Annotated in this window: 43 protein-coding genes (1 of these 43 running past the window's edge); 30 read left to right on the top strand and 13 right to left on the bottom strand. The window is 71.5% G+C overall.

The features are described 5' to 3' along the window. Positions 1-123: 123 nt before the first annotated feature. On the bottom strand, positions 124-876 hold the full coding sequence (locus FH610_RS37995; RefSeq protein ID WP_139580071.1) for a TetR/AcrR family transcriptional regulator: 753 nt from the start codon (positions 874-876) through the stop codon (positions 124-126). Positions 877-1,072: 196 nt separating this feature from the next. On the opposite strand from FH610_RS37995, the gene FH610_RS37990 reads away from it, so the two are divergent. After that, positions 1,073-2,536, top strand: coding sequence for an MFS transporter (locus tag FH610_RS37990; RefSeq protein ID WP_139580070.1), 1,464 nt, complete (start codon positions 1,073-1,075; stop codon positions 2,534-2,536). Between the two features lie 126 nt (positions 2,537-2,662). Here the strand turns inward: FH610_RS37990 and cofC are convergent, their stop codons facing one another. Continuing rightward, positions 2,663-3,313 (bottom strand): 2-phospho-L-lactate guanylyltransferase, encoded by a 651-nt coding sequence (gene cofC / locus FH610_RS37985; RefSeq protein ID WP_139580069.1) that lies wholly within the window; start codon positions 3,311-3,313, stop codon positions 2,663-2,665. A gap of 77 nt (positions 3,314-3,390) precedes the next feature. On the opposite strand from cofC, the gene FH610_RS37980 reads away from it, so the two are divergent. The 3 genes from FH610_RS37980 (at position 3,391) to FH610_RS37970 (ending at position 6,464) form a co-directional block, all read left to right on the top strand. After that, the gene (locus FH610_RS37980) at positions 3,391-4,200 is read left to right on the top strand and encodes a lysophospholipid acyltransferase family protein (protein WP_338104625.1); all 810 of its coding nucleotides are present in this window, start codon (positions 3,391-3,393) and stop codon (positions 4,198-4,200) included. A gap of 53 nt (positions 4,201-4,253) precedes the next feature. Then, entirely contained in the window at positions 4,254-5,261 is a 1,008-nt protein-coding gene (locus FH610_RS37975) for an NAD(P)H-dependent glycerol-3-phosphate dehydrogenase (protein WP_139580068.1), read from the top strand. 87 nt (positions 5,262-5,348) lie between these two features. Continuing rightward, positions 5,349-6,464 (top strand): D-alanine--D-alanine ligase family protein, encoded by a 1,116-nt coding sequence (locus FH610_RS37970; RefSeq protein ID WP_139580067.1) that lies wholly within the window; start codon positions 5,349-5,351, stop codon positions 6,462-6,464. On the opposite strand, the gene FH610_RS37965 is transcribed toward FH610_RS37970, so the two are convergent. After that, entirely contained in the window at positions 6,465-6,920 is a 456-nt protein-coding gene (locus FH610_RS37965; protein WP_139580066.1) for a DUF3515 domain-containing protein, read from the bottom strand. It abuts the gene before it with no gap. A 23-nt stretch (positions 6,921-6,943) separates the two neighbouring features. Next, on the bottom strand, positions 6,944-7,177 hold the full coding sequence (locus tag FH610_RS37960; protein ID WP_030506047.1) for an Lrp/AsnC family transcriptional regulator: 234 nt from the start codon (positions 7,175-7,177) through the stop codon (positions 6,944-6,946). Between the two features lie 65 nt (positions 7,178-7,242). On the opposite strand from FH610_RS37960, the gene FH610_RS37955 reads away from it, so the two are divergent. From FH610_RS37955 to thiD, 3 genes are all read left to right on the top strand, one after another. Next, positions 7,243-8,193 carry a thiamine-phosphate kinase gene (locus FH610_RS37955; protein WP_139580065.1) on the top strand — a complete coding sequence of 317 codons (951 nt, stop codon included), beginning with the start codon at positions 7,243-7,245 and terminating at the stop codon, positions 8,191-8,193. A 610-nt stretch (positions 8,194-8,803) separates the two neighbouring features. Continuing rightward, positions 8,804-9,811 (top strand): hypothetical protein, encoded by a 1,008-nt coding sequence (locus FH610_RS37950; RefSeq protein WP_139580064.1) that lies wholly within the window; start codon positions 8,804-8,806, stop codon positions 9,809-9,811. A gap of 76 nt (positions 9,812-9,887) precedes the next feature. Further along, complete coding sequence (gene thiD / locus FH610_RS37945; protein ID WP_139580063.1) at positions 9,888-10,685, top strand: bifunctional hydroxymethylpyrimidine kinase/phosphomethylpyrimidine kinase; 798 nt, start codon at positions 9,888-9,890, stop codon at positions 10,683-10,685. A gap of 4 nt (positions 10,686-10,689) precedes the next feature. Here the strand turns inward: thiD and FH610_RS37940 are convergent, their stop codons facing one another. Both FH610_RS37940 and rpmB read right to left on the bottom strand, forming a co-directional pair. Next, positions 10,690-11,550, bottom strand: a complete 861-nt coding sequence (locus FH610_RS37940) for an NAD(P)H-binding protein (protein ID WP_240809436.1) — start codon at positions 11,548-11,550, stop codon at positions 10,690-10,692. A gap of 101 nt (positions 11,551-11,651) precedes the next feature. Further along, complete coding sequence (gene rpmB, locus FH610_RS37935) at positions 11,652-11,837, bottom strand: 50S ribosomal protein L28 (RefSeq protein WP_079312702.1); 186 nt, start codon at positions 11,835-11,837, stop codon at positions 11,652-11,654. Positions 11,838-12,043: 206 nt separating this feature from the next. On the opposite strand from rpmB, the gene FH610_RS37930 reads away from it, so the two are divergent. From FH610_RS37930 to ftsY, 12 genes are all read left to right on the top strand, one after another. After that, positions 12,044-13,618, top strand: a complete 1,575-nt coding sequence (locus FH610_RS37930; RefSeq protein ID WP_139580062.1) for a DAK2 domain-containing protein — start codon at positions 12,044-12,046, stop codon at positions 13,616-13,618. Positions 13,619-13,654: 36 nt separating this feature from the next. After that, positions 13,655-15,817: an ATP-dependent DNA helicase RecG gene (gene recG, locus FH610_RS37925; RefSeq protein ID WP_139580061.1), complete on the top strand. Its 2,163-nt coding sequence runs from the start codon at positions 13,655-13,657 to the stop codon at positions 15,815-15,817. A 402-nt stretch (positions 15,818-16,219) separates the two neighbouring features. Continuing rightward, complete coding sequence (gene rsmD, locus FH610_RS37920) at positions 16,220-16,789, top strand: 16S rRNA (guanine(966)-N(2))-methyltransferase RsmD (RefSeq protein WP_139580060.1); 570 nt, start codon at positions 16,220-16,222, stop codon at positions 16,787-16,789. Positions 16,790-16,806: 17 nt separating this feature from the next. Continuing rightward, on the top strand, positions 16,807-17,283 hold the full coding sequence (coaD, locus tag FH610_RS37915; protein ID WP_139580059.1) for a pantetheine-phosphate adenylyltransferase: 477 nt from the start codon (positions 16,807-16,809) through the stop codon (positions 17,281-17,283). A 70-nt stretch (positions 17,284-17,353) separates the two neighbouring features. After that, a complete protein-coding gene (locus tag FH610_RS37910) occupies positions 17,354-17,908 on the top strand; it encodes a YceD family protein (RefSeq protein ID WP_139580058.1) in 555 nt (184 codons plus the stop codon). Between the two features lies 1 nt (position 17,909). Next, the gene (gene rpmF / locus FH610_RS37905; protein ID WP_030506036.1) at positions 17,910-18,089 is read left to right on the top strand and encodes a 50S ribosomal protein L32; all 180 of its coding nucleotides are present in this window, start codon (positions 17,910-17,912) and stop codon (positions 18,087-18,089) included. Positions 18,090-18,354: 265 nt separating this feature from the next. After that, positions 18,355-19,104, top strand: a complete 750-nt coding sequence (rnc, locus tag FH610_RS37900; RefSeq protein WP_139580057.1) for a ribonuclease III — start codon at positions 18,355-18,357, stop codon at positions 19,102-19,104. Positions 19,105-19,120: 16 nt separating this feature from the next. Then, positions 19,121-20,002, top strand: coding sequence for a bifunctional DNA-formamidopyrimidine glycosylase/DNA-(apurinic or apyrimidinic site) lyase (gene mutM / locus FH610_RS37895; RefSeq protein ID WP_139580056.1), 882 nt, complete (start codon positions 19,121-19,123; stop codon positions 20,000-20,002). Between the two features lie 46 nt (positions 20,003-20,048). Continuing rightward, entirely contained in the window at positions 20,049-20,318 is a 270-nt protein-coding gene (locus FH610_RS37890) for an acylphosphatase (RefSeq protein WP_182899574.1), read from the top strand. Positions 20,319-20,506: 188 nt separating this feature from the next. Next, a complete protein-coding gene (locus FH610_RS37885) occupies positions 20,507-20,701 on the top strand; it encodes a hypothetical protein (protein WP_139580054.1) in 195 nt (64 codons plus the stop codon). A 260-nt stretch (positions 20,702-20,961) separates the two neighbouring features. Beyond that, the gene (gene smc / locus FH610_RS37880; protein WP_139580053.1) at positions 20,962-24,720 is read left to right on the top strand and encodes a chromosome segregation protein SMC; all 3,759 of its coding nucleotides are present in this window, start codon (positions 20,962-20,964) and stop codon (positions 24,718-24,720) included. A gap of 51 nt (positions 24,721-24,771) precedes the next feature. Beyond that, a complete protein-coding gene (gene ftsY / locus FH610_RS37875; RefSeq protein WP_139580052.1) occupies positions 24,772-25,953 on the top strand; it encodes a signal recognition particle-docking protein FtsY in 1,182 nt (393 codons plus the stop codon). A gap of 54 nt (positions 25,954-26,007) precedes the next feature. On the opposite strand, the gene FH610_RS37870 is transcribed toward ftsY, so the two are convergent. After that, positions 26,008-27,078 carry a PLP-dependent cysteine synthase family protein gene (locus FH610_RS37870; RefSeq protein ID WP_139580051.1) on the bottom strand — a complete coding sequence of 357 codons (1,071 nt, stop codon included), beginning with the start codon at positions 27,076-27,078 and terminating at the stop codon, positions 26,008-26,010. A 328-nt stretch (positions 27,079-27,406) separates the two neighbouring features. On the opposite strand from FH610_RS37870, the gene FH610_RS37865 reads away from it, so the two are divergent. Beyond that, positions 27,407-28,000, top strand: coding sequence for a sigma-70 family RNA polymerase sigma factor (locus FH610_RS37865; RefSeq protein WP_139580050.1), 594 nt, complete (start codon positions 27,407-27,409; stop codon positions 27,998-28,000). A 97-nt stretch (positions 28,001-28,097) separates the two neighbouring features. Here FH610_RS37865 and FH610_RS37860 read toward each other — a convergent pair whose 3' ends face one another. After that, complete coding sequence (locus FH610_RS37860) at positions 28,098-28,901, bottom strand: DMT family transporter (RefSeq protein ID WP_240809435.1); 804 nt, start codon at positions 28,899-28,901, stop codon at positions 28,098-28,100. Positions 28,902-28,999: 98 nt separating this feature from the next. On the opposite strand from FH610_RS37860, the gene FH610_RS37855 reads away from it, so the two are divergent. The 5 genes from FH610_RS37855 to FH610_RS37835 all read left to right on the top strand — a co-directional run bounded on the left by FH610_RS37855 (position 29,000) and on the right by FH610_RS37835 (position 33,129). Next, positions 29,000-29,632, top strand: coding sequence for a helix-turn-helix domain-containing protein (locus FH610_RS37855; protein WP_139580048.1), 633 nt, complete (start codon positions 29,000-29,002; stop codon positions 29,630-29,632). 121 nt (positions 29,633-29,753) lie between these two features. After that, positions 29,754-30,059, top strand: a complete 306-nt coding sequence (locus FH610_RS37850; protein ID WP_139580047.1) for a hypothetical protein — start codon at positions 29,754-29,756, stop codon at positions 30,057-30,059. 34 nt (positions 30,060-30,093) lie between these two features. Continuing rightward, positions 30,094-30,918: a polysaccharide deacetylase family protein gene (locus FH610_RS37845; protein WP_139580046.1), complete on the top strand. Its 825-nt coding sequence runs from the start codon at positions 30,094-30,096 to the stop codon at positions 30,916-30,918. Then, entirely contained in the window at positions 30,915-32,525 is a 1,611-nt protein-coding gene (locus tag FH610_RS37840; RefSeq protein ID WP_139580045.1) for a helicase HerA-like domain-containing protein, read from the top strand. Before FH610_RS37845 ends, FH610_RS37840 begins: the two co-directional genes overlap by 4 nt. Next, complete coding sequence (locus FH610_RS37835; protein WP_139580044.1) at positions 32,503-33,129, top strand: DUF2461 domain-containing protein; 627 nt, start codon at positions 32,503-32,505, stop codon at positions 33,127-33,129. Before FH610_RS37840 ends, FH610_RS37835 begins: the two co-directional genes overlap by 23 nt. Before the next feature lie 26 nt (positions 33,130-33,155). Here the strand turns inward: FH610_RS37835 and FH610_RS37830 are convergent, their stop codons facing one another. Further along, positions 33,156-33,827: a superoxide dismutase family protein gene (locus FH610_RS37830; RefSeq protein ID WP_139580043.1), complete on the bottom strand. Its 672-nt coding sequence runs from the start codon at positions 33,825-33,827 to the stop codon at positions 33,156-33,158. 126 nt (positions 33,828-33,953) lie between these two features. Beyond that, positions 33,954-35,114: an FAD-dependent monooxygenase gene (locus FH610_RS37825; protein WP_139580042.1), complete on the bottom strand. Its 1,161-nt coding sequence runs from the start codon at positions 35,112-35,114 to the stop codon at positions 33,954-33,956. Between the two features lie 107 nt (positions 35,115-35,221). Here FH610_RS37825 and FH610_RS37820 point away from each other — a divergent pair, with 107 nt between their 5' ends. After that, positions 35,222-35,800 (top strand): PadR family transcriptional regulator, encoded by a 579-nt coding sequence (locus FH610_RS37820; protein ID WP_139580041.1) that lies wholly within the window; start codon positions 35,222-35,224, stop codon positions 35,798-35,800. Between the two features lie 73 nt (positions 35,801-35,873). Here the strand turns inward: FH610_RS37820 and typA are convergent, their stop codons facing one another. Next, a complete protein-coding gene (gene typA / locus FH610_RS37815; protein ID WP_139580040.1) occupies positions 35,874-37,727 on the bottom strand; it encodes a translational GTPase TypA in 1,854 nt (617 codons plus the stop codon). A 305-nt stretch (positions 37,728-38,032) separates the two neighbouring features. On the opposite strand from typA, the gene FH610_RS37810 reads away from it, so the two are divergent. From FH610_RS37810 to FH610_RS37795, 4 genes are read left to right on the top strand one after another with little or no spacing between them, the layout of a single operon-like run. Then, positions 38,033-38,476: a hypothetical protein gene (locus tag FH610_RS37810; RefSeq protein WP_139580039.1), complete on the top strand. Its 444-nt coding sequence runs from the start codon at positions 38,033-38,035 to the stop codon at positions 38,474-38,476. Further along, a complete protein-coding gene (locus tag FH610_RS37805; RefSeq protein ID WP_139580038.1) occupies positions 38,473-39,696 on the top strand; it encodes an NRAMP family divalent metal transporter in 1,224 nt (407 codons plus the stop codon). Before FH610_RS37810 ends, FH610_RS37805 begins: the two co-directional genes overlap by 4 nt. Positions 39,697-39,726: 30 nt before the next feature. Then, a complete protein-coding gene (locus FH610_RS37800) occupies positions 39,727-40,509 on the top strand; it encodes a hypothetical protein (RefSeq protein WP_139580037.1) in 783 nt (260 codons plus the stop codon). Positions 40,510-40,559: 50 nt separating this feature from the next. Beyond that, positions 40,560-41,315, top strand: a complete 756-nt coding sequence (locus tag FH610_RS37795; RefSeq protein ID WP_240809434.1) for an alpha/beta hydrolase — start codon at positions 40,560-40,562, stop codon at positions 41,313-41,315. Positions 41,316-41,510: 195 nt separating this feature from the next. Here FH610_RS37795 and FH610_RS37790 read toward each other — a convergent pair whose 3' ends face one another. Beyond that, a complete protein-coding gene (locus FH610_RS37790) occupies positions 41,511-42,947 on the bottom strand; it encodes an aldehyde dehydrogenase (protein WP_139580036.1) in 1,437 nt (478 codons plus the stop codon). Positions 42,948-43,084: 137 nt separating this feature from the next. Beyond that, positions 43,085-43,874 carry the end of a M14 family metallopeptidase gene (locus tag FH610_RS37785; RefSeq protein WP_139580035.1) on the bottom strand. The gene runs 2,273 nt beyond the window's last position, so only the last 790 of its 3,063 coding nucleotides appear in the window; its start codon lies beyond the right edge, outside the window; it ends in the stop codon at positions 43,085-43,087.

The following is a 43,874-nucleotide window of genomic DNA, read 5'->3' as shown; positions in this document are numbered from 1 at the left end:
CTCCCGGCAGGTTTGCCACACATCCGGCCCGACCAGCTCCCCAGCCCACTCACCCTGCACATGAGCCACTGTGGCCTCATGCCGGGAAGAACGAGGCCAGAACGCAAGATCTTCAGTGGCCTTCTAGCCCTCCCCGCTCTCCTTGCCCTCCTCATCGGGGTCCGGCTCGCCGATGTAGGAGGCGAGGCCGCGCAGGATGATCTCCACGCCGAGATCGAACCGGTAGTCGTTCGACTCGTCCACCATGATGTCGGCGAGCGCCACCAGGTTCGGGAAGCGGTCGGGCGGCAGCGAGGCGAAGTACTCGTTGACCTCGTCGCGCAGCTTGTGCCACGAGGTGTGGGTCTCGCGGTAGCGCTGCTGCCAGAGGCTCTCCTCCAGCGCGAACCCGTTGATGTACGTGGACAGCATGTCGCCGGAGATGGCCAGGACCCGTCGCGGCAGTCCGGCGGCGCCGAGGACGGCCAGCAGCCGTTCGACGTAGGGGAGCAGCTCCGGTGTGAACGGAACCTGACCCATCGTGATCTTCGCCATGTCGCGATGGCTCAGCAGCCGCTCACGCGCCTGACGGGCGAAGTCCATGACCTGCTCCCGCCAGCGCTCGGGGTCGGGCTCCGGCACCTCGTAGCCCTCGAACGTGCGGTTGTACATGAGCTGCAGCAGCTCGTCCTTGTCGCGCACGTGTACGTACAGCGCCGAGACGGCGACGCCGAGCTCGGCGGCGACCTGCCGCATGCTCAGCCGGTCGTAGCCCTCACGGTCGAGGACCGTGTAGGCGGCGTCGACGATGCGCTCACGGGTGAGGGGAACCCTGGCCGGCGTACGTCGCTTGGGCGGACGCTCCCACGGCGGTGTGGGCATGTCCGGCTGCGTCATAAGGACCTCCCGCTGTTCCGCCCATGCTAGTGAACACCGCTCCGTGTTCAGGAACACCGCTCTTGAAACGAGATATATCTTGTACGTCGAGCAAACGCGATATATCGTGGTGAACATCGAACTTGGCGCTGAACACCGATCGGTGGTAGAACAGCGCTCACTTTACTCTGAACACTGTTCATCCGAAGGAGGGGCGATGTCCGAATCCATCACGGCGGCGGCGCCGCCGGCACCGGCGACCGGAGCGCCGTACCGCTGGCGCTGGGCCGCTCTCTTCGTGATCCTCGCCGGGGAGGTCATGGACCTTCTCGACGCGATGGTCACCAACATCGCGGCGCCCGAGATGCGCGCCGACCTCGGCGGCTCCGAGGCCGTCATCCAATGGCTGGGCGCCGCCTACACGCTCTCGATGGCCGTGGGTCTGATCACCGGCGGCCGGCTCGGGGACATCTTCGGCCGCAGGCGCATGTTCCTGATCGGCGCCGCCGGGTTCACCGTGGGTTCCCTGCTGTGCGCCGTCGCCCAGTCGCCCGAGATGCTGATAGGCGCCCGGGTGATCCAGGGCCTGTTCGGCTCGGTCATGCTGCCCCAGGGCCTCGGCATGATCAAGGAAATGTTCCCGCCCGCGGAGATGGGCAAGGCGTTCGGCATGTTCGGGCCGGTCATGGGCCTGTCGGCCGTCGGCGGCCCGATCCTCGCCGGCTGGCTCGTCACCGCCGACTTCTGGGGCACGAGCTGGCGGATGATCTTCTTCATCAACCTGCCGCTGGGCCTGGCCGCGCTTGTCGCCGGGCTGCGCTTCCTGCCCGAGTCGAGGTCGCCGCGGCCGCCGCGGCTCGACCTGGCCGGCGTCGCGCTCGCGTCCGTGGGCGCCTTCCTGGTGATCTACCCGCTGGTGCAGGGCCGCGAGCACGACTGGCCCGCGTGGGCGTTCGTCATGCTCGCCGCCTCGGTGCTCGTGTTCGCCGTCTTCGCCTGGTTCCAGTCCCGCCGCAGCCGCGCGGGCGGCGACCCGCTGATCGTGCCGAGCCTGTTCCGCAAGCGCGCGTTCACCGGCGGCCTGTTCACCGGCATGGTGTTCTTCTCCGGCATGGCCGGGTTCATGCTGGCCTTCAACCTCTACTGCCAGCTGGGCCTCGGCTACTCGCCGCTCAAGGCGGGGCTCGCGATGGTCCCCTGGTCGGGCGGCATGATCCTCGGATTCGGTCTCGCGCAGGGGCTGCAGAAGTTCGGGCGCAGGCTGCTCCAGGGCGGCACCCTGGTCATGACGCTGGGCGTGCTCGGCGTCCTGCTCACGCTGAACATGGCGGGCATGCACGTCAGCCCCTGGCAGCTCACCCCCGCGCTGGTCGTCAGCGGAATCGGCATGGGCCTGCTGATGTCGCCGTTCTTCGACATCGTGCTCGCCGGCGTGGAGGAGCACGAGACGGGCTCGGCGTCCGGCACGCTGACGGCGGTGCAGCAGCTGGGCAACGCGTTCGGCGTGGCCCTGCTCGGCACGGTCTTCTTCGACCTGCTCGGCGACGTGCCCACCGCCGGGAGCTTCGACCAGGCCATGAAGATCACGCTCTGGGTGGTCGCCGGAATGCTCCTGCTCACCTTCGCCGTGTCCTTCCTCCTGCCCAAGCAGGCCCGCGAGAGCGCGGAGGCGGCCCACTGACGCGACGTCACGGGCGACCACGCCGGAGCGGGGGCTCGGCGTGGTCGCCTTTCGCGTGTCCGGCGGCGCCGCCTCCGCCGCTCACGTCCGCCCGCCGCGACCGGCGGGACGGTCGGCAGCCGTCCGCTACGGCCGGGGTGCCGTGCCGCCGAGGATCAGGGCCGCGACCTCGGCGGTCGCGGGGCCGACCCCCAGGACCAGGGCGTCGCGCAGGTCCTCCACGGTGTCCACGTCCCTGCGTACGGACGCGATCCCCGGCGGGGTCAGTTCCTTGGCCCCCCGGGACAGGTGCCTGACCCGCGACTCGCCGCCGAACCCCGGCCGGAAGGACACGCCAGGCCGCACACCGTAGAAGGTCGTCCCCACCTCGGCGGCGTCGGGGACGAACGCCTGGTCGAACTCCGGCGCCGCCGCGAGCACCGTCTCCAGCTCCGCCGGCCGCAGGGCGGGCAGGTCGGCCTGCAGGGCGCCGACGGCGTCGTCGGGCGCGAGCCGTACGGCCTCCTCCGCCCCGGTCCGCAGGGCGGTGTTCAGCCCCCGGTCGGGATCGGCCACCACGTGGGCCCCGAGCGCGGCCAGCCGCCGCGCGGGCAGCGGGTCGGCCGTCACGACCACCACGCGGGCCACCAGCGGGCACCGCAGCGCCGCCGCCACGGTGTCGGAGGCCACCGCGACCGCCAGGTCGGCCCGGTGCGGCCCGGCCGCCGCCGCGAGCCGCGTCTTGGCCCGGATCAGGGTCTTCACCGGGACCACTATTGACCATCGCGCGAGGTGCATGCCTGTAGCATCCCGCCTCGACATCGCCCTTGGCCAACCGGGAGACTTGTGCTGGATCCCGGTGATTTGGAGACCCTGTGAGCCACCCCAGCGAGCCCTCGTCCGACCCGACCACACCTGCGGCCACACCCCCGGCCACACCTGCGGCGCCCGCCCCCGCCACGGTGAGCCGGCGTGTCGGCCGGCCGCCGCGCTTCTGGGAGACGCTCGCGGTCGTCGTCGTCAAGCCGCTCTCCCGGCTGTTCGTGAAGCGGAGGTGGCGCGGCGGGGAGCACATCCCCCGCAGCGGCGGGCTGATCATCGCGGCCAACCATCTGTCGTGGTCCGACCCCGTGCTGCTCGCGCACTACCTGTACAACAACGGGCGGTGGCCGACGATCCTGGCCAAGGCGGGGATCTTCCGGATCCCCGTGCTGGGTCACGCCGTCGCCCAGCTCCAGGCCATTCCCGTCGAGCGGAACAGCACCGAGGCCACCAAGTCGCTCAAGACCGCGGAGGAACGGCTGCGGAAGGGCGCCTGCATCCTGTTCTATCCCGAGGGCACGATCACCCGCGATCCCGAGCTGTGGCCGATGGTCGGCAAGACCGGCGTCGCCCGGCTGGCCCTCGCGACCGGCGTGCCGGTCATCCCGATCGCTCACTGGGGCGCTCAGGAGCTGCTGCCGTACGGGGAGAAGAAGCCCAGGCTGCTGCCCCGCAAGACCTTCCACGTGCTGGCCGGGCCGCCGGTCGACCTGTCCAAGTACGCCGGGCAGCCCATGCGCGGCTCGGTCCTGCGCGACGCGACCGCGGACATCACGGCCGCCGTCACCGAGCTGCTCGCCGAGATTCGGGACGAGAAGGCGCCGGAGGTCCCTTATGACCCCAAGAACGCGGCCGGCGGCTGAGCGGAGCGTACGGTAAGGGAGGAGCGCGCGGAGCAAGAGGAGTGGTGCGGCCAGTGAGCAGGGCGGCTGTTTTCGGAACGGGCTCGTGGGGCACCACGTTCGCGATGATCCTCGCCGAGGCCGGCACCTCCACGACCCTGTGGGGCAGGCGGGCGGAGATCGTCGACGCGATCAACGAGACCCGGGAGAACCCCGAGTATCTGCCGGGGACGCGGCTGCCCGACACCATCCGCGCCACGACGGACCCCGCCGAGGCCATGGACGGCGCGGACTTCGTGGTCCTCGCGGTGCCGTCCCAGACGCTGCGCGCCAACCTCCAGGTATGGAAGCCCCACATCCCGCCGGGGGCCGTGCTGGTCAGCCTGATGAAGGGCGTCGAGCTCGGCACCTGCAAGCGGATGAGCGAGGTCATCTGCGAGGTGGCCGAGGTGCCGGAGCGCCGGGTGGCCGTGGTCTCCGGGCCCAACCTGGTCCCAGAACTGGCCCAGCGCCAGCCCGCCGCGGCCGTCGTCGCCTGCTCCGACGAGGAGGTGGCCGCCCGGCTCCAGGAGGCGTGCCATCTGCCGTGGTTCCGGACCTACACGAATCCGGACGTGGTGGGCGTCGAACTCGGCGGCGCGGTCAAGAACGTCATCGCGCTGGCCGTCGGAGTCGCCGTCGGCATGGGCCTGGGCGACAACGTGCGGGCGACGCTCATGACGCGGGGGCTGGCCGAGATCGCCCGGCTGGGCGCGGTGCTCGGCGCGGACCAGCACACCTTCGCCGGCCTCGCCGGGATGGGCGACCTCGTGGCCACCTGCACCTCGCCGCTGTCGCGCAACCGCACCTTCGGCGAGAACCTGGGCCGCGGCATGACGATGGCCGAGGTCGTCGCCGCCACGAAGCAGACGGCCGAGGGGGTGAAGTCGTGCGAGTCGGTGCTCGAACTGGCCAGGAAGCACGACGTGGAGATGCCCATCACCGAGGTGGTCGTCGGCGTCGTCCACGACGGCATGACCCCCGGTGAGGCCGCCGTGCTGCTGATGTCGCGTACTCCCAAGCCGGAGCGCTACGGCGTCTGACCAGGGTCTGATCGGGGATAACGGACCTCCGCGACGCGCGCGGCTGACAAGCCGTTTTGCGTCTCGAACACGGTAGATTCGGGCATCATGAATGAGGATCGCGAGTCCCCGTCACGCGTGCGCGTGGCAGTCGTCTTCGGCGGCCGCAACTCCGAGCACGCCGTCTCCCTGATGGGCGCAGGCAGTGTGCTGGAGGCCATCGACCGGTCGAAGTACGAGGTCATCCCCATCGGCATCGCCCAGGACGGGCGCTGGGTGCTGGCGTCGGGCAACCAGTCCTACGCGATCGAGTCCGGCCGCCTGCCCGTCGTGGACGACTCCGGCACGGCGCTCGCGCTCCCGGGAGACTCCGGCGCCCTCGTGGCCCTCGAATCCGGTGAGATCCCGCGCGCGCTCGGCCGGGTGGACGTCGTGTTCCCCATGCTGCACGGGCCGTTCGGCGAGGACGGGACGATCCAGGGCCTGCTGGAGATGGCCGGTGTCCGCTACGTGGGCTCCGGTGTGCTGGCCAGCGCGGTCGGCATGGACAAGGCGTACATGAAGCTCGTGCTGCGCGCCGCCGGGCTGCCGGTCGGCCCGTTCGTGGTCGTACGCGACCGCGACTGGCGGCTCGACCGCGGCCGGGTGCTCAAGGAGATCGAGGAACTGGGCTGGCCGGTGTTCGTCAAGCCGTCCAGGGCCGGGTCGTCGCAGGGCATCTCCAAGGCGCACGACCCCGAGTCGCTGGAGGCGGCGATCGAGGTCGCCCGCGAGCACGACCCGAAGGTGCTGGTCGAGGCCGCCATCGTCGGCCGGGAGATCGAGTGCGCGGTGCTGGAGTCGCTCGGCGACGCCGCTCCCGAGGCGAGCGTCCCCGGCGAGGTGCTCGTCCGTGGCGACCGCGAGTTCTTCGACTTCGAGGCCAAGTACTACCCCGACCAGATGGCGCTCCAGGCGCCGGCCGACATTCCGGCCGAGGTGGCGGAGACGCTGCGGGCCATGGCCGTGCGCGCGTTCGAGGCGCTCGGCTGCGAGGGCCTGTCGCGGGTCGACTTCTTCTACACGCCGTCAGGCGAGCTGATCGTCAACGAGATCAACACCATGCCGGGCTTCACGTCGCTGTCGGTCGCGCCGCAGCTGTGGGCCGCCACCGGCCTGCCGTACGCCGGCCTGGTCGAGCGGCTGATCCAGCTCGCGCTGCGCCGGCGCGCGGGTCTGCGGTAGCTACTCCGGGACGCTCGACTTGATCGGCTCGGCCAGGTCGACCAGCACGGCCCCGGCCTGGTGCTCCTGCCCGATCGTCACCTCGACGTACGCGACCCGGTTGGTGGACGTGAACAGCGTCGGCCGGCGCGGGTCCTGGAACCAGCCGACGCCGTTGATGTCGGCGACCTCCGCCGTCGGCTCCATCGCGGCCGGCCGGGGCACGCCGCAGCGCAGGGCGATCTGGCCGTCACCCCAGACGGCGACGTACGGCGAGGGAGGCTCGGAGTCGGCCCGGTCGAGCCCGTCGAGCGTCTTCGGCAGCGCCGCGTCGAGCTTGCGACAGGCCGCCGCCGCCTCGCCGGTGGGCGTGGGCGGCTCCACATGGACGGTGGACGAGCAGCCGGTGAGCAGGGCGAGCGCCGCCAGGGCCGTGCCTGCCAGCGCGGCGCGTACGGGCCCCTTCGCCTCTCGCATCGTCTCCCCGGCTCGTGTTCCGCTCAGATGTGGACGATCGGACACGTCAGAGTACGGGTGATGCCGTGCACTGCCTGGATCTGGGCCACCACGAGCTTGCCGAGCTCGTCCACGTTGTTGGCCTGGGCGCGGACGATCACGTCGTAGGGGCCGGTGACATCCTCGGCCTGTGTCACCCCGGGGATGGAGGAGATCTCCTCGGCCACGTTGGCGGCCCTGCCGACCTCGGTCTGGATAAGGATGTAGGCCTGCACCATGACGTCCTCCGGGTAGAGATCAGTGCCGGAGCGTAACCGTACCTCGAATGCACTAGGGGTGTGCTATCACAGTCGGAGATCTCGGCGAATTCGGAGTAATTCAGCGGATATCGGGACGCCTTCCGCGGACCGCGGCCGTACTTCTGGGCCCCGGCGACGACGCCGCGATCCTGAAGGCTCCCGACGGGCGGGTTGTCGTGAGCACGGACCTGCTGATCGAGGGTAGGCACTTCCGCCGCGACTGGTCGAGTGGCTACGACATCGGCCGTAAGGCGGCGGCGCAGAATCTTTCCGACATCGTTGCCATGGGGGCCGATCCCACCGCCCTCGTGGTCGGCCTGGGGCTGCCCGCGGACATCGGAGCCGACTGGCTGGACGCCCTGACCGACGGCTTCCGTGACGAGTGCGACCTGGTGGGGGCGACCGTGGCGGGGGGCGACATCGCCCGCTCGGAGACCGTCGTCCTCGGCGTGACCGCGCTGGGCGACCTCGGCGGCCGGTCCCCGGTGACCCGGTCGGGCGCGCGTCCGGGCGACGTGGTCGCGGTGGCCGGCCGCCTCGGCTGCGCGGCGGCCGGCCTGGCCCTGCTCGGAGCGGGCGTGACCGGCGGTTCCCCGGATCTGGTGACCCTGCTGGAGGCGCACCGCCGTCCCCGGCCGCCGTACCCCTGCGGTCCGCGGGCCGCACTGCTCGGCGCGACGGCGATGCTCGACGTCAGCGACGGCCTGCTGCAGGACCTCGGTCACGTCGCCGACGCGAGCGGCGTGGCCGTCGAACTGGACGCCGCCGCTCTGCCCGTGCCGGAGGCGCTGTCCGCGGCGGCGCGCGAACTCGGCGCGGACCCCCTGGAGTGGGTGCTGACCGGCGGTGACGACCACGCCCTGGCCGCGACGTTCCCTCCGGAGGTACGGCTGCCGCCCGAGTGGACGCGTATAGGGGCGGTCACGGAGGGTGGCGGAGTGCGGGTAGACGGGCAGACCTGGGTCAAAGGGGGATGGGATCACTTCCGTGCTTGATGTGAAATTTGTGACATAGGCGTATTAGATCTGTTATTAAGTATGGCGGTCGGCAACAGGAAGGACCGTCATGGGCCGTCACACGGCAGGACGCAGGGAACGGGAGGGGCAGCCCTCCCCGGCTCAGGACGACCCTTCGGAGAGGGGTGCCGGCCCGGACCACCTGGCCTTCCGTCCGCCGGCGACGCCGGAGGACACCCCGCAGACCTCTCCCGGGCTCGGTCGCTTCGGGCCGCGGCCGAGCGGCGGGGACGCGCCCTGGCCGGCGCCGCCTTCGGAGACGACCGCTGGCGGTGTGACAACCGGTGGCCCCATGACAACCGGTGGCCCTGTGATGACCGGTGGAGCCGTGCCGTGGCCCGTGCCGCCGTCGGAGGCGACGACCCGGATGTTCGCCGCCCTGTCGCCCGAGAGGCTGGAGTCCGAGAGCCTTAGTTCCGGGAGCCCGAGTTCCGGGAGCCTGAATTCTGGGAGCCTGGGGTCCGGGAGGCCGGCGCCGCCGGAGCGGCGGGCACCGTCCGAGCGTCTGGTGACGTCCGCGGGCGCCGGGGACGGCGGCCTTCCCGGGCAGGACCGGGACTGGGATGACCGGGCGAAGCAGCCGAGACGGATGCGGCGACTGGCGCTCGTGTCGGGGCTGTCGGTGCTGCTGGCCGTGGGCGTCACGGCCGGCGGCGCGCGGCTGATCGCCGGGCGGACCTCCCTGAGCATGGAGCAGCCGACGACGGCCTGTCCGACCTCGGAGAACTGCGCCGCCGCGGACGGGCCGTACGGAACGTCCGGCTCCGGCCAGGCCCTCGGCGAGACGCCCGCCCCGGGCGATCCGACCGGCGACCCGGCCCAGAACGGCCAGGGGGACTCCGGCAAGACCGGTGTCGATCAGGGTGGAACAGGCCAGAACGACACGGGGAAGAACTCGGCGGCTCCTCAGGCCACGCCGGTTTCCACGACGGCCTCGAAGGGCCGGGATCGCGACCACGCGTCCGCCCGTACGCGCACCCCGTCCACCGCCGCCCCGCGCGCGTCGGCCCACCCGTCTCCACGGGTGGGCGATGCTTCCGCCGCCGTCACGGCCGCCCCGGACGACACGGACACCGCGTCGGATGGCGGCGCGACTCCCGGTGAGACCGCGCTGGACGACACCGACAACACCGGGGACGCCGGGGACACCGCGGGCACGGACGGGGCCGGCGCCGGCCCCAACCACACGACCGGCCCCAACCACACGACCGGCCCCAACCACACGACCGGCACGAACACGGCGTGGACGAGATCCGCTCTCGCCGGCGGCGGTCCGGCGGTGCGGGTGCGGTTCACGGTGACAGACCGTGACGAGAGCGGATACGCGGCCCGGATCGCCGTACGCAACGAGGGACCGGCCCTGCCCGCATGGACCATCCGGCTGGCCGTCGGCGGGCAGGTGACCGCGGTCGAGGGGGCGGACTGGCGGCAGCAGGGCGACACCCTGACCCTGAGCTCGCAGGCCGCGCTGGACGAGGGCGGCACGCTGACGCTGACCGTCCACGCGGACGGCGCGTCGGCCGCACCCGCCGACTGCGTGCTCTCCGAGGGGCGATGCGAGGTGACCGGCCCCGGCCCGTCCCGGCGCGGCGACTGACCGCTCTCATCGGGTCCGCCCGGATGGGGATGGGGCGTTTTCGGGGGAGCGGCGGGCGTTTTGGTTGGATGGGCGCATGACCACCCCACCACGTGTCCTGACCATCGCGGGCTCGGACTCCGGCGGCGGCGCCGGCATCCAGGCCGACCTGAAGACCATGCTGGCCCTCGGCGTGCACGGCATGAGCGTCATCGCGGCCGTGACGGCGCAGAACTCACTGGGCGTGCAGGGCTACTGGGAACTGCCCCCGGAGGCGGTGCGGGCACAGCTCGACTCGGTCCTCGGCGACATCGGAGCCCAGGCGATCAAGACGGGCATGCTGGCGTCGTCCGTGCTGGTGGAGACCGTCGCGGAGGTGCTCGCGGGCGTGACCGCGCCCGTCGTGGTCGATCCGGTCGGCGTGTCCAAGCACGGCGACAGCCTGCTCGCGCCGGAGGCCGTGGAGACCGTCAAGAGCGTGCTGCTGCCGACCGCGACCGTGGTCACCCCCAACCTGTGGGAGGTCGAGCAGCTCACGGGCGTCAAGGTCGAGGACGAGGACGACCTGCCCCGCGCCGCCGAGGCCGTGCTGACCCTCGGCCCGAAATGGGCGCTGATCAAGGGCGGTCACCTCCCCGGGGAGCCGGTCGACCTGCTCACCGACGGGTCGAGCGCGCACCGCTTCACGGCCGAGCGGCACGACAACCGGCACACCCACGGCACCGGCTGCACGCTCGCCTCGGCGATCGCGTCGTACCTCGCTCTCGGCGATGACGTGCCCGGCGCCGTACGGCGGGCCAAGGAGTACGTCACGGGCGCGATCGCGCACGGCTTCCCGCTGGGCGCGGGCATCGGTCCCGTGGACCACGGCTGGCGGATGCGGGGGGACGCCTGAGTCGTCAGCGGAAGTCGGCCGCGTGGTCGGCGGCCCATTCCCGGAATGTTCGCGCGGGCCTTCCGACGATCTCTTCCACCGTCGAGGTGATCAGGTCGGAGCGGGGTCGTCGCGTGCTCGCCAGCAGTGCCTCGACCAGGGCGGGCGGCCTTCCGTCCGCGAGCATCCGCTCCCGAGCCATCTCCACGGGGACCTTCTCGAAGCGCAGCGGACGGCCGATCGCCTCTCCGATCAAGCGGACCTGGTCGGCCCTGCTCACCACCTGTGGTCCGGTCAGCACGTGCGTGGCGCCCACGTGCCCGTCGCCGGTCAGCACGCGTGCCGCCACGGCCGCGACGTCGGCCTGGTGCACCACCGCCGTGGGGGCGATGTCGGGGCCGCGTACGACACCGTCCTGCCGGATCTGCCCGGCCCACCCCAGCGCGTTGGAGGCGATCGTGTCGGCACGCAGGACGGTCCACTCCAGGCCCGATGCCTCGATGAGGCTCTCCATGTCGGCGTGGAGCTGGTTGATCGGATCGGTCTGCCGCCCGGCGTCCTCGTTCACGCCTGACGACGACAGGTAGACGAGGCGGCGGGCGGAGCCCGCGATCGTGGCGAGGACGGCCGGCGCGCCCTCGGACGTGAGGAAGGGCCATACCAGGAACACCGTCGTGATCCCGCTCAGCGCCCTTTCCAGGGTTTCGGGCTCGGACAGGTCTCCTGTCGCGATCTCCACGCCTTGCGGCAGGCGGGTCGTCCGGGCGTCGCGGACGAACGCGCGCACCGGGACACCGGCGGACATGAGCTGAGCGGCGACTTCCCGGCCGACGTTGCCGGTCGCGCCCGTGACGAGAATCTGGGCCATGACCGTGATCAACCGCACCGTGCCGGGGATATTCCGGTGCTTATCCTCGCCGTCGCCGGTCACGGGAGCGCGAGAGCCCGCCACCGATCCGGTGGCGGGCTCTCGAGGGAGTCAGACGATCAGCGCGAGACCTTGCCCGCCTTGATGCAGGAGGTGCAGACGTTCATCCGCTTCGGCGTCCCGTTGACCACCGCGCGCACGGTCTGGATGTTGGGGTTCCAGCGGCGGCGGGTGCGGCGGTGCGAGTGGGAGATGTTGTTGCCGAAAATCGGCTTCTTGGCGCAGACGTCGCAGACGGAAGCCACGGTAATCGCTCCTTTGAATCAGTCGATCGGCCCGGCGCCGGTGCAGCGGCTCATCCGAGCAATGCCGGGACAACCGGCTGGCCACACGAGGATATCCGATGTTCGCCGGTGCACGCCAAACGGGACTCCGGCGAACGGGGATAGTCTCGTACCCGCCAACGGTAGCGCATCGAGGGGCTGGAGCGCGCGGAAGGAAGGTCGGCCTGATGCTCAAGGTGCTCGATCCCCCCGCGGTGCGCCGCTGGTCGCGCCACTGCGCGGCGGCCCTCGGCCGGGCCAGGGCGGAGATCGACGCGCTCAACGTGTTCCCCGTGCCCGACGGGGACACCGGCACGAACCTGCACCTCACGATCCTGTCGGCGGCCGAGGCGGTGGACGCGCTGCCCGGCGACGCGGACGCGGGCGCCACGTGGGAGGCCCTGACGCGCGGGGCCCTGCTCGGCGCGCGGGGCAACTCCGGGGTGATCGTCAGCCAGGCCGTCAGGGGCATGGGCGAGGTGCTCGGGCGCGCGCAGGGAGGCGGCGCCGACCTGCGCGACGGCCTCACGAGGGCGGCCGAGATGGCCAGGGCGGCGGTGGTCCGGCCGGTGGAGGGCACGGTGCTGAGCGTGCTGTCGGCCGCGGCGCACGCCGTACGCGACGCGCCCGACGACCTGACCGAGGTGGCCTGCCGGGCGGCGGACGAGGCGCGGCGGGCCCTGCGCCGTACGACGGGTCAGCTCGGCGTGCTGTCCCGCAACGGCGTGGTGGACGCGGGCGCGGCCGGGCTGGTGATCATGCTGGAGAGCCTGGCCGAGGTGGTGACCGAGGCGTACAGCGAGCGGCACGAGGTGCCTGCCCCGGCCGGGCGGATCGCGCCGCAGGAGCTCGGGCGGCGGGACGAGGGCGGCCCCGGTTACGAGGTCATGTACCTCCTGGACGCGGGCGCGCACGAGGTGGACCGGCTGAGGGGCGAGCTCGACGCGCTGGGGGACAGCCTGGTGATCGTCGGCGGGGAGGGTCTGTGGAACGTCCACGTCCACGTGGACGACGCGGGCGCGGCGATCGAGGCCGGGCTGCGGGCGGGACGTCCGCATCGGATCAAGGTGACCTACCTCGGGGGACGGCCGCACGAGCCGGGCCCGGCGAGGGGCGTCGTCGCGGTCGCCGCAGGGGACGGCCTGGCGGCCCTGTTCCGGGAGGCGGGAGCGGTGGTCGTGCGGCGCGAGCCTGGCTCGGCCCCGACGGCGGCGGCCCTGCTGCGGGCCGTCCGCGAGGCCGGGACCGAGGTCGCGGTGCTGCCCAACGACGCGGCCGTGCACGACGTCGCCGCGGCCGCCGCGGAGATCGCCAGGGAGGAGGGCGTGACGGTCAGCGTCCTGCCCACCCGGGCGTCGGTGCAGGGCCTGGCCGCGCTGGCCGTGCACGACCCGCTGCGCCGCTTCGACGACGACATCGTGGCGATGACCGACGCCGCCGGGCACACCCGCCACGGGCACGTGTGGGTGGCCGATCGCGAGGCGATGACCAGTGCCGGGATCTGCCGCCCCGGTGACGTGCTCGGGGTGGTGGACGGCGAGGTCGCGCTGATCGGCGCGGACCTGGCCGCGACCGCGGTGGGGGTCGTCCGGCGCCTGGTCTCCGGCGGCAGCGAGATGGTCACGCTCGTCACCGGCGCCAGGGCGCCCGAGGTGCTCCTGCCGGCGGTACGCCACCACCTGGAGCGCGTCCGCCCGGACCTGGAGATCGTCGTGTACGAGGGCGGGCAGGGCGGCTATCCCCTTCTGATCGGCGTCGAGTAGCCGGATTGTCGGCCTGTACGGGTAGGAATTGGTGTCGTGACGAGCTTCGACGAGCCGCTCAAGAAGGTGGTCGGCAGGTCGGCCGCCCCGCTGGAGAGCGCGCTGGGCATCAGCACGGTCGGTGAACTGCTGCGCCACTATCCGCGGCGCTACGCGCAGCGGGGGGAGCTGACGCCCATCGCGTCGCTGGAGCACGACGAGCACGTCACCGTGGTGGCCAAGGTGTCGTCCGCCGTGCGCAGGCCGATGAAGAACCGGCAGGGCACCTGGCTCGACATCGAGGTGACCGACGGCAAGGAGAAGCTGCACCTGGCCTTCTTCGGCAAGGGCGCCTACGTCGCCGAGCAGCGGCTCACGCCGGGCACCGAGGCGATGTTCTCCGGCAAGGTCGGCGTCTTCGTCGGCGGGAGGACCAGGCGCGTCTCGCTCACCCATCCCGAGTACGAGTCGTTCGACGAGACGGAGGAGACGGCCGAGGAGTTCGCCTCCGCGCTGGTGCCGATCTACCCCTCCGCCCAGGGGCTGCCGAGCTGGAAGATCCGCCGGGCCGTGCGCACGGTGCTCGACGTGCTCAGCCTGGACGACCCGGTGCCCGCCGAGATACGGGAGCGGCTGGGGCTGCTGCCGATCGAGGAGGCGCTGCGGCGCGTGCACCGGCCCCGCAGCCAGGCGGACGTCGCCCGGTCGCACGACCGGTTGAAGTTCGACGAGGCGTTCGTCCTGCAGGCCGTCCTGGTGCGGCGGCGCATGGCCGCGTCCGCCTGGCTCGCCATGGCCCGCCCCGGGCGTGACGACGGGCTGCTGCGCGAGTTCGACAAGCGGCTGCCGTTCCAGCTCACCGAGGGGCAGCGGCAGGTCGGCGAGGAGATCGCCGCCGACCTCGCCCGTGAACACCCCATGCACCGGCTCCTGCAGGGCGAGGTCGGCGCGGGCAAGACCGTGGTCGCGCTGCGCGCGATGCTCCAGGTGGTCGACTCCGGCGGGCAGGCCGTGCTGCTCGCCCCCACCGAGGTCCTCGCCCAGCAGCACCACCGGTCGATCGTGAACATGCTGGGCGATCTCGCGGCCGGCGGGATGTTCGGCGGGACCGCGGTCGCGCTGCTCACCGGCTCGATGGGGGCCGCCGCGCGGCGGAGCGCGCTGCTCGACGCGGCCTCCGGCGCGGCCGGCATCGTGATCGGCACCCACGCCGTGCTCCAGGAGCACGTCCAGTTCGCCGACCTCGGGCTGGTCGTGGTGGACGAGCAGCACAGGTTCGGCGTCGAGCAGCGCGACGCCCTGCGCGAGAAGGGCGGCGGCGGACGCCCCCACGTGCTGGTCATGACGGCGACGCCGATCCCGCGAACGGTGGCCATGACCGTGTTCGGCGACCTGGAGGTCTCCACGCTGTCCCAGCTTCCCTCGGGCCGGGCCCCGATCACCACTCACGTGGTGCCCGCCGCGGAGAAGCCCCACTTCCTCGACCGCGCCTGGCAGCGGGTCCGGGAGGAGGTCGGCCTGGGCCGCCAGGCGTACGTGGTGTGCCCGCGCATCGGCGACCAGGAGGGCGACGAGGGCGACCTGGCGAAGGACGACGACGAGCGCAGGCCGCCCCTGGCGGTCCTCGACGTCGCGCGCATGCTCGGGGAGGGGCCGCTGGCCGGCCTGCGGATTCAGGCGCTGCACGGCAAGCTCGCACCCGAGGACAAGGACGCGGCGATGCGCGCCTTCGCCCGGGGCGAGATCGACGTCCTGGTCGCGACCACGGTCATCGAGGTCGGCGTCGACGTCCCCAACTCGTCGGTGATGGTCATCATGGACGCCGACCGCTTCGGCGTCTCCCAGCTCCACCAGTTGCGCGGCCGGGTGGGCCGGGGCGGCCTGCCCGGGCTGTGCCTGCTCGTGAGCGAGGCCCCGGAGGGCACCCAGGCGCGCCGCAGGCTCGACGCGGTGGCCGCGACGCTGGACGGGTTCGAGTTGTCCCGTGTGGACCTGGAGCAGCGCCGGGAGGGCGACGTGCTCGGCGCCGCCCAGTCGGGGCGCAGGTCATCGCTCAAGCTGCTGCAGCTTCTGCGCGACGAGGACGTGATCGAGAGCGCCCGGGCCGAGGCGACCGCGCTGCTGTCCGCCGATTCCACGCTGTCGGCCCACCCGGCGCTGCGCGCCGAGATCGACACCATGGTCGCCGACGAACGCGCCGAGTTCCTCGAAAAAGCGTGACCGCCGGCGCGAGGGCGGAAATTGAAACGGGCGCCGTGTGAACACGACGCCCGTTGACGACCCAGGGCCCAGCCTTGGGACGGCCTCCCCCCGAATGCCGCCCCCGGCTGGGCCCGCCCTCGGGTCAGGTGCCGAGGGCGCCGACGTGCGGAAGGGCTCACGACCACGCCGGTCGGCCTTCCCCTGGGTCACCGTGAAGGCCGCAGAACTCATGATGCGCATGTGACGGAGCCCGCGATACGGCTCTTACTCATTCGTCGCCGCCGCTTGCCCACTCTTGACCTCGTGCCCCTCCCGCCAATCTTTGCCAACGGGCAAACCTTGTCGGTCGCGGCACTGGCGATCTTCCGGCCCCTTCGCCCGCCGTGCCGGGAAGGCCGTCGCGGGCGGGACAATGAAGGCGTGACGCGGGTGATCGCAGGGACGGCGGGGGGACGCAGGCTGGCCGTCCCGCCGGGGAGATCGACCAGGCCGACGAGCGACCGCACCCGGGAGGGCCTGTTCGCCACCGTCGGCTCCGCCCTCGGGCCGCTGGACGGGATCCGGGTCCTCGACCTGTACGCCGGGTCGGGCGCCGTCGGACTCGAGGCGCTGAGCAGGGGGGCGGCCCACGCGCTGCTGGTCGAGTCGGACGCCAGGGCCGCACGCACGATCCGGGAAAACATCACGTCGCTCGGGCTGCCGGGGGCGTCCCTGCGGGCCGACAAGGTCGAGCGGGTGGTGGGCCGGCCGTGCGAGGAGCCGTACGACTTCGTCTTCGCCGATCCGCCCTACGCCGTCTCCGACGAGGCGGTCTCCCGGGTGCTGACGGCGCTGCGCGACAACGGCTGGCTGGCGGAGGGTGCGCTTGTCGCCGTCGAGCGGGAGTCGAGGGGTAAGGACCTGGTGTGGCCCGCGGGTTTCACGGAAGACAGGGTCCGTCGATACGGCGAAGCGGCCGTTTGGTACGGTCGCGCAGCCGGGAACCCGTGAATCTATGGGGGTGCGCCTTGCGTCGTGTCGTCTGCCCGGGGTCGTTCGATCCCGTGACCAACGGTCATCTGGACATCATCGGCCGGACGTCACGGCTGTATGACGAGGTCGTCGTGGCCGTGCTCATCAACATCGAGAAGCACAGCCTGTTCACCGTCGACGAGCGCATCGAGATGCTCCAGGCGGTGACGAAGGAGTACGGCAACATCCGGGTCGAGAAGTTCCACGGCCTGCTGGTCGACTTCTGCAGGCAGCAGGGCATCCCGGCCATCGTGAAGGGCCTGCGCGCGGTCAGCGACTTCGACTACGAGCTGCAGATGGCCCAGCTCAACTACCGGATGTCGGGCGTCGAGACGCTGTTCATGTCCACCAACCCCGAGTACTCCTTCCTGTCGTCCAGCAGGCTCAAGGAGATCGCCCGGTACGGCGGGGACGTGTCCGGCCTGGTCCCCGACCTCGTCCACCAGTTGCTCGTGGAGCGGCTCAGGGGCTGAACCTGAGCTGGTATTCTTGCCTTTCAGCCTTGCACGACGGCGGTGATTCGCCATGCCTAACGAGAGCAGGATGAGTCTGCACAGCCTCGATCCCCGAGCCCCCTGGGTGATATCCACCCACGACCTGGGGCGCCGACCGGGATCGATGCGCACGCTCAGCCCGGTCCTCCCGGCACCGGCGGACCTCGCGGTCGGAATGATCGGCGTTCCCAAGGACGCCGACGTCGAGCTGGACATCCGGCTCGAGGCGGTGATGGAGGGCGTGCTCGTCACGGGCACGGCGCAGACTCCCCTGACGGGGGAGTGCTCGCGCTGCCTGGACCCGTTGACCTCGGAGATCGAGGTCGACTTCCAGGAGCTCTACTTCTACTCGGCGGAGGACGCCGCAGAGGACGATCTGCTCCTCGACGGCGAACTGCTCGATCTCGAGCCGGTATTCCGTGACGCGGTGGTGCTCGCACTGCCGCTGAGCCCGGTGTGCGGTGAGGACTGCCCCGGTCTGTGTGCGGAGTGCGGGATCAGGCTGGCGGAGGCCGGCCCTGACCACCGGCACGAAACGATCGACGCCCGCTGGGCGACGCTGCAGGGTTTGGTTGTGGAACAGGAAGACGATCAGGAGGGTTGACGTGGCCGTCCCCAAGCGGAAGATGTCGCGGAGCAACACCCGCGCCCGCAGGTCCCAGTGGAAGGCGGCGGCGGTCGCACTCGTGAGCTGCCCGCAGTGCCGCTCGCCCAAGCGCCCGCACGTGGCGTGCCCGACCTGCGGCACCTACAACCGCCGTCAGGTCGTCGAGCCGTCGGCCTGATCGCGCGGTAAGGGAACGTCGGGACGCCGGCCGGATCGTCAAAACGAGCCGGTCGGCGTTACCGTGCTTCAAAGGGTTACCGTTCTCCAAAGGAACGTGCGGTGGCGGTTGGACGGTACGCACCGACATGCACGCCCGCGGCCGTGGTGGGCGCCGGGGCCATCGGCTCCCGGCGGACCGGCGTCCACCACGCCTTCGGGCCTTCGGCCGGTCCACCTGCCTCCCGTGCACGGCCCTGCCTGCACCTAGGAGTTGGGAGGAATTCATGGCCGCACCGTCTGTAAAGCCCGTGCCCGTCGAGGTCGCGAGGGACGAGCTGTTCCAGACTCTGGATGTCCGGCTCAGCACCGGCATCCTCGAGCGGGCGCTGACGCACCGCTCATACGCGTATGAGAACGGCGGGCTGCCGACGAACGAGCGCCTGGAGTTCCTGGGCGACTCGGTGCTGGGTCTCGTGGTGACGGACACGTTGTTCCGCAACCACCCGGACCTGCCCGAGGGCCAGCTCGCCAAGCTGCGCGCCGCCGTGGTCAACATGCGGGCGCTCGCGGACGTCGCCAGGACGCTCGACCTCGGCAAATACCTGCGGCTGGGCCGCGGCGAGGAGGGCACGGGCGGCCGGGACAAGTCATCCATCCTGGCCGACACGCTGGAGGCCCTGATCGGCACGGTGTACGTCGACAAGGGCCTGGACGAGGCGTTCCGCGTCGTCCACCTGCTGTTCGACCCGCTCATCACGCGGTCGGCGTCGCTGGGCGCCGGGCTCGACTGGAAGACGTCCCTGCAGGAGCTCACCGCCGCCGAGATGCTCGGCGTGCCGGAGTATCACGTGGACGAGAGCGGGCCCGACCACGCCAAGTCGTTCTCCGCGACCGTGCGCGTGGGCGGCAAGGAGTACGGCAAGGGCTCCGGGCGCAGCAAGAAGGAGGCCGAGCAGCAGGCGGCCGAGGCGGCCTGGACCGCGATCCGCGCGCTGCGCGACGCCCGCGAGGGCGCCGGTCCCGTACGCGCCTGAGCCCGGGAGACGGCGCATGCCCGAACTGCCCGAGGTCGAGGTCGTCCGCAGGGGCCTGGAGAGCTGGGTCGCCGGCCGGACGGTGGCCGCGGCCGAGGTCCTGCACCCCCGGGCGGTCCGCCGCAACGTCGGCGAGCTGCCCGCCCAGCTCAAGGGCCGCACACTGGCGTCGGCCGAGCGGCGCGGCAAATACCTGTGGCTGCCCCTGCGGGACGGCGCCTCCGGCGAGGAGGAGCCCGGTGAGGCGCTGATCGCCCATCTCGGCATGAGCGGCCAGCTTCTCGTCGTGGACCCGCTGTCGCCCATCGAGAAGCACCTGCGCGTGCGCATGGGCTTCACCGACGGCGGCCTGGAGTTACGCTTCGTCGACCAGCGCACCTTCGGGCACCTCCTGGTGGCGCCCATGGCCGCGGGGCGGGGTCGGCCGGTGCCCGAGCCGATCGCGCACATCGCCGCCGACCCGCTCGAGGACGCCTTCGACGACGCGGAGTTCGCCGTACGGCTGCGGCTGCGCCGTACGGGGATCAAGCGGGCGCTGCTCGACCAGTCGCTGATCAGCGGGGTGGGCAACATCTACGCGGACGAGGCGTTGTGGCGCGCGCGCCTGCATTGGGCGCGGCCGACGGAGACGCTGACCCGGCCGAAGATCACCGAACTGCTGGCGGCGGTCCGCGCGGTCATGACCGAGGCGCTGGGGCAGGGCGGCACGTCCTTCGACAGCCTCTACGTGAACGTCAACGGCGAGAGCGGCTACTTCGACCGCTCGCTCGCCGTGTACGGCAGGCGGGACGAGCCCTGCCGCCGCTGCGGGACGCCCATCCGGCGGGAGGCGTTCATGAACAGGTCCTCCTACAGCTGCCCGAAGTGCCAGCCCCGACCGAGGAACGCCCGCCCTTAGGGACCCCCGCCTGTGGCGGCCGAAGTCGATCTGGATACTTGTAGGCGTGGTTCGGTTGACGGCATGGGTCCGGGGACGGGTGCAGGGTGTGGGGTTCCGCTGGTGGACCCGTGCCCGCGCACTGGAGCTCGGGCTCGTCGGGTGGGCCTCGAACCTCGCCGACGGGAGGGTCGAGGTCGTCGCCGAGGGCCCGAGGGAGTCGTGCGAGCGGCTCCTGTCGTTGTTACGCACCGGAGACACGCCCGGCCGTGTTGAGGGGGTGGTCGAGCGCTGGAGCGATGCGAAGAGAGGTATCGCCGGGTTTGTCGAGAGGTAGGGCTTCCCTCAAACCCCTCAAATCCGGTATATTTATCTAGCGAGAGTGCCCACCGGCACGCCTGTGCGGAGCGTTCAACTTGACCGTCTCCATTGCCGGTGCGACTCTTGAGAGGAACCACGCGCACCCCTCCCGCGGCATGAAGTGCGCGAACCAGTCTGGTCACTCAGCGTGGAGGACCCTTTACTATGGCGAAGGCTCTACTCGGCCACGTCGGCGGTCCTGACCCTCGGATGATCTCGGAAATGCGCCGTCTCCAGCAGCGCATCCGCGACCTCGAGGCAGAACTCACCCGGCTCCAGGCCCAGAACGACGCGCTCTCGGCGCAAACTCGTGACGAGGCCCTGGTCCGGCTGCAGGATCGCGAGCCGGCTCTCACCTGAGGGACCGGCAGGAACGGGAAAGGATTGTAGGGACGCCCCGCAAAGGCGTCCCTTGCCATTTCCGCCGTCGTTCCCCGGCAATTGATTCGACGGCTAACCGATCACAAACAACGGGCCGTGGGCGGGATGGGTGAACCGCCCGGCTTGCCTTACCCATATTCGTTTCCCAGGCGGGCCGCCGGTGCCTATCCCCGCGTACCCGGCCCTCGGGAGCTGTAGTCTTTCCCCCCGAACGCCAGGCGGCACCGAGGGGGGCGGACGTGTACCTCAAGACGCTCACCTTACGCGGCTTCAAGTCCTTCGCCTCGGCCACCACCCTCCGCTTCGAGCCGGGCATCACCGCCGTGGTGGGCCCCAACGGCTCCGGCAAGTCCAACGTCGTGGACGCCCTCGCATGGGTGATGGGCGAGCACAGCGCCAAGTCGCTGCGCGGCGGCAAGATGGAGGACGTGATCTTCGCGGGCACCTCCAGCCGCCCGCCCCTCGGCCGCGCCGAGGTCACGCTGACGATCGACAACACCGACGGCGCGCTCCCGATCGACTACACCGAGGTGACGATCAGCCGGCTGATGTTCCGGTCCGGCCAGAGCGAGTACGCCATCAACGGCGACACCTGCCGCCTGCTCGACATCCAGGAGCTGCTGTCCGACTCCGGCATCGGCCGGGAGATGCACGTGATCGTCGGCCAGGGCCAGCTCGACCAGGTGCTGCACGCGGGTCCGGAGGAGCGCCGGGCGTTCATCGAGGAGGCCGCGGGCGTACTCAAGCACCGCAAGCGCAAGGAGAAGGCCCTCCGCAAGCTCGACGCGATGCAGGCCAACCTGACCCGCGTCCAGGATCTCGTGGCCGAGCTGCGCCGCCAGCTCAAACCATTGGGCCGGCAGGCCGAGATCGCACGCAAGGCGGCCGTCATCCAGGCCGACCTGCGTGACGCGCGGCTGCGGCTGCTCGCCGACGACGTGATCACCCTCCGCGACACGCTGCAGCGGGAGGAGGCCGACGAGGCGGCCGTACAGGCGCGGCGCGCCCAGGTGGAGGCGGAGCTGGCCGAGGGCCAGCGGCGGGAGGCCGAGCTGGAGGCCGCCGAGAACGACGCCCAGCCGCGCCTCAAGGCCGCACAGGAGACCTTCTACCGCCTTTCTGCCCTGCGGGAGCGGCTGCGCGGCGTGGAGAGCCTCGCGGCCGAACGGCGGCGGCACGCCGCGGACGCCGCGTCCATCGAGCGGCGCGGGCGCGACCCGGAGGACCTGGAACGCGAGGCCGCCGAGGTGCGGGAGCAGGAGCGGGTGCTGGCGGAGGAGCTGGACGAGGCGCGCGAGCGGCTCGCGGCCGCCGTCGAGGTCCGCGCGGAGGCCGAGGAGGCGCTGGCCGCCGAGGAGCGGCGCCTGACCGTCGCCGCCCGCGCCGCGGCCGACCGCCGCGAGGCCCTCGCCCGCCTTCGCGGCCAGGTGGAGTCGGCCAGGAGCCGGGCCAGGGCCGCCGGAGACGAGATCGGCAGGCTCACCAAGGCCGTCGAGGACGCCACCCGGCGTGCGGAGCAGGCCCAGGACGAGCTCGACGCGCAGGCGCTCGACGAGCCGCCGGCCGACCCCGAGCTCGCGGCCGAGCTGGAGGCCGCGCAGGAGGGCGTGGACCTCGCCCGCGCCGCGGTGGAGGAGGCCAGGGCCGTGGCCGAGCAGGCCGAGGCCGTCGTGGAGCGGGCGCGGGCCGACCTGGCCGCGCCCAGGGACGCGCTCGCCGCCGCCAAGGCCGCCGTGAGCACGGCCCGAGCGGCCGACCAGGAGTCACAGCGCGCGGTCGCCGCTCTCCAGGCCCGGTGCGAGGCCCTGGAGATGAGCCTGGCCGGGGGAGCGGACGGGGCCGCCGCGCTGCTCGGCGCCGGTCTGCCCGGCGTGCTCGGCCCGATCGCCACGCTGCTCGCCGTACGCCCGGGGGCGGAGGCGGCCGTCGCGGCCGTGATGGCCGTGGACGGGGTGGGCGTCGCCTCGCTGACCGCCGCCGTGGCCGCCGTCGAGCACCTGCGCGAGGCCGACGCCGGCCGCGCCGCCCTCCTGATCGCGGGCGACCGGCAGAGCGGTGGCGGGCAGAGCAGCGGTGGACAGAGCGGTGGCGGGCAGAGCGCGGGCGGGCGACCGGAGGCGCCCGTCGCGGGCGCCGAATGGGCCGCCGACCTGGTGACCGTGCCGGACGAGCTGCGCCCCGCAGTGGAGGCGCTGCTGTCCGACGTGGTCGTGGTGCCCGACCTGCTCACCGCGCGCAAAGTCGTGGACGCCCATCCGGAGCTGCGGGCCGTCACGACGTCCGGCGACCTGCTCGGCGTCCACGCCGCGCACGGCGGCTCGGGCGGCGGCTCCTCCCTGCTGCAGATGCGCACGGCCCTGGACGAGGCCGCCGCCGATCTCGCCACCGCCAGGGCCGAGGCCGAACGGCACGCGGAGGCGCTGGCCGAGGCCGTGGCCGCCGAACGGGAGTCCCAGCTCGCGCTGGAGGCGGCGCAGGGGCGGGTCACGGAGGCGCAGAGCGGCGTGAGCGCCGCCCAGAGCGGCGTCAACGCCGCGCAGAACGGGCTGAACGCGGCGCAGGCCGGGCTCGACCGCCTGCGCGGCAGGCAGCGGGAGGCCGACCAGCGGGCCGCGGCGGCGGCCAAGCAGCTGGCCCGGCTGGAGGCCGCCGTCAAGGCCGCCCAGGACGAGGCGGCCCGGCTGAGCCGGTCAGCGGTGGACGCCCAGGAGGCGCGCGAGCAGGCCCAGGCCGCGGTCGTGGAGCTGGAGGAGCAGCTCGCCGAGGCAGAGTACGCCGCGGAGCTGGAGGCGGAGCCGACCACCGACACCCGCGACGAGCTGGCCGCCGCCTGTGGCGTCACCCGGCAGGCCGAGATGGAGGCCCGGCTGACCGTCCGTACGGCCGAGGAGCGGGTGCGGGGCATCGCGGGCCGCGCCGACGCCCTGCTGCGCGCGGCCCAGCGTGAGCGGCAGGACCGGGCCCAGGCCGCGGCCGACCGGGAACGCCGCCGCAGGCAGGCGCAGATCGCCGCGGCGGTGGCGGACGGCGCGCGTGCCGCCCTGAGCGCCCTGGAGGGCTCGCTCGCGCGGGCCGCAGAGGAGCGCGACGAGGCCGAGCGGGCGCGCGGGCAGATCGACACCGAGCTCAAGCAGGTGCGCCTGCGCGTACGGGAGCTCAGCTCCGAGCTGGACGCCCTGGTCAACCGGGTCCACGGCAGCGAGATGGCCAGGACGGAGCGGCGGCTGCGTCTGGAGCAGATGGAGCAGCGTGCCCTGGAGGAGTACGGCATCGAGCTCGAACCGCTGATCGCCGAATACGGGCCGAGCGTGCCGGTGCCCGGCGACCCGCCCGTGCCGTACGTGCGGGAGGAGCAGGAGAAGCGGGCCAGGACGGCCGAGCGGCAGATGACCCAGCTCGGCAAGGTCAACCCGCTGGCGCTGGAGGAGTTCGCCGCCCTTGAGGAGCGGCACGCCTTCCTCACCTCGCAGCTCGAAGACCTCAAGAAGACCCGGCGCGACCTGCTGCTCGTGGTCAAGGAGGTCGACGACCGGGTCGAGCAGGTCTTCGCGGCGGCGTTCGAGGACGTGGCGCGCGAGTTCGGGCAGATCTTCCAGCGGGTCTTCCCCGGCGGGGAGGGCCGCCTGCTGCTGACCGACCCCGAGGACATGCTGACCACGGGTGTCGAGGTCGAGGCCCGGCCGCCCGGCAAGAAGGTCAAGCGCCTGTCGCTGCTGTCCGGCGGCGAGCGGTCGCTGACGGCGGTCGCGTTCCTCGTCTCGATCTTCAAGGCCCGCCCGTCGCCGTTCTACGTGATGGACGAGGTCGAGGCGGCGCTCGACGACACCAACACCCAGCGGCTGCTCACCCTGTTCGAGGAACTGAGACAGACCTCACAGCTCATCGTGATCACGCACCAGAAGCGCACGATGGAGATCGCCGACGCGCTGTATGGCGTGTCGATGCGCGGCGACGGCGTCACCCAGGTCGTCAGCCAGCGCCTCCGCGAGAAGGTCTAGGAAGTACGCCCCTGGCTGGAGTAATGCGGGTCATCTGGGAAACTGCATGGTGTGGACGGTTACCTCGGCATCATCGTGATCGTGGCCATCGTCGCCATATTGGCGGTGGGTGGCCTGTGGCTGCTGTTCCGGCCGAAGGCGAAGGACCTGCCGCCCGCCCCGCCGGCCCCGCCCGAGCCGAAGGCTCCCGTCGTGGAGGAGCCCGCGAAGACGGGGCTGGGCGAAGAGGACGGCGGCACGACGACCACGCTGCCGCCGCCCGCCCCTCCGATCGAAGAGCTGATCAAGGCTCCCGAGATCGAGGTCCCGCCGCCCTCGGCCGGCCGGATGGTGCGGCTGCGCGGCAGGCTCGCCCGTTCGCAGAACGTCCTCGGCCGGGGCCTGCTCGAACTGCTGTCGCGGGACCGGCTCGACGACGAGGTCTGGGACGAGATCGAGGAGACTCTGATCACGGCCGACGTCGGTGTGGCCCCCACCCGTGCGATGGTGGAGGAACTGCGGACGAAGGTGAAGGTGCTCGGCACCCGCACCCCCGATGAGGTGCGCAAGCTGCTGCGCGAGGAACTGCTCACGCAGATCGCGCCGGACCTCGACCGGACCCTGCACACCCAGCCGCACGGGGAGCGGCCGGCCGTCGTCCTCGTCGTCGGGGTCAACGGCACCGGCAAGACCACGACCTCGGGCAAGCTGGCCCGGGTCTTGGTCGGCGACGGCAGGAAGGTCGTGCTCGGCGCCGCCGACACCTTCCGCGCGGCGGCCACCGATCAGCTCCAGACGTGGGGTGACCGCGTCGGCGCGGGTGTGGTGCGCGGCCCGGAGGGCGGCGACCCGGCGTCCGTGGCGTTCGACGCCGTGGCCAAGGGCATCGAGGACAAGGCGGACACCGTCATCATCGACACCGCGGGACGGCTGCACACCAAGACCGGCCTCATGGACGAGCTGGGCAAGGTCAAGCGGGTCATCGAGAAGAAGGCGGCGGTGGACGAGGTGCTCCTCGTCCTCGACGCGACCACCGGGCAGAACGGCATGCGCCAGGCGCAGGTCTTCGCCGAGGTGGTCAACGTCACCGGCATCGCGCTGACCAAGCTGGACGGCACGGCCAAGGGCGGCATCGTGATTTCGGTCCAGCGTGAGCTGGGCGTGCCCGTGAAGCTGGTGGGCCTCGGCGAGGGGCCGGACGACCTCGCGCCGTTCGACCCCGAGGTCTTCGTCGACGCCCTGCTCGGCGACTGACACGAGAAAGCAAGGAACACGGCGGCGGGCCGGGATTTCCCGGCCCGCCTCCCGTCAGCTCCGGAGGAAGGCGCGCAGCTCTTCGAGGTGGGGGGCGATGTCGATGCCCCGCTCCGACAGCCAGCGCGGGTCGCCGTAGGTGTCGCGATAGCGCTCGGCGCCGTCGCAGATCAGCGTGACCACGCTGCCGCGCTCGCCCCGCTCCCGCATCTCCCGGATGATCTGCACCGCCGCCGCGATGTTGGTGCCGGTCGAGCCGCCGACCTCCCTGCGGGTGACCTCCCTGACCCAGTGCATGGCCGCGATCGACAGGGCGTCCGGCACCTGGGTCATCCGGTCGATGACCGTCGGCAGGAACGACGGCTCGACCCGCGGCCGGCCGATGCCCTCGATCCGCGATCCGGCGCCGCCGTGCTCCTCGCCCGAGATCCAGGACGGATAGAACGCCGAGCCCTCGGGATCGGCCACGCAGAGCCGGGTCTGGTGGCGGCGATAGCGGATGTAGCGGCCGATCGTCGCCGAGGTGCCGCCGGTGCCCGCGCCGACGACGATCCACGCGGGCTCCGGGTGCCGTTCGAGCGCCATCTGCTGGAAGACGCTCTCGGCGATGTTGTTGTTGCCCCGCCAGTCCGTCGCCCGTTCGGCGTAGGTGAACTGGTCCATGTAGTGCCCGCCGGTCTCGGCGGCGAGCCGGTGCGACTCGTCGTAGATCGCTCTCGGGTCGTCCACCAGGTGGCACTTGCCGCCGTAGAACTCGATGATCTCCCGCTTCTCCGGCGAGGTGCTCGCCGGGATCACCGCGATGAACGGCAGGCCGAGCAGCCGGGCGAAGTACGCCTCACTCACGGCGGTGGACCCGCTGGACGCCTCGATGATCGTGGTGGTGGGCCCGATCCAGCCGTTGGCCAGGCCGTACAGGAAGAGGGACCGGGCGAGACGGTGCTTGAGTGAACCGGTCGGGTGCACCGACTCGTCTTTCAGATAGAGGTCGACACCCCAGTGCGAGGGGAGCGGGAATACATGCAGGTGAGTGTCGCAGCTTCGGTTGGCGTCGGCCTCGACGGCCTGGATGGCGTCGGCCACCCATGCCCTCGTGACCGGATCGTGCCGATCCAGGTGGTTCATGCCGCCACTCTGGCACGGTCCTCGCCATGAACACCAAGGAGGAGGCACCCGGCGCCGCCGACCCGCACCTGCCGACCGCCAGTGAAATCTGCCACATTTTACTCCGGATTGAGGCTCCGGTGTTACGCTAATGAGACTTGTTCGGCTTGCGCGTGACCTGGCCGCGCGGGCCTGGTCTTTACGGCGATGGCGCTGACCAGGCCGGACGACATTAACACCGTGCTTAGGCCCCAAGCGGCACGATGTCCTTGGCACAACGATGAACGAGCGACCTCGCATGTGTTCCGGCCGGACGGGTAACGGGGGAGAAGTTCCGTAGGGGGAAGAGATGATCTCGACCGACGAGCAGCGGCAGGCATGGTTCGAGCGTGAGGTCGTGCCGGTGACGAGCCAGCTCTACGCGTCCGCCATGCGTCTGACGCGCAACCCCGCCGACGCCGAGGACCTGGTCCAGGAGACCGTCGCGAAGGCCTTCACGTCCTACCACCAGTTCCGCGAGGGCACGAACCTCAAGGCGTGGCTGCACCGCATCCTCACCAACAACTTCATCAACGACTACCGGAAGAAGCAGCGCTCGCCCAAGCTGTCGGCCGCCGAGGAGATCGAGGACTGGCAGCTGGCCGCGGCCGAGTCGCACATGTCGACCGGGCTGCGCTCGGCCGAGATCGAGGCACTCGACCAGATTCCGGACAGTGTCGTGATGAACGCCCTGCGGGCCCTGCCGGAGGACTTCCGGGTGGCCGTCTACCTGGCCGACGTCGAGGGCTTCGCGTACAAGGAGATCGCCGACCGGATGGGCACTCCGATCGGCACCGTCATGTCCAGGCTGCACCGGGGCCGCCGCCAGCTCCGGGGCATGCTGGAGGACTACGCCCGCGAGGAGGGCGTCGTACGCGTCCCCGAGCAGGTGTGCGCGGCCTGACCCGTGACTGACGGGCCCGTGAGGCGCGCCGGGACGTGGTCCCGCGCCCACGGGCCCCGGATCGGGGCGCGCTTGGGGGCGCGGCTGGGGACGCGGTTCAGGCGGCGGCGATGAGGGCGATCGCGCCGAGCGCGAACCCGACGCCGGTGATCTGCACGGGACTCAGCCGCTCGCCCAGGACGTACCGCGCGAGCAGCAGCGTGCTCGCCGGATAGAGCGACACCAGGACGGCCACCAGGGTGAGCATCCCCCGCTGCGCCGCGAAGAGATAGAGCACGTTGGCGGCCATGTCGAGCACCCCGGCCGCGATCGTCACCGTGAGGGTGCCGGGCACCGGGCGCAGGCTCCTGCGCGTCGCGAGGGCCAGCAGTGCGACCAGCGTGATCGAGGCGATCCTCGCCCCCAGCAGCGGCCACGTGCCGGAGTCGGCCGGGGCCAGCTTGAGCAGCACGAAGAACCCGCCGAAACCCGCTCCCGACACCAGGGCGGCGAGGATCGGACCGGCCTTCGGGCCGCTCGCCCCGCCGTTCGGCTCGCGGCTGACCAGCAGGACGGCGAACAGGCCGAGCGCGACGCCCACGAGCGCCAGGGCGGACGGCCGGTCGCCGGTGAGGAGGCCGAACACCACGGGGACGGCCATCGCGGTCGTGGCAGTGGTCGGGGCGATCACGGACATCATGCCGGTGGCCAGGCCGCGGTAGAACAGCACGATGCCGAAGGCGCCGGCGACCCCGGAGGCCATTCCCCAGGCCAGTGCCGCCGTGCTCGCGTGGCCCGGCAGCACCGGGAGGAGAGCGGCGACCAGCAGCAGGCCGCCGAGCTGGGAGAGCACGACCACGGCCAGCACCTTCGACCGCCTGGTGGCGAGACCCCCGAAGAAGTCGGCCGTGCCGAAGATCACCGCGCATGCCGTAGCGAGGGCCACCGCCGTCACAGATCCCCCAAGAGATTGCCTCGATAGTGCAATGGATTGTAATAGGAGATCACTACGCTGTACCCATGGCTGATCCTGCGACGATCACCGCGGCCATCGCCGCGAACGTACGGGGCCAGCGGGCCCACCGGGGGCTGACCCTCGACGAGCTCGCGGCCAGGTCGAACGTGAGCCGCGGCATGCTCATCCAGATCGAGCAGGGCCGCACCAACCCGAGCGTCAACACGCTCACCCGGATCGCCGACGCGCTGGGCGTGACCCTCGCGCGGCTGGTGGAGGTCGCCGACACCCCGGTCGTCCGGGTCGTGCACGAGTCCGAGGTGGTGACGTTCCGGCATCCCGGGGGAGGGTCGGCCCGCCTGCTCGTGGGGACGGACGCGCCCGCGATCCTGGAGTTGTGGGACTGGCGGCTCGGGCCGGGCGAGCACCACGACGGCGACGCGCACCCCGCCGGCACTCGCGAGATGCTCACCGTCCTGGAGGGACGGCTCACACTGACCGTGTACGGCAGGAGCCACGTCGTGGGGTCCGGCGACGCCGTCGTGTTCAGCGCCGACCGGCCGCATCGGTACGCCAACGAGCACGAGGAACCGCTGCGCTTCGTGATGGTGGTCACCGAGCCCCCCGAACCCCCTGATCTCGGAGAGCCGCCCGACGTCCGTGAGCTCCCTGACCTTGGAGAACCCGCACATGACTGACCAGTAAGGGCTGCGTGGTGACGCTTAGTAGTCGATGATTACAGAATGAATCCGCAAGCGCCGCTCCAAGGTTGGGTACATCCCTTTTTGTGCGTGTCTGCTGTGCAGGGGGCGGTGGCCGGTGAGTGAATCGCGAGTCGCGGTGGAAAAACTTCGCGCGGAACTCGCCGCGCTCGGGGTGGCCGACGCCTACGAGATCGGTGACGAGGCTACTCTCTCCGTCTGGATAGGCCTGGTCGTGACCTTCCGTGAGGGCTTTTACCGTTGGCGCGAGGGTGCCGTGAAGTGTCGGCACTTGGGTACGGACCCCGCAGGATGCGCCATCCGGGTGGCTCGCAGGTACGCCGAGCTCAAGGCGGACGTGCCGTCCTGGTGGGAGGAGCTGGAAAAGGTTCTGCGGGGGGGAGCGGTCGGAGGCTATCCGTAGCGTTCGTGGCCCCCCGCCTGCTCCGGGGGGTCGTATGCGGATCGGATCCGTTCTGCTGTCGTTGCTGCTGCTCGGCGGATGTGCCCAGGCCAGGACCGTATCGGTTTCGGGGGAGCGGCCCGGACCTGCGGGGCCGCATCCGCGCTTCGGCACGCCGCGACATTTCGACGCCGACCTGCTGCGTTTCCGGCTCGCGGGGACGCAGCGGGGAGCGCCAGGGCCGCGCCTGCCCGCGGTCCCGCCGCCGCGGCACGTCGACTGCAGGCAGCACAAATGCGTGGCGCTGACGTTCGACGACGGGCCCGCCGAATACACCGGGCACGTCCTCGACCTGCTCGCGGCCCACCACGCCCGGGCCACGTTCTTCATCCTCGGACAGATGATCACGGGCGAGACGCGGGACTTCGTCCGGCGGATGGTCGCCGAGGGCCACGAGATCGGCAACCACTCCTGGGACCACGCCTCGCTGCCGGGGCTGTCGTCCGACGGGCTGCGCCGCGAGCTCGACCGTACGCAGGAGGCCGTGCGGAAGGTGACCGGCGTGACGATGCGGCTCATGCGCCCGCCGTACGGCGCGACGAACCAGGCGGTGGACAACGAGACGAAGCAGACCGGGCTCGCACAGATCCTGTGGGCCGTCGACACCCTCGACTGGCTCAACCGCAACCCCACGGTGATCACCCAGCGCAGCGCCGCGGCCAAACCGGGCGACATCGTGCTCATGCACGACATCCACCCCACCACCGTGCAGGCCCTGCCCCGTTTGCTCGACGAACTCGACCACAAGGGCTTCACGTACGTGACCGTCTCGGAGCTGCTCGGCAACCCCACGCCCGGGAAGAAGTACACGAACCGATGAAGGGCTACGACTTCGAGGGGCCGGCGTTGGAGCTGGGCGCGCTCGTACGCGCGGACGGGACGGCCGACCCCGCCGAGCGCGTCCGCGTCCCGGTGCGCATGATGAACCGGCACGGCCTGGTGGCCGGGGCGACCGGCACGGGGAAGACCAAGACGCTGCAGCTCATGGCCGAGCAGCTCGCCGGTCAGGGCGTGCCGGTGTTCCTCGCCGACGTCAAGGGAGACCTGTCCGGACTGGCCTCGCCGGGGACGCCGGGCGACCGGATCGCCCGCCGGGCGGCCGACGTGGGGCAGGACTGGGCGCCGGAGGGCTGCGTGACCGAGTTCTTCTCCCTCGGCGGCGTGGGAGAGGGCATCCCGCTGCGCGCCACCATGAGCGCGTTCGGGCCGACGCTGCTGTCGCGGGTGCTCGAACTCAACGAGACCCAGGAGTCGTCGCTCGGGTTGATCTTCTACTTCGCCGACACACACGGGCTGCCGCTGCTGGACCTCAAGGACCTGATCGCGGTCATCCGCTATCTGACCGAGACGCCGGAGGCGTTGAGCGGCATCGGCGGGCTGTCGGCGTCCACCGCGGGGGTCATCCTGCGCGCCCTGGTGAACTTCCAGGCCCAGGGGGCGGAGGCGTTCTTCGGCGAGCCGGAGTTCGACGTGCGCGACCTGCTGCGGACCACGCCGGACGGGCGCGGCGTGATCTCCATCCTGGAGCTGCCCGCCGTGCAGGACCGGCCGCAGCTGTTCTCCACGTTCCTGATGTGGCTGCTCGCGGACCTGTTCGAGACGCTGCCCGAGGTAGGCGATCCCGACAAACCGTCGCTGGTGTTCTTCTTCGACGAGGCGCACCTGCTGTTCGAGGACGCGTCCAAGGCGTTCCTCAGGTCGATCACGCAGACCGTGCGGCTGATCCGGTCGAAGGGGGTCGGGGTCTTCTTCGTCACCCAGACGCCCAAGGACGTGCCGGCCGACGTCCTCGCCCAGCTCGGCGCGCGCGTGCAGCACGCCCTGCGCGCCTTCACCCCGCAGGACGCCAAGGCGCTGAAGGCGACCGTCTCGACGTTCCCCGTCTCCTCCTACGACCTCGAACGGCTGCTCACCGAGCTCGGCATCGGGGAGGCGGTCGTCACGGTCCTGTCCGAGACCGGGGCCCCGACGCCGGTCGCCTGGACACGGCTGCGCGCGCCGCGGTCGCTCATGGCGCCGTCCGCCCCCGTGGTCGTGCGGGGGGCCATCGCCGCGTCCTCGCTCCTGCCGAAGTACGGCACGGCCGTGGACCGGCAGTCGGCGTACGAGATCCTCGCCGCGCGTCTGGCCCGGCAGCAGGAGCCCGAGCAGGAAGCGCTGGCCGAGAGACCGACGGAGAGACCGGCGGAGAGACCGGCGAAGACTCCCAGGCAGTCGGCGATCGAGGAGATGTTCGCCTCGAAGGAGTTCCGGTCGCTGGCCCGCACCGCCGCGACCGCGCTCGGCCGGGAGATCACCAGGACGATCTTCGGCACGGCGAGACGGCGGCGCTGTGCGCGTCCGCGCGGTCCCGGTCCCGGTCCCGGTCCCGGGACTGTCGGTGGGGCGTGCGAAGGTGGGTGGCATGGGTTTCAGCGGGTTCCCTGACGAGGCGCTCATCTTCTACGAGGGCCTCGTCGCCGACAATTCGAAGGCGTATTGGGCGGCCCACAAGGAGTTGTACGAGACCGGGGTCCGGGCGCCGATGCTCGCGCTCATGGACGAGCTGGAGCCGGAGTTCGGACCGGCCCACCTGTTCCGGCCGCACCGCGACGTCCGGTTCGCGAAGGACAAGTCGCCGTACAAGACGCATCAGGGGGCCTACTGCGGAGTGGGCGTGGAGGGCGTCGGCTACTACGTGCAGGTGGACGCCGACGGCCTCTACGTGGCGGCGGGCTGGTGGATGCCGGGCGACCAGGTGGCACGCTTCCGCGAGGCCCTGGACGACGACACCGCAGGGCCCCTGCTGGGGGAGATCCTCGCGGCGCTGCCCGATGATCTGACGGTCGGTGGCGATCGGCTCAAGACCCGCCCCCGCGGCACGGCGGAGGACCACCCCCGGCTCGAACTCCTCCGGCACAAGACGCTGCACGCCGGGCGGCGGTTCGAACCGGAGCCGTGGCTGCACACCCCCGAGACGCTCGACCGGGTCCGCTCGACCTGGCGGGCGCTGGCCCCGCTGGTCGACTGGCTGCGCCGCCACATCTCCTGACGCCGCCCGCAAGCGACGGACCCGGATCAGGCGCGGACTTTGACGATCCCGCAGCCGATCCGGGCACCGGCGTCGCCGGTCTTGCGCGTGGCCGCGTCCGGGCCCGTGGCGCCGGTGGCGTCGGGCCGGTGGAAGTACCTGTCCGGGATGTGCGCGAAGTTGTCCGGCCCGGCGTGCACGACGAACGCACTGCCGTTGGCGTCGCCCAACTGCTCCAGCGTGAACCTGTCAGTCACGAACGACGCGGAGGCGGTGCCGTCGGCGGCCACCAGCAGCGGCGGCATGTCCCCGGCGCCGTCGCCGTGCTCCCCGGGGCCGAGGTGGCTTCCGGCGCTGGTGAACGCGCTGCCCGTCGCCCGGTCGACCGAGCGTGCGTCGCACACGCCGTTGGCGTGGACGTGGAAGCCGTGGAACCCGGGAGTGAGCCCCCGCACGCTGACGCTGACCCTCGACTTCTTCGCGTCATACCGCTCGACTCGCACGGTGCCGAGGACGCGCCCGGCGGTGTTCTTGATGACGGCGGTCGCCGACTGACCCGCCGACTCACTGGCTGACTCACTGGCTGACTCACTGGGGCGGGCCTGCACGGCGGAGGCCGCCGCCATCCCGGCGGACAGCCCCGGCACGGCCGGGGCGGCCGCGGCGGCGAGTCCCAGGGCGAGCCCGGCGGCCAGGGCGAAACGGGTTGTGCGGGGCATGATCGCTCCTCCTCAGACACTCGTTGCCTGCGACAGCAGAGCACGGCCGGGCGCGGTGGGGAGCGGCACACGACGCCATCCGTAACGGCCGTTTACCCGCTCTTGCCCGGTGCGGTCCCCGCCGGACTAGGCGGTGATGGGCGCGTCCCAGTCGATGTGATGCAGGTGGACGGGGGCGAACATCTGCTCGGGGGTCGGCATGGCGGGCCGGTCGCCGGCCTGGCCGGCCTTGGCCTTGTTCTTGGCCGCGGCGTCGCCGCCGATCATCTCCACCCGAGGGCGGCGGAGACGCTCGAACGCCCCGAAAGCCCCGTGCAGCGGCAGGTCGCGCAGGCAGCGGGCCAGTTCGACGGCGCTCTCCACCGCCAGAGAGGCGCCCTGCCCGGAGCTGGACGACGGGGCGTGGGCCGCGTCGCCGACGAGGACCATGCGGCCGCGGTGCCAGTGCGGCACCGACGGCATGCGCTCCATCGGGCCTGTGATCATGAGGTCGCCGGGGTTGGTGCCCGCCAGCAGCTTCTCGCCAGGGACGTGACCGGCGTAGAGGTCGCGCAGGCGGGCCAGCCAGTCCGCGGCGGGAACGCGGACGACCTCGGCGTAGGTGAGGGGCTCGGTGCGGGGCAGGCTCGCGAACCAGCAGATCCGGCCGTCGGGCAGTCGCCAGTAGCCGATGAAGGTGCGGCCGAAGGCGAAGTACATGACGCCCGGCTCGGCCCGTACGCCGCCGTCGTCGGCGTAGCCGCCGAAGCTGAGGACCCCGCCGTACTCGGGGCCGGGAGCGCCGGGGTCGATCAGGGTGCGGACGGTGGACCGGATGCCGTCGGCGCCGATCAGCACGTCGGCGGTGGCGGTGGTGCCGTCCGCGAACGTGGCGGTCACTCCCTCGGAGGTCTCCTCGGCGGAGACGAGTCGCCTGCCGTATTCGATCCGCACCCCCGTCGCCACCGCGTGATCGGCCAGTGCCCGGAAGAGGGCGGCGCGCGGCATCGCCAGGGTGGGCGGCAGGCCGGGGAATCCGCCGAACTCGGCGAGCCGGTTTCCGGCGCCGTCGGCCATCACCACGCCGGGGACAGGCTGACCCACTGCACGCACCGCCTCGTACGCTCCCACGATGCGCAGCGCGTCGAGCCCGTTCGGGGCCAGGCTGAGCATCGCCCCGACGCCGTCCGCGGCGCTGTCGTGGGCCTCGTGCACGGTCGCCCGGATGCCGGCCCTGGCCAGGGCGAGCGCCGTCACGGGCCCGGCGATGCCGCCGCCGATCACCAACGCGCTGGTCACCTTGCTCATGCTCACCACTCCTCGTCTGCCGCGAGCCGTTGATCGCTCGCAGTAGGAATAGTTGCACTGCAACTAGTTGCTCGTCAACTAGTTCGTTTGAGGCTAGGATCGGGGACATGAGCGCTTCCCTCCGTAGTTCCCCGCTCGCGCTGACCGTGCTGGCGCTGCTGCACCACGAGCCGATGCACCCGTACGCCGTGCAGCGGCTGATCAAGCAGTGGGGCAAGGACCAGGTCGTCAACGTGAGCCAGCGGGCCGGGCTCTACCGCACGATCGAGCGGCTGCACGCCGAGGGGCTGATCGCGGTCCGCGAGACCACCCGCGACCCGGCCTATCCGGAGCGGACCGTGTACGAACTCACCGACGCGGGACGGCACGTCGCCCGCGAGTGGCTCGACCAGATGCTGGCCGTGCCCAAGCAGGAGTTCCCGCAGTTCCCCGCCGCACTGTCACACCTGATGATGATCCCGCCGGAAGACGCGCTGCGGCTGCTGGAACGCCGTGCCGAGCGGCTGGCGGAGACGAGGGCGGGCCTGGAGGGCGCCCTGGCGGCGCAGACGGGCGATCTGCCCAGGGTCACCGCCATCGAGAGCGAGTACATGCTCGCGGTCACCGACGCGGAGGAGCGCTGGCTCCGCTCGGTCGTGGACGACCTGCGCGCGGGCCGGCTGACCTGGCCCACGGGAGACTCCTGACCAAAGCACGAAGCCCCCGCCGATCGTTCGGCGAGGGCTTCGGCGCCCGGCCCGCGCCCGGGCCGGGGCGGGATCAGCTGCCGCGCTTGGCGCGGGCGGCGGCGCGGCCACGGCTGGACGCGTCGAGGACGACCTTGCGGATGCGCACGGTCTCCGAGGTGATCTCCACGCACTCGTCGTCGCGGATGAACTCCAGGGCCTGCTCCAGGGACAGGACGCGCGGCGGGATCACCTTCTCGGTCTCCTCGCTGGTGGAGGAGCGCATGTTGGTGAGCTTCTTCTCCTTGGTGATGTTCACGTCCATGTCGTCGGAGCGGGAGTTCTCTCCGATGATCATGCCCTCGTACACCTCGGTGCCGGGGGAGACGAACAGCGTGCCGCGCTCCTGCAGGTTGAGCATGGCGAACGCGGTGACCTGGCCCGCGCGGTCGGCGACCAGCGAGCCGTTGTTGCGGGTGCGCAGCTCGCCGAACCACGGCTCGTACGTCTCGAACACGTGGTGCACGAGGCCGGTGCCGCGGGTCTCGGTGAGGAACTCGGTGCGGAAGCCGATAAGGCCGCGCGCCGGCACCAGGAACTCCATGCGGATCCAGCCGGTGCCGTGGTTGGTCATGTGCTCCATGCGGCCCTTGCGTACGGCCAGGAGCTGGGTGACGGCGCCCAGGTACTCCTCCGGGCAGTCGACCGTGAGGCGCTCGACCGGCTCGTGCACCTTGCCGTCGACGACCCTGGTCACGACCTGCGGCTTGCCGACGGTCAGCTCGTAGCCCTCGCGGCGCATCTGCTCCACGAGGATCGCCAGGGCCAGCTCGCCGCGGCCCTGCACCTCCCAGGCGTCCGGGGTCTCGGTGGGCAGCACGCGCAGCGAGACGTTGCCGACCAGCTCCTTGTCGAGACGGTCCTTCACGAGGCGGGCGGTGACCTTGGCGCCCTTGACCTTGCCGACCAGGGGGCTGGTGTTGGTGCCGATCGTCATGGAGATCGCCGGCTCGTCGACCGTGATCAGCGGCAGCGGGCGCGGGTCGTCGGGGTCGGCCAGCGTCTCACCGATCATGATGTCCGGGATGCCGGCGATCGCGATGATGTCGCCCGGCCCGGCCTCCTCGGCGGGCTTGCGCTCCAGCGCCTCGGTCATCAGCAGCTCGGAGATCTTGACGCGCTGCACGCTGCCGTCGGTGCGACACCACGCGACCTGCTGGCCCTTGCGGATCGTGCCCTGGTGGACGCGGCACAGCGCGATACGGCCCAGGTAGCTGGAGGCGTCGAGGTTGGTGACGTGGGCCTGGAGCGGCGCGGACGGGTCGTAGACCGGCGCCGGGATCGTGTTCTTGATCGTCTCGAACAGCGGCTCCAGGTCGGGGGAGTCCGGCATGCCGCCGTCGGCGGGGCGCTCCAGCGAGGCCCGCCCGGCCTTGGCCGAGGCGTACACGATCGGGAAGTCGATCTGCTCCTCGGTGGCGTCGAGGTCGATGAACAGCTCGTACACCTCGTCGACGACCTCGGCGATGCGGGCGTCCGGCCGGTCCACCTTGTTGATGCACAAGATCACCGGCATCTTCGCGGCGAGCGCCTTGCGCAGCACGAAGCGGGTCTGCGGCAGCGGGCCCTCGGAGGCGTCCACCAGCAGCACCACGCCGTCCACCATCGACAGGCCGCGCTCGACCTCGCCGCCGAAGTCGGCGTGGCCGGGCGTGTCGATGATGTTCAGGGTCATGCCGCCGTGCCTGACCGCCGTGTTCTTCGCGAGGATGGTGATCCCCTTTTCGCGCTCCAGGTCGTTGGAGTCCATGACCCGCTCGTCGACGTCCTGGTTGGCCCGGAACGCGCCGGACTGCCATAGCATGGCGTCGACCAGCGTGGTCTTGCCGTGGTCGACGTGCGCGATGATCGCGATGTTCCGCAGGTCGTCGCGGGTGTTCATAGGCATAGTGAAGTTCTCGCTCTGGTTCGTCGGGGTGTCGTCCGCGTCCCGGGACCGAAGCGAGACGCACATCCGCCGCATGACACGGCCCAGCCATTTTAGTTGATCCCGATCGCCGCTACACGCCGCCGCCGTAAGGGACCCTCGATGGCAACGCCGTCGGCGCGAGTCGCATTCCATCCTGTCTAAAGGCTTGTCGTTCGGGCAGGTGAGTCGACTGTGACGGATGAAGGTCTCGTGCTGCTGATCGCCTGGGCCGAGTTGCTCGTGCCGATCCTCGTCCTCGCCTACCTCCTGCTGCGGCGGCGCACATGATCGCGTCGGCTCGGCTGGCGCTGCTCGCCCTCCTGACGGCACTCCTGCTGTCCGCCTGCGTCAGCCCCGCGTGGGACGACCACGACTACGCGCTCAAGGCCGGGAAGACGGCCGAGTCGGCCGTCTCGGCCGTGCGCTTCGCCCGCTCCGCCGTGGCGTACCGCGACCGGATGACCGGGCCGTACGCCGAGGTTGTGCTGACCGAGGCGGTGCAGGACCTGAGCAGCGTGAACGACCAGTTCGGCGGCGTGCAGCCGCCCTCGGACGCCTCCGACCGGATCAGGGACGAGGTGCTGCGCCTCACCGAGAAGGCCGAGAGCGAGGTGGAGGACCTGCTCATCCAGGAGCGCCGCGACGGGGTGAAGGACCCGAAGGCGGCCGCACGGGAGCTGGACAGGCTCGCGAGCGAGCTGAGCGACTTCGCGGAGAAGCACAAGTGAAGAAACTGATCGCGGTCACGCTCGGCATCCTGACGGCCTTCGGCGGTTTCGTGGACATCGGCGACCTGGTCGCCAACGCCGTCGTGGGGTCGAGGTTCGGGATGTCCCTCGCGTGGGTGGTGGTCGTCGGCATCATCGGGATCTGCGTCTTCGCCGAAATGTCCGGCAGGATCGCGGCGGTGTCGCAGCGGCCGGTCTTCGACCTCGTCCGCGAGCGCATGGGGCCGCGCGCCGGGCTGGTCAACCTCGGCGCGTCGTTCTTCATCAACGTGCTCACGCTCGCGGCCGAGATCGGCGGCGCCGCGCTCGCGCTGGAGCTGGTGACCGGTCTCAACTATCTGCTGTGGGTGCCGCCCGTGGCCCTGGTCGCCTGGCTGGTCATGTGGCGGGTGAAGTTCGAGACCATGGAGCGCGTCTTCGGGCTGGCCGGGCTCGCGCTCGTCGTGTTCCTCGTCGCGCTGTGGCAGCTCGGGCCCGACTGGGGCGAGCTGACCACGCAGCTCGTCCGGCCGCCGCAGGACGAGGGCGTGCCGACCTACCTCTACTACGCGATCGCGCTGCTCGGCGGAGCGATGACGCCGTACGAGGTGTTCTTCTTCTCCTCGGGTGGCGTCGAGGAGAAGTGGACGCGCAAGGATCTGGTGACGGCGCGGGCCAACGTGTTCGTCGGCTTCCCCCTCGGCGGCGTGCTGTCGCTGGCGATCGCGGCGTGCGCGGCGACCGCCTTCATGCCGGTCGAGGCCGAGCCCGACTCGCTCGGGCAGATGGTGCTGCCGGTCGCGGAGGGACTGGGCAAGATCGGGCTCGGGTTGGTGATCCTCGGGGTGTTCGCGGCCACGTTCGGCGCGACGCTGGAGACCGCCCTGTCGTCTGGCTACTCGCTGAGCCAGTATTTCGGCTGGCAGTGGGGCAAGTATGTGGTGCCGGGCCGCGCCGCCCGGTTCCACGTGACCGTGCTGGCCTCGGTGATCGTCGCGACCGCGCTGATCCTCACCACCATCGATCCGATCAAGGTGACCGAGTATTCGCTGGTCTTCTCGGCCGCGGCCCTTCCGCTCACCTACCTGCCGGTTCTCATGATCGCCAACGATCCCGACTACATGGGGGACAAGGTCAACGGCAGATTCAGCAACGTGCTGGGAAGTTTCTACATGGTGCTGCTTCTCGTCGTGGCGCTCGCGGCCATCCCCCTGATGCTCGCGACGAAGGCGGGACAGTGACGGCCCGGTACGTGAGGAGGTGAATGGTCAGTGAGTGAGCCGGCACGGGTGCTGCACGCCCGCCTGCACCTGCTCGACCGGCAGGTCGTCAGGGAGAGCGACGACCGCCTGTTATGCAAGGTGGACGACCTGGAGGTGCGGCCGGGCGACCGGCCGTACGTCACGGCGATCCTGTCGGGGCCGCTGGCGCTCGGTCCGCGGCTGGGCGGCCTGCCGGGATGGCTGATGACCGAGACCGACCGGCTGTTCCGGAGGGAGGAACGGCCGGGGCCGTACCGCATCGAGATGAGCGTGGTGACCGATATCGGCAGCGCCGTACGGGTGGCCGGCCACCGGCAGGACCTGGCACTGGAGCGCTGGCTGACCAGGAACGTCGTCAGCAGGATCCCGGGAGCGGCCGGTACTGAGGAACAGGACGCGCCGGAGAGGACCCTCCAGGTGCGGGAGAGGTGGGAGGACAGCACGGACACCATGCGGCTCGGCGGACTGCTCGGCCGCACCGTCCGCGGTCCGTCGGGGGAGGTCGCCGGCGACACGGTGGACGTCCGCCTGGTCCAGGACGGGCCGCTGCTCGCGGAGGTCCATCAGGCGTTCCGGCTGGCCGGGCTGCTGATCGCCCGGCGGCGTGCCGGGCAGCTCTTCGGGTACGAGCGCGGCCCCGGGCTGTGGCGGCCGTCGCTGCTCGGCGCCCTCGTGCGGCGCATGCACGGTGAGATCCGGTACGCCGAGTGGGACCAGATCGAGTCACTCGACGACGAGGAGGTCAGGCTGGGGGTGGCCTGGGACCGGCTGCGCTCGACGGCCGACCTGTGAGAGATCCCCGTCGCACAGGGGGTGAAGCGGTGGGAAATAAGGTCGGGGGCATGGCTCTCGCTGCTGCCTTCGGGGCGATGCTGCGCACGGCGGACGGTGTCCGCATCGACGCGGCGCACACGCCCAACGGCTCCCTCGATCTCGGAATCGTGGTCGCGCACGGCTTCACCGGAACGTGGAGAGGGCCGGACACGAGGCGCATCGTGCACGTCCTGTCGAGGTTCGGCGGCGTGGTGTCGTTCGACTTCCGGGGGCACGGCCGCTCCGGCGGCCGGTCCACGGTGGGCGACCTGGAGGTCCTCGACGTGGACGCGGCGGTCAAGCACGCCCGCGCCATCGGCTACCGCCGGATCGCCACGGTCGGCTTCTCGATGGGCGCCGCGGTGGTCGTACGGCATGCCGCGTTGCACCGGGGCGTGGACGGGGTGGTGTCGGTGAGCGGCCCGGCCCGCTGGTACTACCGGGGCACCAAACCCATGCGCCAGGTCCACTGGGCGATCGAGCGCTGGCACGGCCGGCTGGCGGCCCGGCTGGCCAAGCGCACCAGGATCGCGGGCGGCGGATGGGACCCCGTCCCGCTCCCGCCGTACGAGGCGGCGGCCTTGGTCGCGCCCACACCGCTGCTGATCGTGCACGGCGACAGCGACCCGTTCTTCCCCACCGAGCACGCCTACCAGTTGTACGAGTGCGCCGCCGAGCCGAAGGAGTTGTGGATCGAGCCCGGCTACGGTCATGCGGAGGCGGCGGCCACCCCTGACCTGGTCCGGAAAATTGGTCACTGGATCTCGCGAACCAAAACCCGATAAGGGTCGTCTATACGGGTTGTGCGGATTCGGAACCCCTCCATCCGCGCCGCCGATTGGGGGATCGGCGCACACCTTCACACGGTGTGGCCCAGCGTCGCGGGGGCGCGCTGGGCGGTTTCACCGGCCCGGTGCGGCACGCGCGCCGCACCGGGCCGGAGGGACGCGTTCCGCCCACGCGTTCTTCCCGGGACGCGTTCAGCCCAGGCGGGCGATGGACTTGGTCTCCAGGTAGGCCGACAGGCCCTCGGGTCCGAGTTCCCGGCCGAGGCCGCTGGCCTTGAAGCCGCCGAACGGCGTGTTCGGGTCGAGCGTGTGCATCATGTTGACGCCGTAGGTGCCGGTGCGCACGCGGCGGGCGACGTCCATCCCGCGGTCGGTGTCGGCGGTCCAGACCGAGCCCGACAGGCCGTAGTCGCTGTCGTTGGCGATCCGCACCGCGTCCGCCTCGTCCTCGTACGGGATCACCGCCAGCACCGGGCCGAAGATCTCCTCACGGGCGATGCGCATGTCGTTGGTGGCCCCGGCGAAGACGGTCGGGGCGACGTACCAGCCCCGGTCGTACGGCCGGTCGAGGCCGCCGACGACGGGCTTGGCGCCCTCCTCGATGCCCGTCCTGATGTAGCCCTCGACCCGTTCCTGCTGCCGCCTGGCCACCAGCGGCCCGATCCCGGTGGCCGGGTCGGCGGGGTCGCCCACCTGCTGGCTCGTCACCATCTCGGCGACGGCCTGGACGACCTCGTCGTAGCGGTTGCGGGAGGCGAGGATGCGGGTCTGCGCGACGCACGCCTGGCCGTTGTTCATCAGCGAGGCCATCGACAGGAAGCCCATGGCCGAGGGCAGATCGCAGTCGTCCAGGATGATCGCGGCCGACTTGCCGCCGAGTTCGAGCGTGCAGCGCTTGAGCTGCTCGCCGCAGATCGACGCGATCCTGCGGCCGGCGGCGGTCGAGCCGGTGAAGGCGACCTTGTCGACGTCCGGGTGGGAGACCAGGTGCTCGCCCGCCTCGCGGCCGGCCGCGACGATGTTGACGACCCCGGCGGGGATGCCGGCCTCCTTGATCATCTCGGCGAGCAGGTAGGAGTCGAGCGGCGTCTCGGGAGCGGGCTTGAGCACCACGGTGCAGCCCGCGACGAGCGCCGGGGCCAGCTTGGTCATGGTGACGAACTGGGGGACGTTCCAGGGGACGACGGCCGCCACCACGCCGACCGGCTCGCGGCGGACGATCACCGGGCCGAACAGCCCGGGCCGCTCCTCCTCCTCGGGGAGCGTCGCGCCGAGTCCGGCGAAATACTTGAGCATGCCCAGCGGCTGCGGCGCCTGGGCGAGCTGGGAGAACGTGATCGGAGAGCCCATCTCCGTCGTGATGATCTCCGCCATCTCGGCCTGGCGCGCCTCGTAGACGTCCGCCAGCCGTCCCACGATCGTCGCGCGCTCGGCCATCGTCATCCGCGGCCAGGGCCCGTTGTCGAAGGCGTCCCTGGCGGCCGCGACGGCCCGGTCCATGTCGGCGGGGGTGCCGTCCGGCACGCGGCCGACGACCTCCTCGCTGTGGGGAGAGATCACCTCGATCGTGCCCGTGCCCGCGGGGGCCACCCAGTCGCCCCCGATGAACAGCGTGTCGTGCTGCAGCATGCCTGCCTCCTGATCGGGCGCTTCTTCGCGCACTCTGTCAGACCGACCCATGTCAGACCGAACCATGTTCTGGTCGGCCTTGGCAAGAGCCGCCGGGGTCCGGCCCGCGCCGGGCGGCGCGGGCCGGACCGCGGGTCCTACGGCAGCGCTCGCCCGAGGAGATGCGCCATGGCCCGGCGGACCAGGTCCGTCCGCATCGCCTGCGTCGTCGCGCCCTCCGCGCCGAAGCCGAAGTAGACCGTGTCCTTCGTGGTGATGCCCGCGCCGTCGTCGAGCGTGCGGTCGCTGCGCGCCCAGTCGTTCAGCGCGGTCGCCGACCCGGGAGGCGGCCCGGCGACGGTCCAGCCGCCCAGGTCGTCCTCGAACGAGGTCTCCGCGATGGTCGCGCCGTCGGCCCTGACGGCCACGTCGTCCAGCCACACACCGAGGCCCTGGGTCCCCCAGTCGCTGATGTAGGAGATCGACACCTCGACCTTCTTGCCCGCGTACGCCGTCAGGTCCACCGACCACTGCTGCCAGCCGTTCGACGAGCCGGTGGCCGCGTGCCACGCGCCGGTCGTGCCGGTGGCGGTGCAGGACGACGCGCCGTCGTACGTCTGGTAGTGGGCGGTGAAGGGATGGATGTCCACCCAGCCGGCGGCGCAGCTGTCGCCCGCCTCCTGCGAGGTGTGCCCGTTGGCGTCGGGCAGTGTCGTCCAGTCGTCCTGGCCCGCCGTGTGCGCCTCGACGGTCAGGAAGTCCCAGTTCGGCTCGGTGTTGTACGACGTCCAGAACGACAGCTCGCCACTGGTCTTGCCGGTGAGGTCGATCGTCCTCGTCAGGCGCTTGTAGGACACGTCCGCCTGGCCGCTCTGCACGTCCCAGGAGCCGGTGCGCGGGCTGAACGGCGATCCCGCGCCGTACTGCCACTTGAGCGGGGCCGAGCTG

The organism is Microbispora catharanthi (assembly GCF_006334915.2).
In the GTDB taxonomy this organism is placed as follows: Bacteria; Actinomycetota; Actinomycetes; order Streptosporangiales; family Streptosporangiaceae; genus Microbispora; species Microbispora catharanthi.
Note: the sequence above shows the minus strand (reverse complement) of the source record. Positions and strands in the feature narration are given on the sequence as shown.

What these genes read in the sequence shown, in the direction of transcription:
- FH610_RS37995 (WP_139580071.1), bottom strand. Translation starts at nt 876, where the DNA reads ATGACGCAGCCGGACATGCCCACACCGCCGTGGGAGCGTCCGCCCAAG.
- FH610_RS37990 (WP_139580070.1), top strand. Translation starts at nt 1,073, where the DNA reads ATGTCCGAATCCATCACGGCGGCGGCGCCGCCGGCACCGGCGACCGGA.
- cofC (WP_139580069.1), bottom strand. Translation starts at nt 3,313, where the DNA reads ATGCACCTCGCGCGATGGTCAATAGTGGTCCCGGTGAAGACCCTGATC.
- FH610_RS37970 (WP_139580067.1), top strand. Translation starts at nt 5,349, where the DNA reads ATGAATGAGGATCGCGAGTCCCCGTCACGCGTGCGCGTGGCAGTCGTC.
- FH610_RS37965 (WP_139580066.1), bottom strand. Translation starts at nt 6,920, where the DNA reads ATGCGAGAGGCGAAGGGGCCCGTACGCGCCGCGCTGGCAGGCACGGCC.
- FH610_RS37960 (WP_030506047.1), bottom strand. Translation starts at nt 7,177, where the DNA reads ATGGTGCAGGCCTACATCCTTATCCAGACCGAGGTCGGCAGGGCCGCC.
- FH610_RS37950 (WP_139580064.1), top strand. Translation starts at nt 8,804, where the DNA reads ATGCGGCGACTGGCGCTCGTGTCGGGGCTGTCGGTGCTGCTGGCCGTG.
- thiD (WP_139580063.1), top strand. Translation starts at nt 9,888, where the DNA reads ATGACCACCCCACCACGTGTCCTGACCATCGCGGGCTCGGACTCCGGC.
- FH610_RS37930 (WP_139580062.1), top strand. Translation starts at nt 12,044, where the DNA reads ATGCTCAAGGTGCTCGATCCCCCCGCGGTGCGCCGCTGGTCGCGCCAC.
- FH610_RS37910 (WP_139580058.1), top strand. Translation starts at nt 17,354, where the DNA reads ATGAGTCTGCACAGCCTCGATCCCCGAGCCCCCTGGGTGATATCCACC.
- rnc (WP_139580057.1), top strand. Translation starts at nt 18,355, where the DNA reads ATGGCCGCACCGTCTGTAAAGCCCGTGCCCGTCGAGGTCGCGAGGGAC.
- mutM (WP_139580056.1), top strand. Translation starts at nt 19,121, where the DNA reads ATGCCCGAACTGCCCGAGGTCGAGGTCGTCCGCAGGGGCCTGGAGAGC.
- FH610_RS37885 (WP_139580054.1), top strand. Translation starts at nt 20,507, where the DNA reads ATGGCGAAGGCTCTACTCGGCCACGTCGGCGGTCCTGACCCTCGGATG.
- FH610_RS37870 (WP_139580051.1), bottom strand. Translation starts at nt 27,078, where the DNA reads ATGAACCACCTGGATCGGCACGATCCGGTCACGAGGGCATGGGTGGCC.
- FH610_RS37865 (WP_139580050.1), top strand. Translation starts at nt 27,407, where the DNA reads ATGATCTCGACCGACGAGCAGCGGCAGGCATGGTTCGAGCGTGAGGTC.
- FH610_RS37855 (WP_139580048.1), top strand. Translation starts at nt 29,000, where the DNA reads ATGGCTGATCCTGCGACGATCACCGCGGCCATCGCCGCGAACGTACGG.
- FH610_RS37845 (WP_139580046.1), top strand. Translation starts at nt 30,094, where the DNA reads ATGCGGATCGGATCCGTTCTGCTGTCGTTGCTGCTGCTCGGCGGATGT.
- FH610_RS37840 (WP_139580045.1), top strand. Translation starts at nt 30,915, where the DNA reads ATGAAGGGCTACGACTTCGAGGGGCCGGCGTTGGAGCTGGGCGCGCTC.
- FH610_RS37835 (WP_139580044.1), top strand. Translation starts at nt 32,503, where the DNA reads ATGGGTTTCAGCGGGTTCCCTGACGAGGCGCTCATCTTCTACGAGGGC.
- FH610_RS37830 (WP_139580043.1), bottom strand. Translation starts at nt 33,827, where the DNA reads ATGCCCCGCACAACCCGTTTCGCCCTGGCCGCCGGGCTCGCCCTGGGA.
- FH610_RS37825 (WP_139580042.1), bottom strand. Translation starts at nt 35,114, where the DNA reads ATGAGCAAGGTGACCAGCGCGTTGGTGATCGGCGGCGGCATCGCCGGG.
- FH610_RS37820 (WP_139580041.1), top strand. Translation starts at nt 35,222, where the DNA reads ATGAGCGCTTCCCTCCGTAGTTCCCCGCTCGCGCTGACCGTGCTGGCG.
- typA (WP_139580040.1), bottom strand. Translation starts at nt 37,727, where the DNA reads ATGCCTATGAACACCCGCGACGACCTGCGGAACATCGCGATCATCGCG.
- FH610_RS37810 (WP_139580039.1), top strand. Translation starts at nt 38,033, where the DNA reads ATGATCGCGTCGGCTCGGCTGGCGCTGCTCGCCCTCCTGACGGCACTC.
- FH610_RS37795 (WP_240809434.1), top strand. Translation starts at nt 40,560, where the DNA reads ATGGCTCTCGCTGCTGCCTTCGGGGCGATGCTGCGCACGGCGGACGGT.
- FH610_RS37790 (WP_139580036.1), bottom strand. Translation starts at nt 42,947, where the DNA reads ATGCTGCAGCACGACACGCTGTTCATCGGGGGCGACTGGGTGGCCCCC.